Here is a 56180-nt window from a genome sequence, read left to right as displayed (position 1 = left end):
GCCGGGCAGCAACTTGTGCTCACTGTAATAAATGCAGACGTGGCCGTCCTCGACGTACCAATCGGGCAACACCCGCCGCAACGCGCCGCTGCGCAGGTACGGCACCGCGAAGGGCATGCTCACCAGCGCCACGCCGAGGCTCTGCCCGGCCGCCAGACAGGCTGCTTCCGAATCGCTCATGGTCATGCGCAGTTTGAGGCGCAGCGATGTCTGCTCCTGATTGCGGTGGGTCAGCGGCCAGGAGCGGATACGGCCGGTCTGTGGCGAGCGGATCAGAATGCCGTCGCACTCGCTCAACTCATCGGGATGACGCAGGTTCGGATGAGCATCAAGCCACTCCGGCGAGGCCACCAGCACACGGTGAGCGGGCGCGAGCTTGCGCGCGACGACGCCTTGGGGCAGGTCGAACCCACCACCGATGGCCGCGTCGAAGCCCTGACCGATCAGATCCACCTGGCGGTTATCGAAATGCCAGTCCGGGGTGATCGCCGGATAACGCCGCAAAAACTCGCCCAACAAAGGCACCACGTATAAGCACCCGAAAATCGTCCCGACGCTGACCTTCAATGTGCCCGCCGGACTGCCCTCGGCACTGGCCAGATTGGCCACGGCGTTCTGGATCGTGTTGAAGCTGGTGCGCACCTCGCCGAGAAATCGTTGCCCTGCTTCCGTCAGAGTCAGCCGACGCGTACTACGCTGGAACAGCCGCACGCCCAGCCGCGTCTCCAGCTTGGCGACGCTCTTGCCCACGGCGGCAGGCGTCAGGCTCAGACGGCGCGCGGCTTCGGCAAAGCTACCGACCTCGGCACTGCGGACGAAGCATTCGATACTGCTGAAGTTTTCCATCGCACTCATTCACAACTTCTGGTTTACACAGACTATCGCGATTACCCGCTACCGAGAACCTAATCCACGCAGGATACTGACGCCCATCCACTCACTACTCACGGGTTACAGGAGATCGACATGACTCACCCAACCAACCTCACCGGCAAAACTGCACTGGTCCAAGGCGGCTCCCGCGGCATCGGCGCAGCCATCGTCAAACGTCTGGTCGAACAAGGTGCAGCGGTTGCCTTCACCTTCGTCAGTTCCGAAGACAAAGCCCGCGCCCTGCAAGACAGCATCACCGCCAGCGGCGGCAAAGCCCTGGCGATCAAGGCCGACAGCGCCAGCGAACAGGACATCCGCGACGCCGTCGCCACAACCGTTGAAACCTTCGGCGGACTCGACATCCTGGTCAACAACGCCGGCGTCCTCGCCATCGCCCCGCTGGAAGACTTCAAACTGGAAGATTTCGACCGTACCCTCGCCATCAACGTGCGCAGCGTGTTCATCGCCACCCAGGCAGCCGCCGTGCATATGAAGGAAGGCGGCCGCATCATCAACATCGGCAGCACCAACGCCGACCGCATGCCCTTCGCCGGTGGCGGCGTCTACGCCATGAGCAAATCGGCCCTCGTCGGCCTGACCAAAGGCCTGGCCCGCGACCTCGGCCCGCGCGGCATCACCGTCAACAACGTACAACCCGGCCCGGTCGACACCGACATGAACCCGGCCAACAGCGACTTCGCCGAAACCCTGCTGGGCCTCATGGCCGTGCCGCGATACGGCAAATCCGAAGAAATCGCCGCCATGGTTGCTTACCTCGCAGGCCCTGAAGCGGGCTACGTTACCGGCGCCAGCCTCACCATCGACGGCGGCTTCGGCGCCTGATCTCCCCCGTCGCACCGCGCAACAACAGGCCTTGGCTCTGAAGAGACGCCGGGGCTTTGCGCTTTTCTGCTTAACCGCATGAAAAATCTGAAAAAAAGCTTTGCCTTCGAAAGAGACTTCGAATACATTAGCGCGCCTCGACAGACTGAACGTCTGAAGAGATACGGTGAAGTGTCCGAGTGGCTTAAGGAGCACGCCTGGAAAGTGTGTATACAGGAAACTGTATCGAGAGTTCGAATCTCTCCTTCACCGCCACATTCGATGTAAACGAAACCCCCGAGATTCCTTGAGAATTCGGGGGTTTTTCGTTTGTGCCGTTCGGTATTAGCCTTTCCCCAAGGGCGGGGTATGATCCCTTCCATCCCCCGATGCAAGGAACCGCTCCCATGCACTTCACCCCCCTGACCGAATCCCCTCCCGCCATTCAATCCGCCGTGCGGCTGCTCCGGAATCAGGAGGACGTGCGCAGGTTCATGTACACCTCCCACGAAATCTCTCAATCGGAACATGACGCCTGGCTCGCATCGTTGGTGGGGAATGCTCGGCAGTCGGTGTTTGTGGCGATGCTCGACGGGGTGTTGGCGGGGGTGGTGTCGTTGAGTGCGATCAATGCCGCGCAGAAGACAGCGGATTGGGCGTTTTATCTGGATGCGCGTTTGCAGGGCAAGGGGCTGGGGAGTCAGGTGGAGTTCTGGATGCTGGATCATGCCTTTAATGAAGCGGGGCTTGAGAAGCTGAATTGCGAGGTGCTGGAGAGCAATCCAGCAGTGATCAAGATGCATCAGAAGTTCGGGTTTCAGATCGAGGGCGTGCGTCGGCAAAACATCATCAAGGAGGGTCAGCGCATTGATGTCGTATTGCTGGGTATCACGAAAGCCGAATGGCAAGCGCGGCGCCCGGCCATCGAGCCTTTGATCACGAGGCTGACGCATTCGAACGGATGAGTCGTACATCCGACCAGAAGGTTTCTGGCCGAGTTTTGGCTACGCTGTTCATTAACTTCCCGCAGAACATCGGAAACCGTTTCATCCCGCCTTTCGAGGAGCTAATGTCTATGCGTCGTAACCTCCGTTCGGAGGGAAACGGTCACGTACGAGGCTAGTTTTGCGTCAGATCACCCAGCCCGTATTCCAGCCCCCATTGCGCGGCCATCACAACGAAAAAAGGACGCGGATTTCGCAGGAGTAGGTTGATGAACGGTATTGGCAAACGCCTGAAGCAGGAACGAAAACGCTTGAAGCTCACTCAGAGCGCCTTGGGCGCCATCGGTGGTGTCGAGGCGAATGCTCAAGGTCATTATGAAAGTGGGCAGCGTTTGCCCCGGGCCGATTATCTGTTTCGTATCGCGGCGGCCGGCGTCGACATCAGTCGTGTCGTCACCGGCATCGATTCGAACAACCGGATGGAGGTGCCGATGCTGCCTTCCCTCGGTCAGCCTGATGACGATCACGACAGCGCCGAAAGTGTAGTGAGGATTATCGGACAGTTGCGACAAAGCCTGTGGGTGACGGCCAATGCGCTGTGTGAGGTCACGCGCCTGGTGGACACCAAGGAGCAGCCCAGCAATACCGACCACGTCGAGGATCATCTGCGGGTGTTGCAGGGCGATGCCGATATGTTCGTTGCGCTGGCACTGGCCAAGGTGCAGAAAGCCAGTCACGAAACCCACTGACACCTGTCGCCGCCCGCTGACAGCCCCTCTCTCCGGTGGTAGCCTTGCGCCACACAGGGAGGGCTTCGATGAAAGGGTTGTTATTCGCGCTGACGGGCATTGCACTGGTTCTCAGTGAAGCGGCCAGCGCCGAGGTGTTCAAATGCGTCGCGCGGGACGGCAAGATCAGCTTTGCTTCGACCCCCTGCCCGGATTACGTGGGTGAGGCGATGCCGCAGCGCCCCGGCCAGTCGCGCCTGTCCAGCGATTGGGAAGAGCGGGATTTCCCTGATCGGCTGAATAAAAACGCCACCGAAATTCTGCAGGTCAGTCGACGCAGCCGGATCATCATCACCAACGAAAAAGAAATTTCCGATCACATGCAGGCCATCCGCCCACCTCCTCCGGGTGTGCCCTCTCGCTGTGTCGCACCGATTTACAACAGCGCGTGTTTCGACCCGTCGGGGGGCAGGGTTCGCCAGCCGGTGAAAGGCAGCCTGTTTCAGTCCGGCGCGAAATAGCCTCCGCGGCCGTCGTAAACTCCGTCTGCTCCCACAGGTTTGATGGCGTTAGCAGATCATCGACGTGGCTCGATCCCGTGGGAGACGCCGGAGGTTACGACGGCAGCGAAAACGGCAGCCTGGTGAACGATGAACCCATGGCATACCACGATCCCAAACAAGCCTGCACGGGAAGAACGTGTAAACCTTACTTCCGAATTTCCTGAACTAAGTATTTATCGGCAACGATGTTACCGAATGTAAGAGCTGCTTAAAGTCGTGCCCCATCGCCAGAATCACAAAAACGAGCCGGCCATGACCTCCACCCCACACCTCAAAGAACACGTTCAGCACGCCGCAGCCGCCCTGGTCGCCGCCTTCGCCAGCAACGACACCGACGCGTATTTCGAGGCCTTTAGCGAAGACGCGACCTTTTTCTTCTACACCCTCCCTGCCCCGCTGCGGTCCCGCGCCGCGTATCGCGAGGTGTGGGTGGGCTGGCAAGCGGACGGCTTTGCAGTGCTCGATTGCCAATCCAGCAACGCGCACATCAGCCTTCAGGGTGACGTGGCGATTTTCATGCACGACGTCGCGACTCGCGTCCGTTTCGGCACCGAAGAAACCCAGTTCCACGAGCGGGAAACCATCGTCTTCCGGCACGACGGTCGTCGCTGGCTGTGTTGCCACGAACACCTGTCGGCGCAGCCCGATCACACCGCGTAGCCGCGCCCGTTCATTTATAAGAATCAAAACGTTTACGCACTTTCGGTCGGGATACCGACCACTGCCAATGCCACGGCCGCGAGATATCCGGTCGAAAAAAATACGGGCCGCATGCAGATGCAGGCCTCATAACAACACGACAGCGCGCAGGAATCCGTCATGTCACATCCCACAACCCGTATCGAAACCTTTGGTGTCGAACAAATTCCGGACGATCAACGCGATGCGTCACCGATCGATCTGTTTCGCCTGACCTTTGGCGGCGCGAACACTTTTGCCACGGCGGTGCTGGGCAGTTTCCCGGTGCTGTTCGGGTTGTCCTTCCAGGCCGGTGTCTGGTCGATCCTTCTGGGCATCGTGCTGGGCTCGATCATTCTGGCGCCGATGGGGCTGTTCGGCGCGCTGAATGGCACCAACAACGCGGTGTCTTCGGGCGCCCACTTCGGCGTTCACGGGCGGATTGTCGGCTCGTTCCTCTCGTTGCTGACGGCCGTGGCGTTCTTTTCGCTGTCAGTGTGGAGTTCGGGCGATGCGCTGATCGGCGGCGCCAAGCGCATGGTCGGTCTGCCGGAAAACGACCTGACCCTGGCCGTCGCCTATGGCGTATTCGCGGTGCTGGTGTTGGTGGTGTGCATCTACGGCTTCCGCTTCATGCTGTGGGTCAACAAGATCGCGGTGTTCGCGTCGAGCCTGCTGTTCCTGCTGGGCATCTTCGCGTTCAGCGGCAGCTTCGACGCGGGTTTTGCGGGCACCGTGAAACAGGGCAACGAAGGTTTCTGGGCGGCGTTTATCGGCGCGGCACTATTGGCGATGAGCAACCCAGTATCTTTCGGCGCGTTTCTGGGTGACTGGTCGCGCTACATCCCACGGCACACGTCGAAAAAACGCATCATGGCGTCGGTGTTTCTGGCACAGGTCTGCACCCTGATTCCGTTCCTGTTCGGCCTGTGCACCGCGACCATCGTCGCGACCCAAGCGCCGCAGTACATCACTGACAACAACTATGTGGGCGGTCTGCTGGCCGTGTCGCCGAGCTGGTTCTTCCTGCCGGTGTGCCTGATCGCGATCATCGGCGGCATGTCCACCGGCACCACTTCGCTGTATGGCACGGGTCTGGACATGTCGAGCATGTTCCCGCGCCTGTTGAATCGCGCACAGGCGACGATTCTGATTGGTATCGCAGCCATTGCCTTCATCTTCATCGGCCGTTTCGCCTTCAACCTGGTGCAGAGCGTGTCGACCTTCGCGGTGCTGATCGTCACCTGCACCTCGCCGTGGATCGTGATCATGGTGTTGGGGCTGATCATCCGACGTGGCTTCTACCACCCGGCTGACCTGCAAGTGTTCACCCGTGGCCAAAGTGGCGGTCATTACTGGTTCGAGCACGGCTGGAACTGGCGCGGTCTGGGTGCCTGGATTCCGAGCGCGGTGGTGGGCCTGTGCTTCGTGAACCTGCCGGGGCAGTTCGTGGGACCTTTGGGTAATCTGGCAGGCGGTATCGACATCAGCCTGCCGATTACCCTGGGCCTGGCGGCGCTGCTGTACATCACGCTGCTGCGCACCTTCCCGGAACCGGTGGGCGTGTACGGCGACCACGGCCCGCACCCGCTGCTGGGCAGCAACGCCCACCGCAACGTGAAGAAGCCGATGGCCATCGGTTAAGCGACCATCCGCCGTTAAAGAAAGGGCTCGCCAATCAGCGGGCCCTTTTCGTTTTCAGCACGACCGGTGGCGCATCTACGGGTGGCACCCGCGACCGACATCCCGCACAATCGGTTTTCACGTCAGTGACCTACAAAAAACGGGTTTGAACGAGAAGTCGGCGAGCGAAAGCCAGGCAAGGCAAAAACAGGTGAGGAACGGCCGGGGTCGCGATCGACTTTAGGGACCTAAATAAGCATTCCGAGCCTGTTTTTAACGCAGCATGGCTGAGCGCAGCCACTTATCGTTCAAAGCCTACGACAGCTCGCTCTATTGGAGAATCGCTTCGCATGAACGCAAATGACTGGACCGAAGCTGCCCTGGCAAAGTACATCGTGACCAACCCGACCCTTCAGGCCGAGATCGCAAACCTTTCCCCGAAAGACCAGCAGGATCAGATTCGCTGGGCCTTCGAAGATGAAGCAGAGGCCCAAGGCATCGAGACATGGGAACTGGCGTTGACTTTCATCGCTGAAACACCCGAGCAACTCAAGTCGATGCGACTTGAAGCCCATAAAGAAGCCGCTGAAACCCTCGGCATCGACTGGGAAGAATACCGCGCCGCAAACGCCATTCCTGAGTAAACCCCGTCCCACTCCCTCGGGCCGCACCTTTCTGCCCTCCACGCGGCCCGAAACCCTGACTTGCCAGTCACCCTTAGCGCTTTACCTTGCCCCTTGGGGTGAGTAACGTCTGCGCCATCTCACAACAATAAGGACTCGTGCCATGAGTGATTTGGTCGCCTATCAACTGGACGACGGCGTCGCCACGCTCACCCTGAGCAACGGCAAGGTCAACGCCATCAGCGGCGATGTGGTCGCTGCTTTCAATGCCGCCCTGGATCAAGCCGAGAAAGACCGCGCCGTGGTGATCATCACCGGGCAGCCGGGCATTCTTTCTGGCGGCTATGACCTGAAAATCATGACCTCCAGCCCCGAAGCCGCGATGGACCTGGTCGCCGCTGGCTCGACGCTGGCCCGCCGCATGTTGTCGCACCCTTTCCCTATCGTGATTGCCTGCGGCGGGCATGCCGTGGCCAAAGGCGCCTTTCTGCTGCTGTCGGCGGACTATCGCATTGGCGTCGAAGGCCCGTTCAGCATCGGTCTGAACGAAGTGCAGATCGGCATGACCATGCACCACGCGGGCATCGAACTGGCCCGTGATCGCCTGAGCAACAGCGCGTTCGGCCGCTCGGTGATCAACGGTGAAATGTTCGCCCCCCACGACGCGCTTCAGGCCGGTTTTCTGGACAAGGTCGTGGCGCCCGAAGAGCTCGTCGACACCGCACGCACCGTGGCGTTGCAGCTGAAGAAGATCAACATGAAGGCGCACAAGCAGACCAAATTGAAGGTGCGCAAGGCGTTTCTGGAAATGCTGGACAAGGCTATCGAGCTGGATCGACAGCATCAGTTTTAAGGGCGGCTCGCCAGCCCCTCTGATTGACGCACGCACCTGTAGGAGTGAGCTTGCTCGCGAAGGCCATCCGTCAGCCACACACCGATTGACTGGACGGGCGCTTTCACGAGCAAGCTCACTCCTACAGGGGGCCATGCGCTCCCACAGCGCGACCTGGGTCGTTCACGGACTCTTGAAACATCCGCTTAAATTCGCCGAATACCACCCGTCTGTCTGGCATTTGCCGATTCAAGTGCACATCCGTACACTGCGCCACCTTTTGTTACGAGAGTGGTTCGCATGCTGTTCGTCCTGCGTATGTTGCTGATGGGTGTGCATTTCGTCATCGCCGGTGCGTTGGGTCTGGCGCTGGGCATCTGCCGTCCGTTCAACCCCGACAACAGCCGCCTGTGCGCCCGCCTCTACGCACTGCCGGCGATGTGGATTCTGCGCCTGCGCCTCAAAGCCCAGATGGGCGCGCATTTCGATCGTTCTCGCCCATGCGTGATCGTCGCCAATCATCAGTCGAACTACGACCTGTTCATCCTCGGCAACATCGTGCCGCCACGCACCGTCTGCATCGGCAAGAAAAGCCTGAAATGGGTGCCGTTTTTCGGCCAGCTGTTCTGGCTGGCAGGCAATGTGCTGATCGACCGGGGCAACCCCCTGCGCGCGCGGCTTTCCATTCGCAAGACCACCGAGGCGTTGCAACACAAAGACACGTCGATCTGGGTCTTCCCCGAGGGCACCCGCAATCAGGGCAAAGGTCTGCTGCCGTTCAAACGCGGCGCATTCCAGATGGCCATCGACGCCGGTGTGCCCATCGTGCCGGTGTGTGTCAGCACCTACTTCCGGGACATGCGCCTGAACCAATGGGACAGCGGCCAAGTGATGATTCGCTCGCTGCCCGCATTGTCCACCACCGGCCTGACCAGCGATGACATCCCGGAGCTGATCGCCCTGTGCCACAGCCAGATGCAAGCCTGCATCGAGCAAATGGACAACCCGCAGCGCACCCACGAGGCGCTTGCCCAAACCGACGCTGAACAACTCACCTAAAACCCTCGAACTCGTCGAAGTTGGCCGACTCTGACAGGAGAGAGCACGCTAAGCTGCGTGTGATGTCCTCCTAAAAGAAGAAGCCAACCATCATGGGTCGAGTCGTTGCTGCCGCGGTTTACAGCGCCGGGAAAAAAGTCACTAACATCACCCTCGACGAAGGGGCCGCCTGGGCCGCAAAGCCCGGCCATTTCGTCTGGATCGGCCTGGAGCAGCCCAATGCTCAAGAGCTGGCCACCCTGCAAAAGCAATTCTGTCTGCATGAACTGGCCATCGAAGATGCGCTGGAAGTCCATAGCCGCCCCAAGCTGGAGACCTTCGGCGACGCGCTGTTCATCGTGACTTATGCGCCAATCCGCGAGAACGGCAAGCTGATCTTCATCGAAACCCACATCTTCGCGGGCAAGGGCTACATCATCACCTCGCGCAATGGCGATTCGAAGTCCTACGGCCTGGTGCGCCAACGTTGCGAGGCGCGGCCGCTGTTGCTGGAGCACGGCGAAGATTTCGTGCTTTATGCCCTGCTCGATTTTGTGACTGAAAACTATCAGCCGGTCACCGAAGCCATTCACTGCGAGCTTGAGGAACTGGAGCACAGCGTGCTCAGCACAGAGCTCAACGAAGCCGACATTCACCGCATCCACGCCTTGCGACGGGATTTGCTGCGCCTTCGGCGTTACGTAGCGCCAATGGTTGAGATCGGTGAAGAGTTGCAGAAGCTGAGCTTCCCCTTTATCGACAAGAACATGCGCCCGTATTTCCGTGACGTGGAAATCCATGTGAAACGGCAGATGGAGGATTTGGCCAACCTGCGGGACATCGCCAGCCAGACCATTGAAATCGGCCTGTTGCTGGAGTCATCACGGCAAAGCCTGACCCAACGCAAATTCGCCGCGTGGGCTGCGATCCTGGCGTTCCCCACCGCGATTGCCGGGATTTACGGGATGAACTTCCAGAACATGCCGGAGCTGAGCTGGCATTACGGCTATTTCGCGGTGTTGGGGGTGATAGTGGGCGGGTGCGGGATTCTGTTTGCGAGCTTCAAGCGGTCGGGCTGGTTGTGAAGCAGCGGGCGAGCTACAAGCTGCAGGTTCTCTGCGCTTGTAGCTCGTCGCTGTTGTCAGCTTGCCGCTGGTTGCTTGCCGTTGGCTGGCTTGCTGGCCACAAACCGCATCATCCACTCCGCCACAGTCGTGCCGTGGTGGTCTTCTTCCAGGCTGGCAACGCCTTTGCTGTACACCTGTTGCCCCAACGCATCCTGACGAATGTCGAGCAGGGTGCGCGAGTACTCGTGGATGAATTCGGGGTGGCCCTGAAAGCACAGCACCTGATCATTGATGTGGTACGCCGCGAACTGGCAGAACGGGCTTGAAGCGATGACCGTCGCGCCTTCGGGCAATGCCGTGACCTGATCCTGGTGGCTGATCAGCAGGGTCAGCTTGTCCATCGCCGGAGTCATCCACGGCGTGGCAGGCGCCAGATCGTAGTGGTGAATGCCCACGCCCCAGCCTTGGGTCGCGCGTTCGGTCTTGCCGCCCAGCAGCAGGGCCAATAATTGATGGCCGAAGCACACGCCCAGCAGCTTGTCGCCACGCTTGTAGCGCTCCAATAGATAGGTCTTGAGGGTTTGAATCCACGGGTCGGTGCCGAAGGAATCGGCCTTGGAGCCGGTGATCAGGTACGCGTCGAAATGCTCGTCATCTGACGGGTAATTGCCGTGCATCACGTTGTAGACGACGAATTCGGCGGGGATCGGCTGGCGCGAGAACAGGGATTCGAACATCCGCCCATAACCTGTGTATTGATCGACCAGTTCCGGGCGAAGAACGTCGGTTTCGAGAATGCAGATGCGTAACGACATGAAAAATACCTGAAGCGACAAGGCGAAAATGCACACGCCCAAGCCTGCCTTGAAGGCTGAGGCAAGGCAAGGGCCACTGTGCCGTCATTTGACCTGAGTCTGAACGGTTGCTGTACAGGGCATCGTCGCGGTGATCAGAATGTTTGGCCATTGAACGCCTTGTCCAGCAACAGCGCGGGCGGTTCAAAACGCTCGCCGTAATGCTCTGCCAGATACTGCGCGCGGGCGACGAAGTCCTTGAGCCCGTACTGATTGATGAACTGCAACGCGCCGCCCGTCCACGCCGGAAAGCCGATGCCGAAGATCGAGCCGATGTTGGCGTCGGTGGTCGAGCGCAACACGCCCTCCTCCACACAGCGCACGGTCTCAATGGCCTGAATGAACAGCAGTCGGTCGCGAATTTCCTGTCCCGCGATCTGCGCGTCGGGCTTTTCGAAGCGGGCCTTGAGTTCATGCCACAGGCGTTTGGGCGCACCTTCGGGGTAATCGTAGAAACCGCCCCCCGCCGCTTTGCCCGCGCGCTTGTATTCGTTCAGCAACAAGTCGATCACCGCCGTGGCGGGGTGCTCTGTTGGTGTTTCGCCTTGCTCCGCCAGATCCTTCCGCGCCTGCTGACGGATGTGGCTCATGAGGCTGAGGGACACTTCGTCAGACACCGCCAGTGGCCCGACCGGCATCCCGGCCTTGCGCGCTTCGGTTTCGATCATTACCGCCGAAATGCCTTCACCGAGCATGGCGATGCCTTCATTGGTGAAGGTCGCGAACACGCGGGAGGTAAAGAAGCCACGGGCGTCGTTGACCACGATGGGCGTCTTGTTGATCTGCTGCAAGAAGTCAAACGCACGGGCCAGGGTCATGTCGTTGGTGCGGGCACCCTTGATGATTTCCACCAGCCGCATCTTGTCCACGGGGCTGAAGAAGTGCATGCCGACGAACCGCTCCTGCCGACTGACCGCCGTGGCCAGCCCGGTGATCGGCAGCGTCGAGGTGTTGGAAGCGATCACCGCGTACGGCACCACCACTTGCTCGGCGGCAGCGCTGACCTGGGCCTTGAGTTCACGGTCTTCAAACACTGCTTCGATGATCAGGTCGCAGCCTTCAAGATCGCTGTCCCGACCCGTGGTCTTGATCCGGCCCAGCACGGCATCACGCTGTTCGGGCTTGATCCGGCCGCTGGCGACCTGCTTGTCGAGCAGCCGGACGGAGTAGTCTTTGCCCCTTTGCGCCGTGGCCAGGTTGACGTCCTTCAGCACCACGTCGACCCCGGCCAGCGCGGTCACATAAGCGATGCCGCCGCCCATCATCCCGGCACCAAGAATCCCGACCTTGCGCATGTGGTAGACGGGAGGTGCCTTGGGCCGCGATTGCCCGGCATTGAGTTCATTGAGCTGAAACCAGGTGCCGATCATGTTCTTGGCGATCTGGCCGGTGGTCAGCTCCGTAAAATAGCGGGCCTCGATCTTTTCGGCGGTGGCGAAATCCACCTGCGCGCCTTCAACGGCGGCGGCGAGGATCTTCTCGGGCGCGGGGTACAGACCTTGGGTTTTGCTGCGCAGCATTGACGGGGCAATCGCTAGCATCTGCGCCACTTTCGGGTTTGAAGGCGTGCCGCCGGGCATCTGAAACCCCGGCTGATCCCACGCTTTGCTCGGCGACGGGTTGGCCAGAATCCACTCGCGCGCCTTGGCCAGCAGGTCCTCGGCATCGTGGGCCAACTGATCGATCAGCCCCGCCTTGAGCGCTTGTTGTGGGTTGAGGATTCGGCCTTCCATGAGCAGCGGCAACGCCTTTTCCAGCCCCAGCATCCGCACCAGCCGCACCGTGCCGCCGCCACCGGGCAGCAAGCCGAGGGTGACTTCCGGCAAGCCGAGGCGCACGTGTCTTTCGTCCAGCGCGATGCGATGGTGGCACGCGAGGCACAGTTCCCATCCCCCTCCCAGCGCCGCGCCATTGATCGCGGCGACCACGGGTTTGCCTAGGGTTTCCAGAGCGCGGAGCTGCGCCTTGAGGTCCAGCGTCATCTGGTAGAACCAAGGGGCGCGAGCTTTATCCACCTGCACCAGCTCGTTGAGATCGCCCCCGGCAAAGAAGGTTTTTTTCGCCGAGCGGATGATCACGCCGACGAGGCTGCTTTTGTCGACCTGCAAACGAGCCAGTGTTTCAGCCATCGCCTGGCGGTAGGTCTCGTTCATGGTGTTGGCCTGCTGGCCGGGCATGTCGAGCGTCAGCGTCACGATCTGATCGGGGCCGAGGTCGTAGTGGATGGCGTCAGTCATGCGGTCTTCTTCCTGAAGCTGTTTTTGTAGGAAAGGTGTGCGGCGTCTGAATGTTTATTTGTCGAACAGCCCACCTGTGGGAGCGAATTCATTCGCGAAAATCGCACGGGCGACAGAGGTGCATCGTTCGTACCGCCCCTTTCGCGATAAATTCGCTCCCACAGGTTCAGTATTCAAACGCCATGATGCCCTGTATCACACCCGCTCGATAATCGTCGCAATCCCCATGCCACCGCCCACGCACAGGGTCGCCAGCCCGTACCGCAGCTGGCGCGCTTCGAGTTCGTCGAGCAAGGTGCCGAGGAGGATGCAGCCAGTGGCGCCGAGGGGGTGACCCAGGGCAATCGAGCCACCGTTGACGTTGACCTTGTCCGGGTCCACGTTCATGTCTTTGATGAACTTCAACACCACCGAGGCGAAGGCTTCGTTCACTTCGAACAGGTCGATGTCGTCGATCTTCAACCCCGCTCGCGCCAACGCTTTGCGTGTCGCCGGGCCGGGGCCGGTAAGCATGATGGTCGGGTCAGTGCTGGTCACCGCCGTCGCGACGATCCGCGCCCGAGGCCGCAAGCCCAGTTCCTGACCCTTTTGCTGCGACCCCACCAGCATCAACGCCGCGCCATCGACGATCCCCGAGCTGTTGCCCGGCGTGTGCACGTGGTGGATGCGTTCGACATGGCTGTAGACCCGCAGCGCCGTTGCGTCGTACCCCATCTGACCGATGGCTTCGAAGCTGGGCTTGAGTTTGGCCAAGCCGTCCAGCGTCGAGTCGCCGCGAATGAACTCGTCATGGTCCAGCAGCAACAGGCCGTTCTGATCGCGAACAGGCACCAGTGATCGGCGAAACGCCCCGCGTTCATGGGCGGCTGCGGCTTTTTGTTGGGAGTGCAGCGCAAACCGGTCCACATCCTCTCGACTGAAGCCTTCAATCGTCGCGATGAGGTCCGCGCCGATGCCTTGAGGGGTGAACTGGGTGTGCAAGTTGGTCAGCGGGTCCAGCACCCAGGCGCCGCCGTCGCTGCCCATCGGCACGCGGGACATGGACTCCACGCCGCCGACCACCACCAGGTCCTCAAATCCGGATCGAACTTTCATCGCCCCCAGATTCACCGCTTCCAGGCCTGAGGCACAGAACCGGTTGACCTGCACGCCCGCCACATTGACGGCCCAGTCGGCGACCAGTGCCGCCGTCTTGGCAATGTCGGCGCCCTGATCGCCAATCGGCGTCACGCAGCCCAGCACGATGTCGTCGACCTGAGCAGTGTCCAGGTGCGTGCGCAGCTGCAGCTCCCTCATCAACCCCGCCAGCAAATCCACTGGCTTGACGCTGTACAGCGACCCGTCGGGCTTGCCTTTGCCACGGGGTGTGCGCAGCGCATCGAAAATAAACGCTTCGGTCATTGTGTCCCTCGCTGCCCTGCTGGAAATTTTTGTTCTGCTGACACCATAACGGTCACACAGATACGTTCAATGATGGAAGTGCTCAGTTCACTTGACTGTGATCAAGACTAGCTTGTTGTGGGAAGTTTCGGACTCGGACGAACGGTAGTCAGCTATCGGAGTTCCCGTGATTTCCGCCGATGCGTCTAGCAAGGGAGTGTTTCATGCTAGCGAATCGCCTTATCGCCATTCTTCCTAACCAAATCGCATTATTCATATCAAACCGTTCTAAGCAGCGTGGCACGTGGGCTCTAAGGTGAAGTCTGTAGCAGAGGCGCAATAAAAACGTTTCGTATAGCGCCCCCGTCGCCGATCACTTGTCGGGACACCTGCTCTTTGATTTCACCTTTGCCAGCTGCCGCTTCCTCCCTTGACGAAGCCGGTGAGCTTTTGTCGCTCAGGAATAACAACAAAAGGCATGCGCCATGTTCAAGCATTCGAAAGTACGTCAAGCCGGGCTGATTGTTTTCGCCACCACTCTCCTGTTGATTTTGCCGAACATGACCCGTTTGTTCGGCTGAGACTGTGAATCCACGCTTGCGACACAGCGTATTTGTGCCACCCTCTTTCTATCGAAACAGGGAGGTGAGCGCATGCGTCAGTGGCTGGCAGTTTTCGCACTGGGTTTCAGCGTCGTCGCGCAGGCCGGGCCGGTCGAACAGGCCGAGGCTGTGGCCGCAATCAGGGATGGCAAACTGGCCATCGATGTGCGCAGCCAGACCGATTATGACGCGGGCACGGTGCTCAATGCCGTGCGCGTGGACGACCGCCGTCTGGTGCCGCAACTCAAACAGGTGATGACTGACCGCAATCTGGTGATGGTCGTGTTCAGCTCCAGCAACGCGCGCGCCAGCAGTGCCCAGGACAAGTTGATGAAAGCGGGCTACAACAGCATCATCAACGGCGGCACTTATGACGAACTGCACAACGCGCTGTACGACGTCACCGACGATCCTGCGGAGTAACCCCATCTTGCGCTTCCTTTTCCTGCTGGCCGGCACCTTGCTGGCCTTGCCTGCGTACGCGGCACAATTGACGGTCGATCTGGGCCATGGCGCCAAGACCTGGAACACCGACCAGCTCCTGCAGCACCCTCAAGCCCGAGACATCGACATCCCCGCCGACGTGTCCTACAAGCGCGAGATGCACTATCGCGCCGTGCCCGTGGCGGCTCTGCTTGAAGGCGTGACAGGCGATGCCCATCTGCAAGCCGTCGCCACCGATGGTTTTGCAGCGGAAATGCCCGCAGGGCCGCTGCTGCAAAAGACCGGCTCACAGGCCTGGCTTGCCGTTGATGACCCCGCGCATCCGTGGCCTGGATTGAGCCAGGACAAGCCGAGCGCCGGACCGTTTTATCTGGTGTGGACCGACCCGGCGGCGAGCAAGATCAGCCCTGAGCAGTGGCCGTATGCGGTCGGCCAGATCAAATTGCTGACGTCGGTCGCTGAGCGATTTCCGGCGCTGTTACCTGACGCGAAGCTCGCCGCAGACGATCCTGTCAACAAAGGTTTCGCGCTGTTTCAGAAGAATTGTTTAGCGTGCCACCGGCTGAATGGCGCGGGGGATTCGCAGTTGGGCCCGGACTTGAACATCCCGCACAACCCCACCGAATATTTCGCCGGGGATTATCTGAAGCTGTACATCCGCAATCCGCAGAACCTGCGCCAATGGCCGCAGGCGAAGATGCCGGCGATCACTCAGGAGGTGTTGTCGGATCAGGAGCTGGATCAGGTCGTAGCGTATTTGAAGCACATGGCAGGACGTAAAGCTGGCCAGTAAAACGCTCCAGGTCTGGCGCAAAACTACTGTGGGAGCGAATTCATTCGCGATTGGCCGGTCCAGCCGACACGTCTCTATCGACAGAACCCTCTTTCGCGAATGAATTCGCTCCCACAGGTTTCGTGCCAGGCAGTGTTTTGGCGTGTCAGCAACGAATCGAGACTGAAACTATCCTCACGACTGCCGCTGCACCTGCATCTGCACGACCGGCTTGGCAATGGGCGCTGAATCCGAAACCACCACCTTCGCGTGCATCTGTTCACATCCGCCGCCGCGACGCATGCCACGCACCGGGCAGGCGTCGAGGTAATCCAGACCCACCGCCAGCTTCAGATGACGCTCAGGAATGGCCAGTTGGTTGGTCACGTCAAAGCTGTACCACGCACCTTCGATCCACGCTTCGGCCCACGCATGACTCGACAAATGCTCGCTGCTATCGCTGTACAAATATCCCGACACGTAACGCGAAGGCACGCCAAGACTGCGGGCGCAGGCGAGAAACGCGTGAGTGTGGTCCTGGCAAACCCCTGCCCCGTTGGCAAAGGCTTGAGCAGCACTGGTATCGACGGCCGTCGAGCCCGGTGTGTAAACGATGTGCTGGTTCAGCGCCTGCATCAGATCGATCAGCCCGGTGCGGTCAGTGCACGCCTTGGTTTCACGCGCCGCGAACTCACGCATGGCTTCGTCCGCTTCGGTCAAGCGGGTGAAGCGCAAGAACGGCAGCGAAGACTGGCTTTCATGTTCGGCTTCACGCTTCTCGTCGATTTCCACCTGCCCACGCGCGCCGATGACGATGGCCTCATGGGGTTCGTCCAGGGTCAACACGTGCAGAATGTTGCCGAACGGATCGACCTGCGCACGAACCGGGCGCGGCAGTGCCAGTTGCCAACTGAGCACCTGCTGGCGCTCGCTGTCGTGGGGGGTCAGACGCAAATACTGGATGCTGGCGCGGACCTGATCGTCGTAGTGATAGGTGGTCTCGTGACTAATGGACAGTCTCATGCTGCCTCCAGATAGGAAGTGTGAATAACGTTACCCAGTTGGGCCAGCAGCGGAATGAATTCGTTCAACCATTCGTGCAGGCCTTCGCCGAGGATTTCGTCGATGCCGGTATAGCGCAGACGAGCGTCGAGTTCGGCGGCCAGGCGTTGCGCGGGACGGCCATTGGCCCCCGGCAGGCTGGCGAGAATCAGGTCCAGTTCTTCAAGACAGGCGCGCAGTGAACGCGGGATGTCGGCGCGCAACAGCAGCAATTCGGCGACTTGACGCGCCCCCGGCGCGTCGCGGTAGACCTCGGTGTAGGCTTCGAACGACGACAGTGCCCGAAGCAAGGCACTCCACTGGTAGTAACCCGCTGCTGAGCTGTCCGCTGCCGCGTTGGCAGACGGCCCGCGCAGTTCAAGCATTTCATAGCGGGCATCGAGCATGCGCAGGGTGTTGTCGGCGCGTTCGATGAAGGTGCCCAGCCGAATGAAACGGAACGCGTCGTTACGCATGATGGTGCCGTAGGTCGCCCCGCGGAACAGGTGCGAACGCTCCTTGACCCACTCGCAGAACCGGCTCATGCCATATCGGCTCAGGCCCTGTTCGGCGATGCCGCGAATTTCCAGGTATGTCGAGTTGATGTTTTCCCACATGTCCGCGGTAATACGCCCACGTACCGCATGGGCACTGGCCCGCGCCGCCGCCAGACAGCTGAAAATGCTGGCGGGATTCTCGGCATCCAGCGCGAAGAAATGCAGCAGGCGCTCGGCATGAAGATCGCCGTGGCGCTCGCGGTAATCGTCCAGGGTTCCGGTGATCAGCAGCGGCATGGCGAGTTCATTGAGGCCATCCCCGCGTCCGTCCTGAGGCATCAGCGACAGCGAGTAACTGACGTCCAGCATCCGTGCGAGGTTTTCCGCCCGCTCCAGGTACCGCGACATCCAATATAAATCCGAGGCAGTTCTACTTAGCATTGGCAGGCATCCTTAATCCTCGACCACCCAAGTGTCCTTGGTTCCGCCACCCTGCGACGAGTTGACCACCAAAGACCCTTCGCGCAACGCAACGCGGGTCAGTCCACCGGGAACCACGCGGGTTTCGCGGCCAGACAACACGAAGGGGCGCAGGTCGATGTGTCGCGGGGCGATGCCGTTCTCGACGAAGGTCGGACAGGTCGACAGGGACAAGGTAGGTTGAGCGATGTACGCGTGAGGCTTGGCTTTCAGACGGGCACGAAACGACTCGATTTCCGCCGCCGTCGCCGCCGGACCGACCAGCATCCCGTAGCCACCGGAGCCCTGGGTTTCCTTGACCACCAGATCGCCAAGATTGGCCAGCACGTGGGACAGCTCTTCCGGTTTGCGGCATTGCCAGGTCGGCACGTTTTTCAGAATCGGCTCTTCGTCGAGGTAGAAGCGGATCATGTCGGTCACGAACGGGTACACCGATTTGTCGTCGGCGACCCCGGTGCCAATGGCGTTGGCCAGCACCACATTGCCCGAGCGATAGGCCGACAGCAGGCCCGGCACGCCGAGCATCGAATCCGGGTTGAACGCCAGCGGATCGAGGAAGGCGTCGTCGAGCCGACGGTAGATCACGTCCACCGCTTTCGGGCCGTCCGTGGTGCGCATGAACACGCGGTCATCGCGCACGAACAGGTCGGCGCCTTCCACCAGTTCCACGCCCATTTCCCGCGCCAGGAACGCATGTTCGAAGAACGCGCTGTTGAACCGGCCCGGCGTCAGCACGACCACACTGGGGTTATCCAGCGGGCTGGAGCTTTTCAGCGTATCGAGCAACAGATTCGAGTAGTGATCGACCGGCGCGATGCGTTGCGCGGCGAACAATTCGGGGAACAGGCGCATCATCATCTTGCGGTCTTCGAGCATGTAGCTCACGCCGCTTGGGGTGCGCAAGTTGTCTTCGAGGACGTAATAGGTGCCGTCGCCATCGCGCACCAGGTCAACCCCGGAAATGTGCGAATAGAGGTCGCGGTGCAGGTTCAGGCCTTGCATTGCCAACTGGTACTGCTCGTTGGCCAGCACCTGCTCGGCGGGGATGATCCCGGCCTTGATAATGCGTTGGTCGTGATAAAGGTCGGCGAGGAACATGTTCAGCGCCTTGACGCGCTGGATGCAGCCGCGCTCGACCACGCGCCATTCACTGGCGGGGATGCTGCGAGGAATCGTATCGAAGGGGATCAGACGTTCGGTCCCCTGCTCGTCACCGTACAACGTGAAGGTAATCCCGGCGCGATGAAACAAAAGATCGGCCTCACGCCGACGCTGAGCGAGCAACTCAGGTGGCGCTTCACCCAGCCAGCGGGCGAATTCCCGATAATGCGGACGGACAGAACCGTCGGCATCGTACATCTCATCATAAAAGGTGCGGATCATGCCGTACTCCTTGTCACCATGGACACTAAGGCCTTCGCAAGGCCCGTGCCATCGGCATAAACGCTTTGAAATCAATGAGTTGAATAAAACAGCGAAAGCCTTCGCACCATTCCTGTGCAAGAAGCGCTCTAACCCATTCCCCTACGCTTCAAAGAGAAGCGTCCTGCTGCAGAAAAACCTATTGGAAGCATAGTCAGAGTTGATTTCCCGGCCTGACTTTGTTCGCGAATAATCGCGCCATTCACGCAGACAACCTCGCTGCAGACTGCATCGGCGAGTGTTGGCGTGACGGGACTGCTTGCCGATATTCCCTTTATGCCGCTCCTACCCGAGCGGCTTTTTTTTGCCCTGTTTTTGATTTTCTGCGAATCAGTGTCGTGCTTGATACTTTGGCGAACTTGAACCTGTAGGAGCGAATTCATTCGCGATTGGTAGGTACAGCCAACACATCTCCATTGCCCGAACCCTTTTTTCGCGAATGAATTCGCTCCCACAATGGATCATCACAAAGCCTGAGGCCAGGCACCGCTCTAATGAAGCCGCTTGATCTCCTGCTTCACACCCCAGCCCTCGACCTCGCCATCCAGCCCTAAAATGGCGGTCTGGAAATCCTGCTCAAAGTCGCCGATGCCGTCGTAGGTGGCGTACATCAATTTACTCAATTGCAGGTGCCACGCCCCGTCCTCACGGGCGTTGACTTGGGTATTGAGGGATTCACCGCGAAACTTTTCCGCCGCCTGACGCGCCCGCTCCTCGTCCGGGAAGACTGCGTAGAACTCGATAGGATGGATACGTGCGAAGTCGAAACCGCCTTCTTTCATGCGGCGCAGTACGTGACTGCTGATGTCTTCTTGATAGGTCGTGCTCATGAAACGTCCTCCTATGCAACGATAGATAGAGTTTCAACCATCCCGAAATGCCCCTGAAGGGCATCAAGCAACGGATCATCCGTCACCTGGGATTCAAGCATGTCGCTGACAAGGCCGGTGCCGCTGTTACAAATCAGGCATCCGTACGCGAACTGGCGCGGTTGGATGCTTCACCGGCCTCAATCGCAGACTACGCCCATTTCTGGCGCGTTGCCAATTGGCAACCGTTGGAGATTGCACAGGTTTTTTCAGGACGCCTCCACGATGGAGATGATCTGCACCGCATTCTGCTCCTTCAGAATTTCAGCCGTGGGCGCCCTTGATCGACCGTCCAGATCGTTCAGATCAAGCTCATTGACGACCGGGAACAGAATCGGGCGCAGGTGCTGCGCAGCTTCCTCCTCACTGGGACGGTGCTCCAGTTCAAGATTGTGGCTCTGCTGCACCCCATCTTTATCCTGAAACGAAATAGTCCAGACTTTCATCAATGTCTCCTCAGTCAGGCCGCACGTCGGCCTACCGAAATCGGACTGCGCGTTTTTAGCATTCGTTCAACGTTTTTTGCCTTGGCGCAACGGGACTTACGCGCAAAAAAAAGAGGCCAGACAGGCCTCTTTTTTCATGCAGGACGCGGCTTACGGCTTGGCGTCTTTCACACCGGCCGTGTTGTCCAACAGGCTCTTGGTCGCGGTCTGCAGGAAGCTGTCGAGCTTCTTGCGCAGTTCGGCGATGTCAGGCGCGTTCGGAACCAGTTCAGCGTGGGGTTTGGTGCCCAGTTCGTAGTTGTAGATCTTCGGTTCCATTTCCTTCGGCTCGATCAGGATGCGGTTGCCCGTGACGATTGCCACAGTCTGCTCGCTGCCCGACGGCTTGATTACGCCAAAGCCCAGGTCGCCCGCTGGCAGGTTCAGCAAGTCACGGCCCCAGCACTGGTGCACGGTGTCGCCGCCCAGGCGGCCCATGATGGTCGGCACGATGTCGATCTGTGTGCCGACAATGCTGCTGCGCTTGCCGAACTTGTATTGCAGGCCCGGTGCGATCATGAGCATGGGCACGTTGAAGCGACCCAGGTCCATTTCGGTGATCTGCTCGTTGTTGCCGAACCCGTGGTCACCCACGACCACGAACAGGGTGTCCTTGTAGTACGGCTCTTTTTTGGCCTTTTCGAAGAACTGCCCCAGCGCCCAGTCGGAATACCGCATCGCCGTCAAATGCTCGTCCAGCGTGCCATGACCCGTGACGCGTTCCACCGGCAGGTTGGTGGGCAGCGCGTACGGCGTGTGGTTCGACAGGGTCTGCAGCAAGGCATAGAACGGCTTGCCCTTGGCTTCGCGGTCTTTCAGTTCCTGAGCGCCACGGTCGAACATGTCCTGGTCGGACACACCCCACGTCGGGTCGGAGAACACCGGGTTGACGAAGTCGTTACGGCCGATGAAGTTGGTCATGCCCTGGTTGCTGAAGAACCCGGACTGGTTGTCCCAGGCGAAGTCGCCGTTGTAGACGTACACGTCGTCATACTTGCGGGCGCCGCTCAGCAGTTGCGGCAGGCCGGACAGCTTGTGACTGCCTTCCGGGGTCTGCATCAGGTATTCGAAGCCTGGCAGGTTCGGGAAGCACGCCATCGTCGCAAACATGCCCTGGTGGGTGTGCGTACCGTTGGAGAAGAAGTGATCGAACAGCAGGCCCTCTTCCGACAGCTTGTCGAAGTACGGCGTGATGTTGGACTCGTCACCCAGTGCACCTACGGAGTGACCGGCGAAGCTTTCCATCAGGATCACGACAACGTTCTTGATCGGAAGCGTGTTGGCAGCGGGCGGATTGAAGTCGCGTCGAACGGCGGCCTTGTCCGAATCCACCAGCTTATCGTTGGCGGTCAGCAGCATGTCGCGCACGGTTTGCTGGGCTTCTGCCACCGGGAGGGTGGCCTTCCAGATGTTGTCCCGGTCTTCGGACATCCGGCTCTTCGCGGCGGCGATCAGCGTCAGTGTGCCGTTCAGGCCCAGGGTGTTGGCGAAATTCGATTCGGTGGTGTACGCATCACCCCAACGCAGTGGAGGACCTTGACGCAAGGTGCCGCGCGCTGCGATCACCGCGACCACCAGACACAGCACGAAGACGCCGACCCGGGTGTACCACGGTGCGACGATGCGGTTGCTGGAGCTGCCAATATTGAAGCCGCCGCGCGGACGGGTCGCACGGTCGATGCCTTTGAACACCAGACTGAGCAGCCAGGTCAGCAAGGCCCAGGCCAGCAGATAACGCACCACCGGGTAGCCGTACCAGATCATGCTCAGCACGGTTTTCGGGTCTTCTTTCACGTACTGGAAGACCAGGCCGTTCAGGCGCTGGTGGAATTCGCGGTAGAAATCCATCTCCATCAGGCCGAAGAACGTGGTCAGGCTCGCGACCAGCGTCAGCCAGAAACGGAAAAGACCCCGCGCGGCCATCAAACGCGCACTGAACAAGGCCAGCAGCAGCGGGATCAGGATGTAGACCACCAACCGCAGGTCGAAACGCAGACCGTTGCCGAACGCCTCAATGAATGTCGAGGCCGGCGTCGCGCCGATCCCTTCGCGGTTGTAGACCAGCAGCGCGACGCGCAACAGGGTGTACAGCACCATCAGCGCCAGCCCGCTCAGCAGCGTATAGGCCAGGTGCGATTTGACGGTAGGTTGCGGCGCGCGCGCCGGGGCGTCCGGTTTGGCCATGTGTCGTAGAGTCCGTTGGATTCAGGTTTAAGTTCGAAAAGCCTGTGCGCCCGGTGACATCGAAAGAACGCCGGTGTGGGTCGCGGGGGGCAAATATTACGTGATCGCCCAGTGTTTACCACCAATGCGGCGCATTCTTCATGACCGGGTCCGCGTTGAAAGCTCTCGTCAATCTTGAAGAGGTCGCAAAGCGATGCGGAGTTTCGCGACGAAACAGTGAAAATTCCGTCGTTTGAACGAGGTTCTAACATTTTCTTACAAACGCTTTTCTCTCATTTGTCGCAGAAGGTTTGGGCGTAAAGACCCACCGCATACTGAATGGCGTTGAATACTTCAGGGGCGTGTTCTGCCAAGGAGGCATTCCCTTCAAGCGATGCGTTCACGGCCGCGATCAGCTTCAACAAGCGCGGCTTCGGTTTGCGGATATTGCACGTCTGCGCCAGCTCCAGAATGCCCAGGCGCGAACCGAACAGGCTTTTTGACCCCGCCAGTCGAAGGGCCAGCGAGTCGTCTTGCAGATAGGCCGTGGTGTTGACGATGTCGTAGGCCGGCGCCAGTTGCGCATCGGCGCCCAATGGATCGCGATACAGCAGGCCGAAATTCTTCAAATGGGCATCGCCGTTACCCACCATGCAACTCAAGGCCACAATGTCGAAGCACTGCTCAAGGGATGTCTGAATATGTTCAGGCGCGCAGAACAGCCGAATGGCCCTGACGATCTTTTCATAGCTGGAATCGTACTTTTGCTCGGTGCCCAATCCCATCAGGACCGCCATGTCCTCAAAGCCGATCGGGCGCTGCTCGGCATCGCGATCAAAGCGTCGCATCACGAACAGTTGGCGATTATCGGAAAGATGGAATTCAGGTACCGGCATTCCCGCCCGCCGCGCTGCGTCCATGCAGACATATTCGTTGATGGCCAGCCCCGGAAAGTCGGCACGTCCCGACTTGACGATCAGCTCTGGCATCAACAGCGTGGCTTTGGGATCGGCAGCGAAGGCTCCCTCCGGGACGATGACTTTGGGCTGTACTCCCGAGATGCCCGTGCGCAACAGATAGCGGTCAACCAGTTCGGCAAACAGGTCTTCAGTACCGTCCCACGTGAGGATCTGGCTCAGGCTTCGCCCTTCGGCAGCGTTCTGCGCACCCAACAGCTCATCAATCATCGCCGACTGAACCGCGACACGGCCGATGGGGGAACCGCTGCCGGTGAGCGCCATCAGCAACATCGGATTGAGGGGCGTGGTTTTGGCGAGACGATTGCGCAGTTGCTCCAGCACGTATCCTTCCGGCAGGTTCATCTGGAAGACGGGATGCAGATTGCGGGAAATAAAGGCTGCATCACGTACGGGCATCGTCAGGCTGATTTGCGAAGTAGGCGTGGCGTCCAGGCCGTAGCGGAACAGGTAGTCACCCGACTCTGCCTCCGACAATTCACCGCTTTCGCCCTGCGGCGTGAGAATACGCACCCGGTCCAGCGGCTTCATCGAAAGACCTCCCTTAATTCTTCATAGGAGGGACGCCGGGCAGGGACCACGCTGATTTCGGCACCGAGGGCTGCCAAAGCGCTCGCATAGAACTTCATGGAGACGGTAGGACTGCCTTTTTCGATCTCTGCCAGCTTTTGCCGTGTTAGCCCGGATTGCGCCGCCAATTGAAGCTGCGTAAGGCCCCGTGCCTTGCGCATGCTTTCAATCTGATGCCCCAAACGCTCAATGAGGAGATTTGCGTCCATTTGTCATGCCTGCATAACATCGCTGAGTAAATGCAATGTATACGTGACATCGGAATGCATCAAGGCCCATGTTATTTAAACGTAACATTACCTAAATCATGTTACGTATAAATAACAAATAATTGGATAATTTTAAGTTGAGTGACGACGTGCAAAAGCCTCCAACGCCGCGGGAGGCGGTTGTTCAGCGCCTTATCACTCTTCAAGCGCAAGCTGATCAGGCTGGAATGACGCTGATGGTATTGGGGATGCCGCCTTCGCTGATCACCTGTTCGGAACTCAGTGGCGCGGCACGACGGTCACGCAGATAGCGGTAAGCGCTTCGGCATTCCTCAATGCATTCGCGGCGCAGCATGACGCGAACGGGATGGCCGTCGATAGCCTCGACCAGCACAGTCCCGAGTGGGTCGACAGCGACACTCTCCCCAGGAAATGACAGACCCTTGCCTTCGCCAATCCGGTTCACCAGCACGGCGAAGCACTGGTTTTCCATTGCCCGCGCGATCACTGCACGGCGGTGGACGGGGCCGTAAGGGTTCATGTTGCCATCCAGCACCAGGATGAGATCAACGTCCAACACAGCGAGCGATCGGGCGGTTTCGGGGAATTCGATGTCATAGCAGATGAGCATGCCGACGCGCAGCGAGGCGATTTCGCACACCGCATACTGCGAGCCGGCCTCGAACACTCCCCAATCCGTGTCGGGCCAGAGGTGCGTCTTGCGGTACTTGAGAGCGATGCGCCCAGCACGATCGATCAGCATTGCCGTGTTGTACGCGCGCTCGTCAGCCAACTCGCAAAATCCGAATGCCACCGCCTTGTCGCTCTTGCGTGCCGCCTCCTGAATGAGCCGTATGGGCTTGCTGTCGGCGGCCAGTCCGATGCGGTGGATCTCATCTGCAGTCGGGAAACCTGACAGCGTTGTCTCTGGAAACACGAGCAGATCGGTATCGAGCGGAGCATTACGGACCATCGACAGCATATTGCTCAGGTTGATCTCGACCTGTGCATCTGCGATGGGCATTTGTGCCAGAAAAATGTTCATGTACGCCTCAATAAAAAAGAGCGCCGCACCCAAGTCGCAAGGCGCCGCGCCCTGAAAGGTCGAAGGATGGGTCGTCGATCAGAACCAGAACACTGGGGTGGTCGTCAGCAACTCGATTCCGGTTCGGGTGACGATGAAGTTTTGTTCCCAGCCCACGCTGCCCACCCCTTTTCGCGTCATGAAGGACTCCCCGGAGGCCACCATGCCTTCTTCGAAAATATCGTCCGCTGTGACCGAGTCTCGGTTGATGATCGGGTGTTCCCACATTGAGCCGTTGCCATGGCCGAAGTACGGCCATTGCTTGGCGGCCAGATCCTCTTCTTCGGCGACCCGCGCTTGCACACGTTCGGCCTCGCCCACCACGTCAAGCACCCGAGCACCGTGCTTGACTGAGTTCATCACGGCTTCCGTGATCGAGTAAGAGTCCACGAGCAGCGAGCGCTGTTCGGGTGTCGGTTTGCCGCCGCACACCAGCGAGCGGCCTGGGTCTAGCCAGTACCCTTGATGGGTGGGGCCGTAGATCCAGGTGCGGACCATATCGCCCTTGCTCGGCGCGCCCATCGAGTACCCGTACATGGGATCTCGCTCGAAGAACTGGCTGTCCTCGTCATTCCCGAAGTTCACGGGAATGCGTAGCCAGCCGCCTCCGCGCCGCGTCAGTTCGTATGCGCCCTCGGCCGCCGCTTCCGCTGCAGTCTTGCCGGCGTAGAGGCTGTCGCATACCCGGTACAAGGCGCTGGACACCATCTGCCCTGCTTCACGAAACATATCGAGCTCTCGCGGGCTCTTGATGCGACGGCAGCGACGGATCAGGTTGTCGTCATATTCGAATTGAATACCCGGGGTCTGCTCAGCGAGCTGATGAGCGTATTTCATCGGCAAGTTATCCGAACCGACGAATACCACGTTGCCACGTGGCTTTCGGGCGTTCAGGGCCTTGGCAACGCTGCTGATCGGATCGTCACTGAAGAAGTAATCGCCACAGCGCACCATTCGACGCCGTACCGTGGCGACATCGGCATGCAACTCCGGTTCTTTGCCGGGTTCCAGAATCACGCAGCAAAAACCTCGGGCGTTCCAGATCGGAGAATCCGGTTCCTGGCCAGAATGTTCCGACCAGAAATTGGTCAGCCAAAGCGTTTCCATCGCCCGCTCATAATGGCCGGCAGTCTTGCCCCAGACAATGGCGAGCTCATAGCCTTTAAGGCGCATTTCGTCTTCTACTTTCTTCCAGCGACTTTGATATTCGTCGACCGGAAAATAGCCGTCGGGATAATTCATTCTTTCGATGGTCATCACAATTACCTCATTCTTTGTTTTTATGCAGAGGCGTCGAAACGGCGAAGTATTCGAGCACCATGGTTTGCATGTTCAACGGGCGACCCAATAATTCAAATACTGCAACTCTGCACTATCGTTGAATTCGCTATTACGCTGGGCAAGACTGTGAGTGCGGTTAACGTTCGCGTTCCACGACAACATGGGCAAGTTGTCGAAGAGCATTGGCTTGCGGGCCACATTCAGCCAGCGCCGTTAATGCGTCCGATAAAAGTTTCCAGGCGTAATGCCGCGCGCCTTGAAGTCCCAACAAAGAAACAGCAGTGGACTTATCGGCGTATTGGTCTGCGTGAATGGCTTTGCCCACAACGGCCTGATCGCCGATCACATCCAAAATGTCATCGCGCACTTGAAAGGCCCTGCCGATGTGCCCGGCGTATGCCTTGATAGCCCTGAAGCGTTTCGTGTCCAGCCCAGCGCTACTCGCCATGGCCCCCAGCACCACGCTGGCTTCGATCAACGCACCGGTTTTCAACCACTGCATTTCACCGATCTGCTCAGGCGTCGGTCGCGCTCCGGCCAGTGCCATGTCGAGAAACTGACCGCCTGCAAGTCCTGAGGGCCCTGCGGCCTTGGCCAACACGGTCACCATGCGCAGCCGGGTCTCGGCATCGACCGACGAAGACTGCGCCAGTGATTCGAACGCCAGCGCCTGTAATGCATCCCCTGCTATCAGCGCCGTGCTCTCGCCATAGGCCACGTGCAAGGCGGGTTTGCCTCGACGAACAAGTGCGTCATCCAAGGCCGGGAGGTCGTCATGAATCAGCGAATAGGCGTGCATCAGCTCCACTGCGCAAGCGACACTGTCCGCTGCTTCAAGCGATCCGCCCATCGCCTCGCACGCGCTGTACGCCAGCAGTGGCCGTAAACATTTTCCCGGTTCGAATACGCCATACGCCATGGCGTTAAACAGCGTATTCAACGACGGGCTGCTGGGTGCCAGCAGTTTTCTCAATCCGGTTTCCAGTCGAACACGAAGCGCCAGATACCGTTCGCCGTTCACGATTGCAACTGTCTCCATGATTCAGCCTTATTCGTGATCGGCAACGACCGTGCGTAGCGAGGAGTGCGCATGGGCAGGAGAAGCGCACTTTGAATGAATGGCGACACCCACGGCGGCGAGGAAAACGATCATGATCGGCACGGCCCAGTTTTCGTACCAGGAAAGTTCTGGATAACGCGGCCAGGAAATATTGACGGCTTCGAATACGGTCCAGGCCGTCGCAACAAAGATCACGGGAATACTCAACTTACCCAACGAGAAAGGCCCCTGCCGCCACTCGCCTTTCAAGACGCTCACACACGCTCCCACCAACGGGAAAGCAAAGGCGATATAGAATCCGGCAATGCTGAACGCCAGTAACAAGGGATAGAGATTGGTGAACGACAACATGAACAACAGCGCCGATAACCCGCCCGTCAACAGAAAAGCCCGAGTGGGCAACTTGTCGTCACCGCTCAATTGCCGCAGAAAATCCGAGCACGGAATGGTCCTGTCCCGGGCGAAAGCCCAGATCACCCGAGAAACCGACGCCTGGATGCCCAGCATGCACGCGAGAAAACCAATGACGAACAGGACCAGCATGCCCTTGTAGGCGATTTGCCCAAGGTGAGTAATCAACGTCACGGTGACCGGATCGCTGCCTGCCGGAAACGCCAGCGTGGGCAAGGCAAGAATCAGCGAAAAAGCCGAAAATGCCACCACAGCCCCCACGGACAACAGGCAGAACAACATCGCCTTGGGCACTGCACGCTCAGGGTCCTTCACTTCTTCGGCGACGGCACCGGCGCTTTCAAACCCCACGAACGCCCATCCGCAGTAAGCGATGGCGAGCGCCACCTTAGACGAGAAAAAGCCGGAGACGCCCGGTTCTGGCCACGCAAACACCTGCGCATCGGGAATTAGAACCGACAGCGCGTTGACCTTGAACGCCACCAGCAACAGTACGCCAATGCCCACCGAACCGATCACTTCGGCGCCGATGCACAGCCAGACGATGGTCGAGAAAATCTTGCGGCCCTGGGTGTTGCCCCACGTGGCGAATGCGATAAGAAACAACGCGATCGGCACACTGATCATCTTGTCGGTCGCATCGGTACCAAATAGCTGCGCCACAAACCCTGCGCCGCCCAGCGCGACGGTAGCGATGGTGATCGGCAACGTGCAGATATACGTCCAACCTGCAAACCAGCCGAACCTGGAGCCAAGCAAGTATTTAGACCATTGATAAATGCTGCCTTCGTAGGGAAATCTCGATACCAGCATGGCGAAAACCAGCGCCACTAACAGTTGCCCAGCCATGGCCACCACCAGTCCCCACCAAAAGGCCGGGCCGACCGTCAAAATGCCGATGCCGAAGATGGAATAAAGGGCCACGATGGGCGATATGAAGGCGAACGCCAGAGAGAAAGTGGAAGAAAAGTTCAGTTCACGCTGCAGGTGATGTCCCTTTTCCTGACAATAATCTTTGTCAACCGGTGTGCTGTTCATGGGCAAACTCCCGCCGCTCGCGTCAACCGCGAATCTTCAAGTTCATATTGTTGTCGTTGTAGACCAGGCGCTGTGAACACCCTGTTATCAGAGTGCGCGCCCAGCCTTGAAGGCGATGTTATCGTCCATCAATGATTGCCCCAATAGTGCTAACCTGCACCACGCCCCGCTAGGCCTGCCCGAACATGTGCATCATGAACAGTGAAAAGATTTCTCGCTCGCTGGTGATATCGAGCTTTGCATAAAGGCGTTGCTTATAATTGCGCACGGTGCCCAAGCTGAGGTCGAGCTTTTGCGCAATGACCGGCATTGAATACCCGCGTAAGGTTTTTTCCACCAACTGGCGCTCACGGGGGCTGAGGTGGTAAATGTCATAGAACTGCTCAAAGAACTCTTTAACGTCGGTTTGTATGTACCCTTCGCTCTTTCGTTCAAGAAACACTGCCCGGACTCCGGACGCGGAAGCCGAGACATTTCGTGAATATTCCCAATGGGCAATCAGCCCTTGAACCTGGACGGCAATCAGTTCGGGCTGACTCAGAATGAAATCCAAGGTGCCCTTATCCAGGGCATGGCCCGCCAGGGTGTTCCACGCCGGATTCTGGTACATGACGTGATCGTCATCGCCCAGGGTGAGAACACCGACCTTGCCATCCCCGAAGAGCGCGCCCAGTCCCTGCAGGAATTCGGTGCGCATGTGCGCTGCGTGAGCCGCCACCACGATGGGATAGAGGCCGGTGAACAAAGCGATTTCATCGTCGTTGAACAGGGTGGATTCCCGATCGAAACAGAAGCCCAGGTAGCCCCCGCCCATGACAGGCAGCATCAACGTCAATTCATCCAGAATTTGTCCAGATTTAAAGATTTCATCGTAATAAAGATTGGAGTCGTCTTCATGTTGCATGAGCGAAAAAGTCACCACGGCGGGAACGCGGTCTTCAGTCACCAGGCGAAGTAAGGGATCGATGCGATAAAGCTGGTGCATATATTGTTCAACGGCCTCATCACTCAAGGAGGTATTGACAATGAACTCAGGCGCGGAGAATCGACTGTATTTGATGGCCAGCCAGCGTTCGCAATTAATGTAACGTCCAAGCGTCTCCAATACGGTGGCATAAAAGTCCCGGCGACCCACTGCGTCGATAATCGCTGCAATGGCCATCCACTCGGGCTTTTGATTATGAAGAACTTCATTCATGCCCGGTTCTCTCGCGCGCAGGTGATCAAATCATGTTGCGAATGCGCAAAGCGGTCAATGGTGCAGTGTTGCACCCGTACCGTCGCAACCCATGCAGGGCTCGCGAATGAGCCGCCTGTGTGCAATCCGAACCCACACGAAAAATGGCGACCGAAGTCGCCATTTCGCGTAAACCTGTTGCGGGACGCGTCGGAACCCGGCAGGCGTTGATGTTCTGAAGCCGTTAGACCGAGGTCTAGATTCGTACATTGCCCCGTGGACCGGCGATGGCCCAGATGATCAGGCCCAGCACAGGCAGCAGTGCGATCAGGAGCACCCAGAGGATTTTCATCCCGGTTTCGGCGCCGCTCTTCAATACGTTGATGATGGCCCAGATATCGAGGGCCAGAATGATCAGTCCAATCAGACCATTAAAAGTGGAACCCATGGTGTCGCTCCTTAATGAGGCTTGCCCTGTTAGGAGTGGCGACGCTTGCCAGGGTTCCGTGGGTTGCGAGGCTCATGACACAAATATGCGGTGAGTACCCTAACGACGTGGCTGGGTCAGCGCCGCAAGCGCGGCAGTGATCACCACCGCCAGCGTCACGCCCATTGCCACCGCCGCGAAAATCCCCCATGGCTCGACCATGAATTTGAGGCAGAGGTAAAACGCGACCACCCCGATAGCGCCAATTGCGTTGCCACGCACGATGGCCCCGAGTTCGTGACGACCACCCTGCACGTGAGCGAAAACAGCCAGTGGCCAGGCGATGACGGGGATCGGTGCAAGAAAGCCGCTGACCACCGGCCCAAGCCATTGCGCGCCCGCCGTGATGGCCAGCAGCAGCAAGGTGGCGGTCAGCATGCGCATCGGGATGACCCAACGCGGCACCGGCACATAGCCCCCTGCCCCGGCTTCCGCCCCTTGGGTCGTCGCGCGAATGATCGCCGCGACCAGGCACAACGTCACCGCAATGGATGCCACGAGCGAGCCGATTCCGTTCATGACCAGCGCCACGCACACGTAAAACGCCAGGGCGCCCAGGCAGCCGATCAAGGCCGAGGCTCGGCGCGTCACCCGGTAATAAAAGAGATAGGTCGCCTGGATCGCCGCCACACCTGCCAGCGCGCCCGGAACCGCCTGCGCCGCAAAGCCAGGACCTTGCTCCAGACTCAAAAACAGCATGACCGAGGCCGAAGTGACCGGCAAACCGGAAAGCAGCCCGCCGATATGGGTGCCCCAGCGCTTCGCCGCCAGTGAAATGGACAGCATCAGCAACGGGGTAATCAGCAACTTGAGGTAAAACGCAGTCATCACACACACATCCCGGCGAACAGCATGGGCCTCACAACGACAACGCGTAGAAGCGCGTGTCCACGACCATCACCGGAAAGGTGTCGGGCAGCTGTTGTTGCTCGATGAGTTCGAAACCGTGCTTCTCGTAGAAGCGATGGGCCGCCAGAAACTTCGCGGTGGTGCCGAGGTAAATGCGCCTCACGCCGCGAGCTTTCGCCTCATTGATCAGGCATTCGAGCAGCTGGCGAGCCACGCCGTACTCCCGCCCCCGCCAAGGGCCTGCCACGAACATTTTCCGCAGCGCCGCTTCTTGATTGCCGATGTCCTTGAGGCCAATGCTGCCGACCACGTTCCCGTCCTTGCGCGCCACCCAGAAGTCGCCGGTGCCGGTCTGGTAAAACGACTGGATCTGCATCAGGTCCGGCTGGTCTTTCGCGGTGATTTCAATCCCGAACTCTTCACGCTGAATGGGCACGATCAAATCAACGATGCCCTGCTCGTCGCCCGGCGCGTATCGGGCGATGTGGATGTCGGAAGAGGTCACGCATGGCTCCTGAAAAAACTGAAAGATCCTGAGAATTTATAGATGAAGCGAACTTACTGCTGAGCCTTCAGGGCCTCTAGGGCAGGTTCGATCAAGATGCCCAGCTCAACACCCAACGCCATTACCCGAGCCTGATCATTGCCAAACACGAGCACGGTCTGAAGCTCATCGTCCAGCGGCTCGCTCAGGTTCATCAGCACGTAACCGCCCATTTCCTTGTTCATGCTGCCGAGCTGGATCTGAATCCGGTTCAACGCAGTCAGGGGCTCGGTCTTGGCAAGCTGTTTAGGCTTGATGTTGAAGGTCACGCCGGGGCCGAAAGAGGCCGTGATTTCACTGAACAGGTCCATGTAGTTGTCGGCCTGGAACATCACGGTTTCCGGCAGGCTGCCGACCACCACCCATTCGCCCAGCGGGATGGGGAAGGTGTCGTCGTAGTTGATGTCCGGATTGGCGGCGAGAAAGGCCTCGGGGTCGGCGTACGCTCGGGAGGCTTCGTCGGCAATCGCGTCGATTTCCTCGTCGCTCATGCAGCCGGAGCTGATTTTGCTGATGAATTCGATGAGTGAAGCTTTCATGGCGAAGGAGTCCGGACGAAAAAACAGGCGCGAAGGATAGCCGGAAATCCTTCGCGCCTCTATCGGTTAACGCTGTAACGGAACCAGAGTACGCCGCAGCGCAGGCTCTTTTTTCGGTTACACCATCAAACGCGTCAGCTGCTCTGCAGTGTCGGTTGCGCCCATGGTCTGGGCGGCCATCAGCGGCGTGACCCCTTTGGCGTCTTTGGCGTTGGGGTTGGCCCCGTTGGCGATCAGGTAATCGACGATGGCAGTGCGATTGAACATCGCGGCCATCATCAGCGCGGTGCGACCGTCGCCCCCTGCGCCCTCGACATCCGCCCCGCCTTCCACCAGCAGTTTCACCACGTCCAGATCGCCCTTGAAGGCGGCCCCGGCAATCGGACTCTGGTTATTGTCGTTGCGGATTTCAGGGTCCGCTCCGTGTTTGAGCAGCACGCTCACAGCGTCCTGGTGGCCGTGATAACTGGCGAGCATCAACAGCGTGTCGCCCTTGTGATTGCGCAAATTGGGGGTCAGCCCGTTTTCCAGCAAGCGGTCCAGCATCACGGCATCACCTGCGCGAGCACGGTCGAACACTTGTTCGGCGAACTCCAGCGCTTCTTCGTCGGTCATGCGGGTGGCTGCGCCGGGGTTGTTCGGGGTGTCAGACATTCCATTCTCCTGTAGCGCCGCACGGGGCACCCTTGATCAATCATCTTTCTCGCCAGCGGTGCAACAGAACGTTGAGAGGCCCGCGGTCTGGGCCAAGTTCCACGCTCATCTGCTGCGATGTTGCGAACGATGGCAGGCACGGGCCTGTTTCGCCAGCGAACCTTTTTGATCACCGCTATAGAAAAAGCCGTTTATCGCCCGCAGGAAAAATCCAGGTCACACGGTGAAATAAATACAGGGTATCGCTGTCTCAGATTTCAACAGCGCCCCACTTCCCCTCCTCCCCGCTCCCTTTACTCCGGCAAAATGCAGGATGCCCGATGGCCAATCTTGCAAAATGCACGAAAAAGAAAATTTTCGAAATTTATAACCAACTGTTTTTAAAGCATTTTTTACAGACAACAATACTGGCACAGTCACTGCACTAGTCCTACCAAGCTTGTTATCACTGAGCAATGGAGCCGCTAGACATGACTTTCATTCAAGAAAAATTCGCATCCGTATTTTCCGACTTCGAAGTCAACACCCAGCCTCGTCCCGACGGTGGTGTGCTGTTGTCGCTGCGCAATCACGAAGGCAAACAGATCCGTCGTTCGGTCTCCTACGCTCAGTTGCACACCCCGGTGCAACTGGAGTGGGTGATCAGCGCGATTCGCCGCGACCTGGCGGCTCAGGCCAGCGAACTGCCAGCGATTTCCATGCTGCAAAGCCAACACCGTTTCGATCTGCCGACTTATCACACGCGTTAAGCGTCTGCGTGGATACTGCGGGCATTGACTGACGCACACTCCGCACAAAACCGCGATCGCACTCAGTGCGATCGCGGTTTTTTTTTGCGCAGTCGGTTCAGGCGTCAACGGATGTTGCGTACGCCGGAACGTTGGTTGCGCTTAGCGAATGATGCCTCGGCACAGCGCTTCGCCCACGGCTTGCGCGCGGTTGGTCACGCCCAATTTGGCGTAGATGCTTTTGAAGTGATGCTTAACGGTGGCCTCCGACAGTTCTTTGATTAATGCAATTTCCCATGCGGTCTTACCCTCTCGGGCCCACTTGAGGATTTCCAGCTCTTTACCGGTCAGTGCCCGGGTCTGAAACTGTCGCCCCTTGCCCGCGACATGCAGCATGGGAACGAGGCTGGTCACCAGATAACGGTCGTTATGGCTGAGTGGCCGTTCCATGCCGTTGAGCGAACAGACGCTGACCACGCCCCGGTTGACCCGGTTTTCGCAGGTGTAGCCGTAGGACAGCGCCGGGAGCAGGTCACAGTCCTCGACCGCCGCCAGATAGGCCGACGACGGTGGATAGGTGTCGAACGCGTCCGCCCATTCGAGAAACCCCATGGTATGGCGAAAGCACCGAATGACCGGGTCTTCGATCATCAGCCGCCCCTGGTTGTAAAGCTCTTTCCAGTAGACGTCGACGTTGGACGTGATGCAGTTGAGCAGCAATCCCTCGCGGTACTGATAGAACATGGCCCGTTCGCAACCGCATTCCGCTCGGAGCCAGTCCAGCGCGTTGGCGATGGCGGCGTTGCCGTCCTGTTCGGTGACGCTGCTGACCATCTGCTCGATCAATGGGCTCAGCGTCCCTGTTGTTACGTTTTTCATCTTCCCCTCCGTTTAAAAAACGTGCTGTGTCGTCCCTGAATGGCGCTTTAGAGTTTTAAGTGGACAGCGGCCTGTCGACGCGCCAAGGTCTGCACGGAGGTCCGTGAGCAGGGCGCGCTCAAAGGCCTTCAGGCTTCGACAGATAAAGGGTTACACAGTCTGAAGGGGTTAAACACAGGGGTTAAAACAAACAGGCATGCCTGACTGATAAACAGGCGACTTCTTACACAACAACCAAAACTTGCTTACATTTTTCCAGCTTTTGAAACAAAAACGGCTCACATCAAGGATGCGAGCCGTTCAAAAGACGAGGAGTGGATCAAGGCCTAACCCTGCTGGTGAATGCCGGTTTCAGTCATCCAGACCTGGAAACTGACGGGCCAGCTCATCGCCCGTCAGCTTCATTCGCTCACCCTCTGGCGAACCGAACAAGCGAATAGCGACCACCCGAGGCTGCTCGCCCATGTCGAACCACTGCCGAGTTCCCGCCGGGACGGTTATCAAGTCGTTCTTTTCGCACAGCACGGCGTAGACAAAATCCCCAAGGTGAAACGAACAGAGCCCACGCCCCGCAACGAAAAATCGCACTTCGTCCGCGCTGTGCTGATGTTCGTCGAGGAGCCCCGCACGCAGTTCGGCTTTTTGCAGGTGGCGGTCGTCGACACTGATCACAGCGCTGGCCACACAACCGCGCTCTGCGCTCAATTGGCTGATCTGATCACGGTAGGCGACGTTGACGTCGTCCTGAGGCGCGCCTGCAGCAACGGGGGTGGCCGCGGGCAAACGTTCGATAACAATGCCGTGCTCGGCGAGGGTCGAGGCGATGTCTTCAAGGTGGGTCAACACCTTGTTCGGCAACTCTGGGGAGGACACGTGATAGACGGAGAGAATGCTCATAGCGGGGTTCCTCGGTTCAATCGCTCGCCGATACGATGTTCGGCAGACGCAGGTTCATTCAGTCAAACGGTGAAACCGGCCGTTAATGGGCGGCCGTTTGGGGTCAGAGAGACACCTCTCTCATGCGCATCGCCGCCAGGATCGCAGCCATCAGTGCCGCTAGACTCGCGATGGCGAACGTCCACTCCGCGCCGAGCGCATTCCAGCTGTAGCCGGAGTACAGCGCCCCCATTGCCCCTCCGGTTCCGGACAACGCGGCATACAACGCTTGCCCCTGCCCTTGCTGACGAGGGCCAAAACTGCGTTGTAGAAAATGGATGGCCGCGGCGTGAAAACTGCCGAACGTCGCCGCGTGCAGCAACTGAGCGAAGATCAACACCGTCAGATGGTCCGCGAAATTCCCCAGCAACAGCCAGCGTAACGACGCCAGCGCAAAACTGGTGATCAAGACCTGACGCACGCCGAACCGCTGCAGGATACGGCTCATCGCCAGGAACATCAGCACCTCCGCGACCACGCCAACCGCCCAGAGCATGCCGATGATGCCGCGACTGTAACCGAGGTGCTCAAGGTGCAGCGTGAGAAAGGTGTAATACGGCCCGTGGCTCAGTTGCATCAACGCCACACATAGATAGAAAGCCAGTACGCCGGGGCTGAACAGTTGTTTGAGAAACCCTTCCCCTGCAGGTCGTTGGGTCGATGCAGGCGGCTGCGCATTGGGCACCCATCCACTGCTGACGACGATCCCGGCCATGATCAACAGCAGCGCCTGCGGATACACATCAAGGCTGAACCACTCGAACAGTCGCCCCAGCCCTACCACGGTCAGGATGAACCCCACCGAACCCCACAGGCGAATCTGACTGTAACGGGCGGTCTGGCCCTGCAAATGCGCGAGCGTGATGACCTCGAACTGCGGCAACACGGCGTGCCAGAAAAAGGCATGCAGCGCCATGACCATGGCCAGCCAGACGTAGGATTTGTCGATAAGAATCAGAGAAAAGCACGCCAGCGTGCAGACCGCGCCGAAACGCACGATCGCCAGACGCCGACCGGTGTAGTCACCCAGCCAGCCCCACAGGTTCGGCGCCACGCAACGCATCAACATCGGGATCGCGACCAACTCGCCGATGTGCGCGCTGGAAAAGCCCAGGTGGTCGAAGTACAGCGCCAGAAACGGCGCCGTCGAACCCAGTAGGGCGAAATAGAAGAGGTAAAAGCTGGACAGCCGCCAGTAAGGAAGCGCCGCCACGGTCAATTGCCCGTGGTGGCCGCGCCGGACTCCCGCATTACAGCTGGCCCAGAACCGGGGTGTTGACCCGCACGTCGAGGTTTTGGCCGCGATGGCGCAGCAAGTGGTCGAGCAGCACGATGGCCATCATCGCCTCGGCAATCGGCGTGGCCCGAATGCCGACGCACGGGTCGTGACGGCCCTTGGTGATCACGTCCACCGGGTTGCCGTCGATGTCGATCGAGCGGCCCGGGGTGGTGATGCTCGACGTGGCTTTCAGCGCCAGGTGAGCGACGATCGGCTGACCTGACGAGATGCCGCCGAGGATGCCGCCCGCATTGTTGGAGAGGAAGCCTTCCGGGGTCATCTCGTCGCGGTGCTCGGTGCCACGCTGGGAGACGCTGTCGAACCCGGCGCCGATCTCGATGCCCTTCACGGCATTGATACTCATCAGTGCATGGGCCAGCTCGGCGTCCAGGCGGTCAAAAATCGGCTCACCCAGCCCCGGCATCACGCCATCGGCGACGACAGTGATCTTCGCCCCGACCGAATCCTGATCGCGGCGGAGCTGGTCCATGTAGACTTCCAGCTCCGGGACCTTGTCCGGATCAGGGCTGAAAAAGGCGTTTTGCTCGACCGATTCCCAGGTCTTGAACGGGATTTCGATAGGGCCGAGCTGGCTCATGTAGCCACGCACGGTGATGCCCTGTGTCAGCAGGTATTTCTTGGCGATAGCACCGGCCGCCACGCGCATCGCGGTTTCCCGGGCCGAACTGCGACCGCCGCCGCGGTAGTCGCGAATGCCGTATTTGTGGTGGTAGGTGTAATCGGCGTGGGCCGGACGGAACAGATCCTTGATCTGCGAGTAGTCTTTGGATTTCTGGTCGGTGTTGCGGATCAACAGGCCGATGGACGCGCCGGTGGTCTTGCCTTCGAACACGCCAGAGAGGATTTCGACTTCATCCGCTTCCTGACGCTGAGTGGTGTGGCGGCTGGTGCCGGGCTTGCGGCGGTCCAGGTCGCGCTGCAGGTCTTCCAGCGACAGCTCGACACCTGGCGGGCAGCCGTCAACGATAGCAACCAGCGCCGGGCCATGGCTTTCGCCAGCGGTGGTGACAGTGAACAGCTTGCCGAAGGTATTGCCGGACATGCGGGAGGCTCCGAGAAATCGACCAAAAACCAAAAAGTCTAAAAAGAGCGCGCCAGTATACGCAGGGTCAACGTCTATATCACGCCCGAACCTTATTCGATTGGCTGCGTCCAATTTCACACTTTATTGATGATGGCCTTGCGATGCTACGTGGTATGTCCCTGATTTGCGGCTTACGGCCGCTGCGAGTAATCGCCTTGACCCTCACTTTGCTGTCTTCCCTCGCCAACGCAGGCACGCCGGTCGTGCTGCAACGTCCTGTCTCTCTGGAAACCGGGACGGGAGAGCTATTTGGCACCCTTCTGCTGCCCAAATCCAAGGAACCGGTGCCGGTGGTGCTCATTATTGCCGGCTCCGGACCGACCGATCGCGACGGCAACAACACCGACGGCGGCCGCAACGACAGCATGAAGCGCCTGGCGGTGATTCTTGCCCGGCACAACATCGCCAGCGTGCGTTACGACAAACGCGGCGTTGCGGCCAGTCGCCCCGCCACCCCTGATGAGCGGGATCTGACCATCGAAAGATACGTCGATGACGCGGTGGCCTGGAGCCAAAAACTCAAGACCGACTCGCGGCTCGGCCAATTGATCATCCTCGGTCACAGCGAGGGGGCGCTCGTTGCCTCGTTGGCGGCGGAACGGGCGGGCGCCACGGCGTTGATCTCCCTGGCGGGCACGGGACGACCGGTGGACCAGGTCATTCGCGAGCAATTACAGGACCGGCTTCCGCCTCCCCTGCTGGCTCGCAGCGAGGCACTGATCGAAGAAATGAAGGCTGGCAAGACCGACCCGGACGTGCCCGATCCGTTGCAGGTCGTGTTCCGCCCGAGCGTTCAGCCGTACCTGATTTCGCTGTTCCGGCAGAACCCGGCCCAAGCGTTCGGCAAGCTGAAGATTCCAACGCTGATCCTGCAAGGGCGCAACGACATGCAGGTGGGTGTGGGCGATGCCGAATTGCTACACAAGGCCAAGCCCGATTCACAATTGGCGATTATCGACGGCATGAACCACGTGCTGCGCATCGTGCCGATGGACATGAAACGTCAATTGGCCTCCTATAAAGACCCGCAGCTGCCGCTGGCCAGCGAGTTGTCGGATCGCATACTCACGTTTATCGGGTCAGTGCCCAAGGCTTAGCGCCAAAGCTCACCCTTCAGATTCAGCAAAAACGGCCGATATCGGGTTGCTGGCATTGTGTTGCCGGGACAATGTCGATAACAGGATCGCCGTAATGACAGAAGCAATCATGGAAGCCAACGCGGTCGCGCCAATCGAGAGCCAGGAAGGCGATGCTGCACCCGTCTTGTGGGAAGACGTGCAGGCCGAGCATTTTTCGATGCTGCGCTTGGCACCGCTGCCGACGGACCGGGCCACCGGGGGCCGTCCGCTGCGCTTCGTCGAATTCGGCCGGGCAGAACGTCACAGCAAGGACTTCAGCCTGCTGCGCATGACGTATCACCTGCCGGGCCAGAAGACTCGCAAGGAACAGAACAACCTTGATATCTGGGTCGACCACGCCAACCGTGCCGTGCGAGTGGGTCCCGAATCCGGCTTGCAGATCGAACCGTGGAACCGGGGGCTGGGCCGTTTCATGCTGGCGCAAGGCATTCATTGGGCGCAGAAACGCTGGTCCGAGTACCGCATCGAAGGCACGGCCTTGGCGAACAAGGACGCGCTGAACGAAGACACCCGCCTGCGCCGTGACCACTTCCTCAAGACTCAGGGCTTCGAAGTGGCTTATGCCGACCCTCAGCACCTGAAAGGTTCGGTCAAGGACGCCAAGATCGGCAACCTGAACAACACCTGGAACACCGAAAAGGTGCAACTGGTCGAGATCCTCGACGCCGCGCAGATGTTGCAGCAGGCCGAGCAGAAGATCCAGGAGCAGGAAGTCGCGATCAAGAAAGCCGAAGATCGCGTCAACAAATTCCGCCGCGACGACGCCGGGCTGCGTTTCACCATCGCCTGCCTGGTAACCTTTGCAGTGTTTCAGGCGGGGCTATTGATCTGGATCGCGACTCACCGCTGAACAGCGTTCGCTGCCGTCGTCACCTCTGGCGTCTCCCAGGTTTTGTGTCGTGCCCAGGTTGTATGGTCGCGGCTGAACCTGAGAGAAACGCCGGAGGTGACGGCAGTGGCGAATCGGTTGCTCAGACCCGCGACGCAAACACCGCCTGATGCTGACGGCACTGCTCGGCCGTCAGCATGAACACCCCGTGCCCACCACGCTGGAATTCCAGCCAGGCGAAGTCCACCTCGGGGTACAACGCCTCGACGTGAACCTGGCTGTTGCCCACTTCAACGATCAGCAAGCCCTTCTCCGTCAGATGATCCCCCGCCTGAGCCAGCATCCGCCGGACCAGGTTCAGACCGTCATCACCGCAGGCCAGCGCCAGCTCGGGTTCGTGCTGGTATTCATCCGGCATGTCGGCGAAATCCTCGGCATCGACATAAGGCGGGTTGGACACGATCAGGTCAAACCGCTGCCCCGGCAAACCGTCGAAGCCATCGCCCTGAACGGTGTAGACGCGCTCGTCCAGCCCGTGACGCTCGATATTCTGGTTGGCGACTTCCAGCGCTTCAAACGACAGGTCCGCCAGCACCACTTCGGCCTCTGGAAACTCGTCGGCACAGGCAATGCCGATGCAGCCAGAACCGGTGCACAGGTCGAGAATGCGCGCAGGGACTTGAGCCAGCCAGGGCTCGAATCGGTGCTCGATCAATTCGCCGATGGGGGAGCGCGGAATCAACACACGCTCATCGACGATGAACGACATCCCGCAGAACCATGCCTCGCCCAGCAGGTAGGCGGTGGGCACACGTTCGTCGATGCGGCGCTTGATCAAACGCTGCACATTGACCAGTTCGTCGTCTTCGAGGTTGCAATCCAGGTAACTGTCGGAAATCTCCCAAGGCAGGTGCAACGCACCCAGTACCAACTGCCGGGCTTCGTCCCAGGCATTGTCGGTGCCATGCCCGTAAAACAGGTCTTCCCCATGAAAACGGCTGACGGCCCAACGGATATGATCGCGCAGGGTGCGCAGGCGGGAAGTGATCACGGCAGACTCCTTGAAAAAACGACGGGCGATTCTAGCAGCCATCCTCGCAACAAACGATGCCCACGTCCGACAGCGCCTGGCCTTGAAAAACTTTCCGCCACCTTTCGTCAAATTTGCAGGCAATATGACAGCAACCGCGACCTGCTCGACGGCTTGACGCCCGGTAAAAAGCGACGGCTGTGAGCATTGAGATTCACAGAATCGCTCAGCCAGTGGACAATGTGGCAAAAGCCCCACTCGAAGGAGCCCCAGATGTCTGTTTCAACCAACGGTCCAAAGACCATGTTTCAACTCAGTGGCCGTGAATACGCAGCGGCCACTTTGAGTAATGCCACGTTGATCATCATCGACGCGCAAAAGGAATACCTCAGTGGCCCCCTGGCGCTGACCGGCGTTCAAGCGGCCATCGACAACATCGTCAAACTGGTCGACGCCGCGCGTGCCGCGAAGTCGCCGATCATTCACGTGCGCCACCTCGGCACCGTGGGTGGCATGTTCGATCCGCAAGGCGAACGCGGCCAGTTCGTTCCCGAGCTGCAACCCCAGGGCGACGAGATCGTCATCGAAAAACGCTTGCCCAATGCGCTGAACGGCACCGTCACCACCGACGACCGCAAGACCCTGCACAAGCTGCTGGAAGACCTCGGGCGCCTGGACCTGGTGGTGTGCGGCTTCATGAGCCATTCCAGCGTCAGCACCACCGTTCGCGCGACCAAGGATTACGGTTTCCGCTGCACGCTGGTGGAAGACGCCTGCGCCACCCGCGACCTGCCGACGCCCACCGGCGTGATCAAGGCCGAACTCGTGCAGCAAGCCGAGATGGCCATCATGAACGACAACTTCGCCAAGCTCGCCCTGACCAAAGACCTGATCTGACTGCGCCGCTTCATCAGGAGCTGACCCGTGATCCGCAGAGCCTTGACCGCGCCTCGGGCATCATTTTCAGGCAGTTCCTGAAGAAAAAGCGTACAAATGCAGTCGTCAGGTTATGTGATCCGTCTCACATAACCGCCTATCCGTTAATCACTCGTGTTTGGCTTCGTGCGCTGACCCGACGGGAACCACCCGGGCATAAGCAGGTCAGAGCGCCGATACCCATAGAGGAAGTCGGAATGAAGATATCCGATGGTTTTGATGCCCGTCGCCTGCGCCCCAAAGGCCAGGGCAACTGGCGGATGCGCATTGGCGCTGCCATTTCCGCCATTTTCGCCATGGCGGGCGTGTTGCTGGCCATGGCCGGCGTCGCCAGCCTGATAGGTCACCCGGCTGCACTGGGCGAACTCAATGCCAGCCCCGCAGGTGCCGTGGTCACGATCGTGGTTGGCCTGTTGTTGCTGTATATCGGCGTCTGGCTGTGGCGCCGCAGCCGTCGTCGGCGCCGTCGTGCTGGCGAGTTGAACATGTCTCCGCACCTGATGAAGAAGCACGACTGACCTCCCCTTCCGCGTCTCCCAACGCCCTTTGAGCTTTTTAGTCGCGCCGACAACGGCGTGACTTGGTTAAACTGGCGGCCTTCGCGGAGACCGACATGCAAGACGACGACTTTTCCCTGTTCAGAAACGAGACCCGTGGCGTCAAGCCCATCAAGACTGAACACGCCGACGTAGGCAAACCCAAAACTGACCGTAAGAACCTGGCCAAACTGCGGCAGGCAGCGACCGTGCGCTCGGACGCCACGATTACCGTGGACGGCCTGTCCGATCAGTTCGTGATCGACGTCGGGCCGGAAGACACGCTGTACTGGGCCCGCGACGGCGTTCAGGAAGGCCAGATGCGCAAGCTCAAACTGGGGCAGATCAGCTTCGACGGCAGCCTCGACCTGCACGGCATGAGTGTGGAGCTGGCGCGGGAGACCATGTGGGAGTTTCTGGCAGAAGCGACCAAACTGGAGATCCGCTGCGTGCGCATCACTCACGGCAAGGCCGTGCGACTGGACGGCAAACGTCCGATGATCAAAAGCCACGTCAACACCTGGCTGCGTCAGCATCAACAGGTGCTGGGTTTTACGTCCTGCATCGCCAAGCATGGCGGCGCGGGCGCGGTGTACGTGATGCTCAAGCGCACGATGATGGATGGGCGGGACGAGTAGCTCGCGCCCTGACGCTGCACTTCACTTCACTTCACTTTGCTCCCACAGGTGATGCACCCACGCGACATAAAAGGTCGCCCGCTGGCGCAATGCCTGTCTCAGCCAGCCCCCGCCTTACCAACGCTTCAGGTACAAAAAAGCCGCGACGAGGAATCCCTCCAGTCGCGGCCTTTGTCGTAGTGGCTGTCGAGATCCCGGCATCCGGCACGGGATCGGTTCAGCCTCGATCAGCGATGGTAGTAGCCCGGTCCGGGGCCACCGTCGAAATACCGATGGTCGTGCCACCCACCGCCGTGACGTCCCCATCCGGGACCGAAGAAACAGCCCGAAACCGACGACATCAGGGCGATAATCAGTGCGATTTTCGCGATTCGGCTCAACATACATTCACTCTCTTCATCCGGGCATCGTTCACCCATTAACTCAGACACCGATTCGACACATTTCGACATACGCACTCGGTAAAGGTTAGGTAAAGGTGCCTGACGCTCCGTCCGAGCGGCGACGTGCCGCAGGTTTGTCGGTCGCCCGCCGTACCCCTCCCCGCCGAGCTACGCTACTATGTGCGCCTTTGCAGGCCACCTGCCCTGCGTTTCTTTGAACCCACACGGAACACACCCCTGTGACACTGGAACAGAACTACACGGCGATCCTTGGTCAACTTGGTGAGGACGTCTCCCGCGAGGGCCTGCTCGACACCCCGAAACGTGCGGCCAAAGCCATGCAGTATCTCTGCCGTGGCTACCAGCAAACCCTGGAAGAAGTCACCAACGGCGCGCTGTTCAGCTCCGACAACAGTGAGATGGTTCTGGTCAAGGACATCGAGCTGTATTCGCTGTGCGAGCATCATTTGTTGCCATTCATCGGCAAGGCCCATGTGGCGTACATTCCGAGCGGCAAGGTCCTGGGCCTGTCGAAGGTCGCGCGTATCGTCGACATGTTCGCCCGCCGCCTGCAGATTCAGGAAAACCTCAGCCGTCAGATCGCCGAAGCCGTTCAGCAAGTGACCGGTGCGCTGGGCGTGGCCGTGGTCATCGAGGCCAAGCACATGTGCATGATGATGCGCGGCGTCGAGAAGCAGAATTCATCGATGATCACTTCGGTGATGCTGGGCGAGTTCCGCGAAAACGCCGCCACCCGTACCGAGTTCCTCAGCCTGATCAAGTGATCCGGGCGTCCTGAAGCGCCGCAACGACCGTTGCGGCCGCGAGGTTTCAAGCATGTTGATGAAAGCACTGAGGGTCGGCCTTGGCCAATTGGTCATTCTGGTCGACTTCCTGACCCGTCCCGGCAAGAAAAAACGTTCGCCTGAAGCACAGGCAGCGGTCGAAGCGTCGGCGAAAGACCTGACGTTGTATCAGTTCAACGCCTGCCCGTTCTGCGTGAAGACCCGCCGCACCCTGCGCCGTCTGAACGTGCCGGTGGCGTTGCGCGACGCGAAGAACAACGAGCTGGATCGCCAGACCCTGCTCAATGAAGGCGGCAAGATCAAAGTGCCGTGCCTGCGGATCGAAGAAGCCGGCAAGACCGTTTGGATGTACGAATCCAAGGTGATCATCGAGTACTTGAATCAGCGGTTTTCAGCGGCCTGATCGCGCCGCTGTCGCTGTAGCAATCCGGCTTGCCGACGTTGGCGTCCTTGGGGTCGCTCCAGCGGGCCAGCCGGGAAACGTCAGCTCACCTTGGGCACCCTTCCTGCCGACACGCATTGAACGCCTTCAATTGTTCGACCCGCACCTTGGTCTGGTCCGAGAGGCACATCAGTTGCGACATCGGCCACATGCTGCCGCCGTCCTCGCGCTTGCCCACCTGGTACAGACAGTCGGCATCACGAAACGCGAGCCATTTCTTCTGCGCTTCCTGCAGCGCCTTCTTGCTGGCCGGCGTCTTCAGGTAGGCCATCTGCGCCTTGTATTGCGCGTTCAGTTCGTCGTCCAGCGCCTTGTATTGCTTGCTGGCGCATTGATTCATCGACGCCTGTGTCGAATCGCAATCCTCGGCCTGTGCCGAGCAGCCAATCCCCAGGGCCATGAACATGCCCACCGCTATCATCATGTAGCGCATCGAATGCTCCCTTTTCTTCAAATGATCGTCCGATCAAAACCAGACCGTGCGCAGCTTGAGCGCAAATACCGTGGCTCGTAGTGACCGGGCACACACTTCAGACCTAAAAAAACCGGCCATGGTTGCCCAGGCCGGTTTTTTCTTTCAGCAACGGTCAGTCGAGCATGCCGACATAGCCTGGCTGTTGCTGAACCCGCGCCAGCCAGGCCTGAATCGCCGGGAACTGAGCGAGGTCGAAGCCGCCCTGATGCGCCACGTGGGTGTAGGCGTACAGCGCGATGTCAGCGATGGAAAACTGTTCACCCACCAGGAACGGCGTGCGCAACAACTGCTGCTCCATGACTTTCAACGCCTTGTAACCGCGCTTGTGCATCGAGCGGTATTCCTCCAACCGCGCCTCCGGCAGTCCCAGGTAAAACTGGATGAACCGCGCCACGGCAATGGTCGGCTCGTGGCTGTACTGCTCGAAGAATTGCCACTGCAACACCTGCGTACGCAGGCGGGGTTCGGTCAACAGATAGGGTGTGCCTTCGGCGAGGAAATTGAGGATCGCGTTGGACTCCCACAGGCACGTCCCGTCTTCCAGTTCCAGCACAGGAATCTTGCCATTGGGGTTCTTCGCCAGAAACGCTTCGGTCTCGGTCTCGCCATTGAGGATGTCCACCGGGACCCATTGATATTCTGCGCCCAGCAGGTTGAGCATCAGCTTGATCTTGTAGCAGTTGCCTGAATTGTAATCGCCGTAAACCGTGTACATCTGCTGCTCTCCCCTCGTGGGTGCGGTGGTACGTGTGCGTAAGGTATCAGGCCGCGAGGGCCTGTTGCGCCTGCTTGATGACAGCGGCCAGTCGCTTCAGGCCTTCGTCCAGCCGCGCCGGGTCGATATGGCTGAAATTCAGGCGCAGGTAACCGGGATTGGCGTCCGGGTCAGTGAAAAACGGTTCTCCGGGCATGAACGCGACATTTTGCGCCAGCGCGGTATCAAGCAGTATGCGGGTGTCGAGTTTATCCTTGAGTGTCAGCCAGAAGAACAGCCCTCCTTGTGGACTGTTCCATTCAGCGAGATCGCTGAAGTGCCGCTGCAAGGCCGCTTCGAATTGATCACGACGGGTCCGGTAAAAATCACGCAATTCGACCAGATGCCGCTCGTAAGGCTCGCTGCCGATCCACTGCAAGGCCTGCCACTGACCCACGCGGTTGGTGTGCAGATCAGCCGCTTGCTTGAGTTTCAGCAAGTGCGGGAACAGATCCTTCGACGCGATCAGATAGCCCACCCGCAGACCCGGCATCAGGGTTTTCGACACGGTGCCGGTGTAGATCCAGCTGGCCTGCTTCAAGCGACTGACGATGGGCCGGGCGCTGCCGCCGTCAAACGTCAGGTCGCGATAAGGTTCGTCTTCGATCAACGTCACGCCAAACTCGTCCAGCAAGGCGGCCACGGCATCCCTTGCGGTTTCGCTGTAGCGCACGGCGGACGGGTTTTGGAACGTAGGAATCAAGTAAGCGAATGACGGCGTGTGCTGCTCCAGTCGCTGGCGCAAAACGCCCAGGTCCGGGCCTTCGGCGAGCAACGGCACGGTCAGGCAATCGGCGCCGAACAGCTGAAAAATCTGCAACGCCGCAAGATAGGTCGGGCCTTCCAGCAGGATTTCGGTGCCCTTGTCGATGTAGAGCTTGGCGGCCAGATCGAGCGTCTGTTGGGAGCCGCTGACAATCATCACCTGGCTCGCCTCGCAGGCAATGCCCAACGCCCGGGCTTGCGCCGCAAGCACTTCGCGCAATTGCGGTTCACCTTCGCTCATGCCGTACTGACCGATGCTGCGGGGCATGTCGGACCAATCGCTGTGGGGCAGCATGGTCTCGGCAGGCAGGCCACCGGCGAACGACATCATTTCAGGGCGCTGGGCAGCGGCCAGGATTTCGCGAATCAGCGAACTCTTCAAACGGGTGACGCGTTCAGAAAATGCCATGTGATCACCGCTGGCGGAAATAAATGGAAATACGTCAAACTGGTTGACCGAAACTACGATGCCAAGCCTGGATACGTCAATATGCTTGACCTTAAAAATTCATCGACGCAGCAAATTGCCATGGAGGCGTTTTTCTATGGCTATCAGGCGTTCACCGCGAAGGCCGATGAAATGCTCGACCGGCGGGGCCTGAGCCGCGTGCACCAGCGCATCGTCTTTTTCATCGCTCGCTACCCCGGTTTGAGCGTGAAAGAACTGCTGACCGTGCTGGGGGTGAGCAAACAGGCGCTGAACACACCGCTGCGACAGTTGGTAGAGATGGAGCTGGTGCTCAGCGTTGCCTCCGAAGACGACAAACGCAAACGGCTGCTGGCGCTGACCGAGGAAGGCGCGAAGTTTGAAGAGTCGCTGCGTCGCGAGCAGGTGAAACTGCTGCAGAAGGTGTTCAAGGACGCAGGACGGGAAGCGGTGGACGGCTGGCTGGCGGTGAATCAGGCGTTGGGTAAAACACTGAATCGAGGCTGAGCAGCTTCAAATCTGCGTTGCACAGCCTTCTGTGGGAACGAATTCATTCGCGAAAGATAGGCCAGACGATAGAGATGTATCGGCCGTACCAACGTCTCGCGAATGAATTCGCTCCCACAGGTGTCCGAGGTGGCCGCAGATTGTGTGCCCCGGCTCAGGCTCAGCTGTGGGAGGTCGCCGCAGAGACTGCGCCCCGGCTCAGGCTTAACTGTGGGAGCGAATTCATTCGCGAAAGATAGGCCAGACGATGGAGATGCGTCGGCTGCAACGGCCTCTCGCGAATGAATTCGCTCCTACCGGTTCATCGCTGATCTGGCGATTCGAGACCGACAGCACGCCGCGGCGAACTGTGCCGATTAATGCGCGGGCGGCTGTATCGCAACGAATTGTGACAACTGCGTATAGGCTTGCTGATCTGTTCACATTGCCGCTCCAAGGATCGACCGCATGACTGACGCGCCCCATACGCCGCTGCGCCCGCTCACTGACACTTCGCCCTCGGCCATCGTGGCGGGCTTCATCGCGATGATGACCGGGGTCACCAGTTCGCTGGTGTTGATCTTTCAGGCGGGGCAAGCCGCCGGGTTGACCTCGGCGCAGATTTCTTCCTGGATCTGGGCGTTGTTCATGGGCATGGCGCTGTGCAGCATCGGCCTTTCGCTGCGCTATCGTTCGCCGATCACAGTGGCTTGGTCTACGCCGGGCGCGGCGTTGCTGATCACCAGCTTAGGGCATGTGGCTTATCCCGAAGCCATCGGCGCCTACATGACCAGCGCGTTACTCGTATTCATCTGCGGCATTACCGGCAGTTTCGAAAAGCTGGTCAAGCGTCTGCCCACCTCACTGGCGGCAGCCCTGCTGGCAGGAATTCTGTTCAAGATCGGCAGCGAAATCTTCGTCGCCGCGCAGCACCGCACCGGCCTGGTGCTGGGGATGTTTTTCACCTACCTGATCGTCAAACGCTTCTCGCCACGCTATGCGGTGCTGGTGACGCTGCTGGTGGGCGTGGCGTTATCGGCCATGCTCGGCATGTTGAATTTCACCGGTTTCAATCTGGAAGTCGCGGTGCCGGTCTGGACCACTCCCTCATTCTCGTGGGGCGCGACCATCAGCATTGGTATTCCGCTGTTCGTCGTGGCCATGACCTCGCAGAACATGCCGGGCATCGCCGTGTTGCGCGCCGATGATTATCAGGTTCCCTCCTCGCCGTTGATCAGCGCCACCGGGTTGATCTCGCTGATCACCGCCCCGTTCGGTGCCCACGGCATCACCATGGCCGCCATCAGCGCGGCCATCTGCACCGGGCCTCATGCCCACGAAGACCGCAACAAACGCTACACGGCGGCCATCTGGTGCGGGCTGTTCTACGCGATTGCCGGGATTTTCGGGGCGACGTTGGCAGCCCTGTTCGCGGCCTTTCCGAAGGAGTTGGTGCTGTCGATTGCGGCACTGGCCCTGTTCGGCTCGATCATCAATGGCCTGACCGTGGCAATGAACGAACCCAAGGAGCGCGAAGCGGCGCTGATCACCTTCATGGTCACCGCGTCTGGGCTGACGCTGTTCTCCATCGGATCGGCGTTCTGGGGGATCGTGGCGGGGGTGTTGACGTTGGTGATTTTGAATTATCGGAAGTAACGGCGGACGCACCCTGTAGGAGCGTGGCATGTCTCCTACAACGGCGACCGTTCGCACGATACCGTCAAAGCCGGAAGTGCCCCACCATGCCTTTCAATTCCATCCCCAGCGACGCCAGTTCGATGCTCGACGCGGCGTTGCCCCGCATCGCCAGGGCTGACTGATCGGCGCTGGCACGGATGCTGGTGACGCTGCGGTTGATCTCTTCGGCGACTGAGCTTTGCTGTTCGGCCGCTGCGGCGATCTGCTGGTTCATTTGCTGAATCAACGACACCGCCACTGCAATGCTCCCCAGCGCGCTTTCGGTCTGTAGCGCGTCGCTGACCGCCAACTTGACCAGTTCACCACTGCTCTGAATCTGCGCCACCGACGCTTGCGCGCCGCTTTGCAGGCGGGTGACCAGCCGCTCGATTTCTTCTGTCGACTGCTGGGTACGTTTGGCGAGGGCCCGGACTTCGTCCGCCACCACCGCAAAACCCCTGCCCTGCTCGCCTGCCCGCGCCGCTTCAATGGCCGCATTGAGTGCCAACAGGTTGGTCTGCTCAGCGACGCTTTTGATCACGCTCAACACCTTGCCGATGTTCTGAATCTCGGCACTGAGGTTTTCGATGCTGTGGCTCGCCGAGTCGGCCGACGTCGCGAGTTGCTCGATGCGCTGCATGCTCTGCCGCACCACCGCCTGACCGCTGTCGACCTTGTCGTCCGCCGTTTGCGCCGCCTGGGCCGCTTCTTCAGCGTTACGCGCCACGTCGTGCACGGTGGCCGTCATCTGGTTCATGGCCGTGGCGACCTGCTCGGTCTCTTCTTTCTGGGTGCTGACTTCCAGATTGGTTTGCTCGGTCACCGCCGAAAGCGAGTGCGCCGAGGTCGCCAACTGCTCGATCCCTGCCTGCAACCCACTGACGATGCCACTCAGGCCCGCGCCCATTTGCTGCATGGCCTGCATCAACTGACCGATTTCATCTTTGCGTGTCACCTGGACATTGCCACTCAGGTCACCCGCCGCGATGCGCTGGGCAATCGCGATCACGCTGCGCAACGGCGCGACGATAATGCGGGTGATGACGAACGAGGCGATCAGCCCCACGAATAACGCCAGGATCGACGAACCGATGATCTTCAGCGAGTTGGCCTTCAGCTCGCCCATCATCGACTGGTCTTCGGCGTCGTACGCCTGATTGACCTGTTGCACCACGGTTTTGGCATTGGTCGCCAGTTGCTGCGAGACCCGGGCCTCGTCGGCCAGCAGACCGGTGTATTCGTTCAGCTTGTCGCTGAAGTTGGTGATATGGCCGCTGACCTCGGTCAACACCGTGAGGTAGCCAGAGTCCTTGATGACGCCTTTGAGCTGTTCCGCCAGCTCCTGGGCCTGCACCGCCTGTTCGATCTTGCCGGTCTTGGCTTCCTCACCCGAGCCGGTCTTGCGGCTCTTGTCCAGGCGAACGCGCGCCTCATCCATGGCCTGCATCATCAGTTTGGAAATCTGGCTGACCTGCCCCGATTGCTCGATGACGTCCGCCCCTTGCTGGCCTTGCGAGTCCTTGAGGCTGTACGCGCCATCGTCCGCAAGACCCGCCTGCAGCACGTCGAGGTTGTTGGCCACGCTGGAGACCGACCAACTGGCCATTTCCAGCGCCAGGTCCTTGCTCTGGCTGATACTGACAAACTCGTCGAACGACTTACGGTAGGCAGCCAGCGCTTGCTGGACCTGGCCCATCACCTGTTGATTGACCGCCGATAACGCCTTGAGCTGCTCGGCTTGAGCGTTCAGGGCATCGAGCCCCGCATGAAGTTCCTCGACCACCTTGGGGTCGCTGTGCAGGGCGTAATCCTGCTCCAGCAAGCGAACACGGCTAAGACCCGAGTTGAGCGCAGTCATTTCCTTGAGGCTGTCGAAGTGCACGCTGATGGAGCGCAGCGACCAGACGCCGATCGCGGCAACGAGGGCAGTCAGCAGCAAGACGAGGACAAACCCGATACCCAGTTTCTTCGCCATTCCGAGGTTGGCGAAACGCGATTGCACGGCCGAAATCATGATGTTCTATCCCCAGTTACAGCTCAAAAGAGGCACACAGCGAGTCCATGTTCAGCACGGCCATACAATTTTCGTGCAGATTCGCAACAGGTCAGCAGCAAAACGTGAATTTGACGTCGGAATAATGGCAAATAGCTACGCCAAGGTCGCTTCCAGAATAGTTATCGGCGCGAGTTGAATCTTCATCAGGGAGAGACGTGAGGTTCACCCTTCAAATGAAGGGTGAATGCGACGAAAGGTAACGCGCTGGACGGACCGAAATCGGGCAACCGGTGACACCCGTGCGCCGGTAACGCTCTTATTCAGCGGACGGCAGCCGCCACCGTCAATGTGCCCGCATCGGCATCCAGCGTGGCGGCACAGCCCAACGCCACCGCCCGGTTCCGGTCGCCGTGACCGATGGACAACCCGCCCAGCACGGGAATGCCCAAACCGCCAAGGCGCTCGCGCAAGACATCGGGAGGACGGATCGCGTTATTGCCGTGCCCCGGCTCGCTGAACTGGCCTATCGCGATGCCGGCCAGGCGCTGGAGCACTCCAGCGTTGCCCAGGTGGGTGAGAGAACGGTCGACGCGGTACGCCAACTCGCCCACGTCTTCGATCAGCAGAATCGCGCCGTCGACGTCTGGAAAAAAAGGCGTTCCAATGCAGGTGCTCAAGATGGTCAGGTTGCCACCCAACAAGGTGCCGTGGGCGATGCCCGACGTCCGCACGCTAAAGGTCGGCTCGTCCTGCTCGGCCTCGACCACCAACGGTTCATGGCTCATGAGCGCATGTCGCAAGGTGCTGGCAAACAACCCTCCCCGCTCAAGTTGTGCCGCGACCGGACCATGAATGGTCGCCAGCCCCGTGCGAGTCCACAACGCCGCGTGCAACGCCGTGATGTCGGAAAAACCGACCACCAGCTTCGGATCGCGGCGCACGGCGTCGTAGTCCACGTGGGCGAGAATTCGCTGAACGCCGTAGCCGCCCCGTGTGCACAACACCGCCCGGATCTCCGGGTCGGCCAGCGCGTCGTTCAGGTCCGCGACGCGATGGGCATCACTGCCCGCGAGAAAATGCTCGGCCTCCAGCGCATGGGGGTAAACCCGGGGGCGCAACCCCCACGACGCCAATTCGCGGACCGCCGCTTCCACTCTCGCTTCGGCCACCGGGCCAGCGGGCGACACCAGCGCGACGGCATCACCGGCACGCAGGATTTGGGGGTTGAGGGTCGGGCGGACTGCAGGCATTTCAACGACTCGGCTGACTTTCGAATGAGCGAGCAATTTAGAGCACTCCCTGTATTGAATCCAGAGGCGGGTTTCGCCGCGCCTCGTGTGATATCCCTGAAACAGAGCGAGAATCTCGCCCCGTGCGTGTGCGAAACATCAGCTCATTTTGTCAGTCGGCCCCGGTCCAGCACCCGGCCCACGACCGACCTGGAAGCGCGTCACGTTCTTGCGCAGCCAGCCCATGAAGCCGCTCGGGTCGGTGATCACCGGCTTGACGTCAAGCATCGAAGCGCGGGCTTTGGTGCGGAACTTCGCCAGCCCCGCCAATGCGCCGATGAGTTCGCTGTGCTCTTGCAGCCACGGCTCCAGATCGGCCTTGTCGATGCGGTAAATCATGCAGTCGGTATAGGCACAGAAACGGCCTGCGGTCGGCGTGCCATCGACGAACCCGGTCTCCCCGAACAGTTCGCCAGGCCCCATACGCCCGATTTCGAGCCAGCCATCGGGGCGCTGGATCGACACCGACATCACCCCGGACTCAATAATGTACAGCGCGTCCGGCACGATGCCTTCCGCGAGCACCACGTCCTTGGCCCCGTAGGCACCCAAATGCATGTGCAGTTCAAGCTGGGCGCGGTCTTCGTCGCTGAGCATGCGCAGCGCCCCGACCGTGTTGAGCACGGCAGACGGCCGGGTGGCAGGTCGAGACTGGTCGAGCCGGGTTTCCGTGGCCGCGAGTTGCCGGTGAATGAGGTCATACAGCTGATTGCGCACCGCCGAGCGTCGGTCGCGTGATTTCACGTAGCCGGTGACTTCGTATTCAACGCTGCGCAACCCGGTCTTCACTACCACGGCGGAAGACTTGGGCGTGACCAATAGTTCGCGGCACCCGAGGATGGCCTTGTCAAGCGAGTCCAGCACCAGACTCGGCCGCAGGCGCGTCGGCAGCTCGATGCTCAAGGTGACGGAATGAAAATGGTCAGGGCGACTGAAGTTGACGATGCGGGTCTTGGCCGCCATGGAGTTGGGAATCACCGCCATGCTGCCTTCGGAGGTCAGCAGATGCGTGGAGCGCCAGTCGATTTCGATGACTTTGCCTTCGATGTCGTCGACGCGAATCCAGTCATCGACTCTATAAGGCTTGGTGGCGTTGAGGACGATGCCGGAAAACACGTCGCCCAGCGTGCTCTGCACCGCGAGACCGAGGATGATCGCCACGGCGCCCGACGTCGCCAACAGGCCTTTGACCGGCAGGTCCAGCACGTACGCGGCGGCGGCCACAACCGCGACCAGAAAGATGATCGCGCCCATCACGTCTTGCAGCAGGTGACCCTTGCCGCCGATGCGCGGCTCCATCACCACGACCGCGAGGACCGTGAGCGTGCGTGCGCCGAACAGCCACCACGCGATGGTCAGAATCGTCCCCAGCACATGGCGCGACACCGGCCAGTCGGCAGGTACCGGATACAGCGGGCTCAACCCGCCGTCGAGCAGCGCCATGCTGAACAACACGAACAGGGCCAGTCGGCAGGCGAGTTTGCGGCGTAGAAAACGCGGGTGCAGCCACTGCCACAGCACCAGATCGATGATCAACAGCACGGACGCGCTGATTAACGGGTAGGCAAACCACAGGTGATCCATCGGCGCTCCCTGGAGGTGAACAGCCCATGCAGCTTAGCTGAATACGGTGGGGGGAATAGCACGGCGAGCGGCAGCGCCGAACCGTAAGACACACACTGTAAAATCTGGCGTATGATCGCCTCCTATATTTTGTTGAACAGCGTCCACCGGAGAATCCCATGTCGCGCTCCCAGGCGGAGAAAGCCGTCATTCATGAACACATCGTCAATTTGGCAGCCGAGCGATTCCGCGAGGTCGGGCTGAACGGGATCGGCGTGGCTGACCTGATGAAAGAAGTGGGCCGGACCGGTGGCGGCTTCTACAAGCATTTCGAATCGCGGGAAAAACTGGTGGAAGAAGCGTTGCAGTGTGCGTTCAACAAACGCGCTGAGAAGCTCGAAAAATACACCGCCCCCGATTCAACACTCACCCTTGCGGACCTGGTGGAAAGCTACTTGAGCGAGCGTCATTTGCACGACCCGGGCTCAGGCTGTGCCTTGGCCTCAGTGATGAATGACGTGGCCCGCAGCAGCGACCCCATACGTGATCTCTACACCCGGGAACTGGAGAATGAACTGGCGGTGGTAGCCGCGCTGACCAGCAGCAAGCAGCCCGCCAAAAAACGCGCTCAGGCGCTGTTGGCGATGAGCGCGCTGGTAGGGGCGCTCGGGTTGTCGAGAGCGGTGACGGATGAGGCACTGAAAGCCGAGCTGCTGAACACCGGCAAGACACTGCTCAAGGCGCTTGAATCGTAGAAGCAAGACCAAGGACGCTGCGTTTTTCTGACACACCACAATCCCAAAAGAAGTGTGGCGTGCTCAAACGTCGCGCACGGTCTGACGGGTTAAAACGCCGTCACCCCGCCATCCACAGCCAACGAATGCCCCGTGGTGAACGCTGCCCCATCGCTGCACAGGTACAGCACGGCACTGGCGATTTCCTCGACTTTGCCGATGCGTCCCACCGGGTGCATGGTGGCGGCGAATTCGGCCTTGCGCGGGTCGGCTTCGTGGGCGCGGCGGAACATGTCGGTGTCGATCACGGCGGGGCACACCGCGTTGACCCGGATGTGTTTCTTGGCGTATTCGATGGCCGCCGATTTGGTCAGGCCGATGACGGCGTGCTTGGACGCCGCGTAAATGCTCATCTTCGGCGCAGCGCCCAA

Annotated in this window: 57 protein-coding genes, 1 tRNA gene and 1 pseudogene (2 of these 59 cut by a window edge); 24 read left to right on the top strand and 35 right to left on the bottom strand. The window is 59.6% G+C overall.

Annotated elements, in window-relative coordinates:
• Positions 1-846, bottom strand: the 5' portion of a protein-coding gene (locus GVN17_RS09400; protein WP_166595170.1) for a LysR family transcriptional regulator. The gene continues 78 nt to the left of window position 1, outside the view; the window shows 846 of its 924 coding nt (coding positions 1-846); the start codon lies at positions 844-846; the stop codon falls past the left edge of the window.
• Between the two features lie 120 nt (positions 847-966).
• Between GVN17_RS09400 and GVN17_RS09395 the strand changes: the two genes are divergently transcribed.
• The 11 genes from GVN17_RS09395 (at position 967) to GVN17_RS09345 (ending at position 9809) form a co-directional block, all read left to right on the top strand.
• A complete protein-coding gene (locus GVN17_RS09395; protein ID WP_166594977.1) occupies positions 967-1716 on the top strand; it encodes a 3-oxoacyl-ACP reductase family protein in 750 nt (249 codons plus the stop codon).
• A 165-nt stretch (positions 1717-1881) separates the two neighbouring features.
• Positions 1882-1971, top strand: a tRNA-Ser gene (locus GVN17_RS09390).
• A 131-nt stretch (positions 1972-2102) separates the two neighbouring features.
• Positions 2103-2660, top strand: coding sequence for a UDP-4-amino-4,6-dideoxy-N-acetyl-beta-L-altrosamine N-acetyltransferase (gene pseH, locus GVN17_RS09385; RefSeq protein ID WP_166594976.1), 558 nt, complete (start codon positions 2103-2105; stop codon positions 2658-2660).
• Between the two features lie 248 nt (positions 2661-2908).
• Positions 2909-3388: a helix-turn-helix domain-containing protein gene (locus GVN17_RS09380; RefSeq protein ID WP_166594975.1), complete on the top strand. Its 480-nt coding sequence runs from the start codon at positions 2909-2911 to the stop codon at positions 3386-3388.
• 68 nt (positions 3389-3456) lie between these two features.
• The gene (locus GVN17_RS09375; protein ID WP_166594974.1) at positions 3457-3888 is read left to right on the top strand and encodes a DUF4124 domain-containing protein; all 432 of its coding nucleotides are present in this window, start codon (positions 3457-3459) and stop codon (positions 3886-3888) included.
• A gap of 294 nt (positions 3889-4182) precedes the next feature.
• Positions 4183-4590 (top strand): nuclear transport factor 2 family protein, encoded by a 408-nt coding sequence (locus GVN17_RS09370; protein ID WP_166594973.1) that lies wholly within the window; start codon positions 4183-4185, stop codon positions 4588-4590.
• Positions 4591-4749: 159 nt separating this feature from the next.
• On the top strand, positions 4750-6252 hold the full coding sequence (locus tag GVN17_RS09365; RefSeq protein ID WP_166594972.1) for a cytosine permease: 1503 nt from the start codon (positions 4750-4752) through the stop codon (positions 6250-6252).
• 329 nt (positions 6253-6581) lie between these two features.
• Entirely contained in the window at positions 6582-6875 is a 294-nt protein-coding gene (locus tag GVN17_RS09360; RefSeq protein ID WP_166594971.1) for a DUF6388 family protein, read from the top strand.
• A gap of 142 nt (positions 6876-7017) precedes the next feature.
• Positions 7018-7707: a crotonase/enoyl-CoA hydratase family protein gene (locus GVN17_RS09355; protein ID WP_166594970.1), complete on the top strand. Its 690-nt coding sequence runs from the start codon at positions 7018-7020 to the stop codon at positions 7705-7707.
• A 279-nt stretch (positions 7708-7986) separates the two neighbouring features.
• Positions 7987-8745: a 1-acyl-sn-glycerol-3-phosphate acyltransferase gene (locus GVN17_RS09350; protein ID WP_166594969.1), complete on the top strand. Its 759-nt coding sequence runs from the start codon at positions 7987-7989 to the stop codon at positions 8743-8745.
• 92 nt (positions 8746-8837) lie between these two features.
• Complete coding sequence (locus GVN17_RS09345) at positions 8838-9809, top strand: magnesium and cobalt transport protein CorA (RefSeq protein WP_166594968.1); 972 nt, start codon at positions 8838-8840, stop codon at positions 9807-9809.
• A 56-nt stretch (positions 9810-9865) separates the two neighbouring features.
• On the opposite strand, the gene GVN17_RS09340 is transcribed toward GVN17_RS09345, so the two are convergent.
• The 3 genes from GVN17_RS09340 to GVN17_RS09330 all read right to left on the bottom strand — a co-directional run bounded on the left by GVN17_RS09340 (position 9866) and on the right by GVN17_RS09330 (position 14283).
• Positions 9866-10606, bottom strand: coding sequence for an amidotransferase (locus GVN17_RS09340; RefSeq protein WP_166594967.1), 741 nt, complete (start codon positions 10604-10606; stop codon positions 9866-9868).
• 134 nt (positions 10607-10740) lie between these two features.
• The gene (locus GVN17_RS09335; RefSeq protein WP_166594966.1) at positions 10741-12882 is read right to left on the bottom strand and encodes a 3-hydroxyacyl-CoA dehydrogenase NAD-binding domain-containing protein; all 2142 of its coding nucleotides are present in this window, start codon (positions 12880-12882) and stop codon (positions 10741-10743) included.
• A gap of 195 nt (positions 12883-13077) precedes the next feature.
• A complete protein-coding gene (locus GVN17_RS09330) occupies positions 13078-14283 on the bottom strand; it encodes an acetyl-CoA C-acetyltransferase (protein ID WP_166594965.1) in 1206 nt (401 codons plus the stop codon).
• 632 nt (positions 14284-14915) lie between these two features.
• On the opposite strand from GVN17_RS09330, the gene GVN17_RS09325 reads away from it, so the two are divergent.
• Both GVN17_RS09325 and GVN17_RS09320 read left to right on the top strand, forming a co-directional pair.
• Positions 14916-15287, top strand: a complete 372-nt coding sequence (locus GVN17_RS09325) for a rhodanese-like domain-containing protein (RefSeq protein ID WP_166594964.1) — start codon at positions 14916-14918, stop codon at positions 15285-15287.
• Positions 15288-15294: 7 nt separating this feature from the next.
• Positions 15295-16101, top strand: coding sequence for a cytochrome c (locus GVN17_RS09320; protein WP_306167750.1), 807 nt, complete (start codon positions 15295-15297; stop codon positions 16099-16101).
• Between the two features lie 174 nt (positions 16102-16275).
• Here GVN17_RS09320 and GVN17_RS09315 read toward each other — a convergent pair whose 3' ends face one another.
• From GVN17_RS09315 to GVN17_RS09230, 18 genes are all read right to left on the bottom strand, one after another.
• On the bottom strand, positions 16276-17103 hold the full coding sequence (locus GVN17_RS09315) for a transglutaminase family protein (protein ID WP_166594962.1): 828 nt from the start codon (positions 17101-17103) through the stop codon (positions 16276-16278).
• Complete coding sequence (locus tag GVN17_RS09310) at positions 17100-18059, bottom strand: alpha-E domain-containing protein (RefSeq protein ID WP_166594961.1); 960 nt, start codon at positions 18057-18059, stop codon at positions 17100-17102. Before GVN17_RS09310 ends, GVN17_RS09315 begins: the two co-directional genes overlap by 4 nt.
• Positions 18060-18071: 12 nt before the next feature.
• Complete coding sequence (locus GVN17_RS09305) at positions 18072-19481, bottom strand: circularly permuted type 2 ATP-grasp protein (RefSeq protein ID WP_166594960.1); 1410 nt, start codon at positions 19479-19481, stop codon at positions 18072-18074.
• Positions 19482-20011: 530 nt separating this feature from the next.
• Entirely contained in the window at positions 20012-20350 is a 339-nt protein-coding gene (locus tag GVN17_RS09300; RefSeq protein WP_166594959.1) for a ribonuclease E inhibitor RraB, read from the bottom strand.
• Positions 20351-20598: 248 nt separating this feature from the next.
• On the bottom strand, positions 20599-20835 hold the full coding sequence (locus GVN17_RS09295) for a hypothetical protein (protein ID WP_166594958.1): 237 nt from the start codon (positions 20833-20835) through the stop codon (positions 20599-20601).
• Between the two features lie 150 nt (positions 20836-20985).
• Positions 20986-23058 carry an LTA synthase family protein gene (locus GVN17_RS09290; protein WP_166594957.1) on the bottom strand — a complete coding sequence of 691 codons (2073 nt, stop codon included), beginning with the start codon at positions 23056-23058 and terminating at the stop codon, positions 20986-20988.
• A gap of 272 nt (positions 23059-23330) precedes the next feature.
• Positions 23331-24545 (bottom strand): type II toxin-antitoxin system HipA family toxin, encoded by a 1215-nt coding sequence (locus tag GVN17_RS09285; RefSeq protein WP_166594956.1) that lies wholly within the window; start codon positions 24543-24545, stop codon positions 23331-23333.
• Positions 24542-24793 (bottom strand): helix-turn-helix domain-containing protein, encoded by a 252-nt coding sequence (locus GVN17_RS09280; RefSeq protein WP_166594955.1) that lies wholly within the window; start codon positions 24791-24793, stop codon positions 24542-24544. Before GVN17_RS09280 ends, GVN17_RS09285 begins: the two co-directional genes overlap by 4 nt.
• A 217-nt stretch (positions 24794-25010) precedes the next feature.
• On the bottom strand, positions 25011-25838 hold the full coding sequence (locus GVN17_RS09275; RefSeq protein WP_166594954.1) for a carbon-nitrogen hydrolase family protein: 828 nt from the start codon (positions 25836-25838) through the stop codon (positions 25011-25013).
• A 78-nt stretch (positions 25839-25916) separates the two neighbouring features.
• A complete protein-coding gene (locus tag GVN17_RS09270) occupies positions 25917-27134 on the bottom strand; it encodes a Xaa-Pro peptidase family protein (protein ID WP_166594953.1) in 1218 nt (405 codons plus the stop codon).
• 160 nt (positions 27135-27294) lie between these two features.
• Positions 27295-28197, bottom strand: coding sequence for a polyprenyl synthetase family protein (locus GVN17_RS09265; protein ID WP_166594952.1), 903 nt, complete (start codon positions 28195-28197; stop codon positions 27295-27297).
• A 9-nt stretch (positions 28198-28206) separates the two neighbouring features.
• A complete protein-coding gene (locus tag GVN17_RS09260) occupies positions 28207-29667 on the bottom strand; it encodes an APC family permease (protein ID WP_166594951.1) in 1461 nt (486 codons plus the stop codon).
• Positions 29668-29836: 169 nt separating this feature from the next.
• The gene (locus GVN17_RS09255; protein WP_166594950.1) at positions 29837-30865 is read right to left on the bottom strand and encodes a LuxR C-terminal-related transcriptional regulator; all 1029 of its coding nucleotides are present in this window, start codon (positions 30863-30865) and stop codon (positions 29837-29839) included.
• A 235-nt stretch (positions 30866-31100) separates the two neighbouring features.
• The gene (locus GVN17_RS09250) at positions 31101-31292 is read right to left on the bottom strand and encodes a PLDc N-terminal domain-containing protein (protein ID WP_166594949.1); all 192 of its coding nucleotides are present in this window, start codon (positions 31290-31292) and stop codon (positions 31101-31103) included.
• 99 nt (positions 31293-31391) lie between these two features.
• Entirely contained in the window at positions 31392-32159 is a 768-nt protein-coding gene (locus tag GVN17_RS09245) for a hypothetical protein (RefSeq protein ID WP_166594948.1), read from the bottom strand.
• A 31-nt stretch (positions 32160-32190) separates the two neighbouring features.
• Complete coding sequence (locus tag GVN17_RS09240) at positions 32191-32685, bottom strand: GNAT family N-acetyltransferase (RefSeq protein WP_166594947.1); 495 nt, start codon at positions 32683-32685, stop codon at positions 32191-32193.
• A gap of 53 nt (positions 32686-32738) precedes the next feature.
• Positions 32739-33263, bottom strand: a complete 525-nt coding sequence (locus tag GVN17_RS09235) for a hypothetical protein (protein ID WP_166594946.1) — start codon at positions 33261-33263, stop codon at positions 32739-32741.
• 117 nt (positions 33264-33380) lie between these two features.
• The gene (locus tag GVN17_RS09230) at positions 33381-33917 is read right to left on the bottom strand and encodes an ankyrin repeat domain-containing protein (protein WP_166594945.1); all 537 of its coding nucleotides are present in this window, start codon (positions 33915-33917) and stop codon (positions 33381-33383) included.
• A gap of 470 nt (positions 33918-34387) precedes the next feature.
• Between GVN17_RS09230 and GVN17_RS09225 the strand changes: the two genes are divergently transcribed.
• Positions 34388-34666, top strand: a complete 279-nt coding sequence (locus GVN17_RS09225; protein WP_166594944.1) for a DUF3509 domain-containing protein — start codon at positions 34388-34390, stop codon at positions 34664-34666.
• A gap of 141 nt (positions 34667-34807) precedes the next feature.
• Here GVN17_RS09225 and GVN17_RS09220 read toward each other — a convergent pair whose 3' ends face one another.
• The 4 genes from GVN17_RS09220 to aroC all read right to left on the bottom strand — a co-directional run bounded on the left by GVN17_RS09220 (position 34808) and on the right by aroC (position 38802).
• Positions 34808-35524: a LuxR family transcriptional regulator gene (locus GVN17_RS09220; protein WP_166594943.1), complete on the bottom strand. Its 717-nt coding sequence runs from the start codon at positions 35522-35524 to the stop codon at positions 34808-34810.
• Between the two features lie 351 nt (positions 35525-35875).
• Entirely contained in the window at positions 35876-36421 is a 546-nt protein-coding gene (locus GVN17_RS09215; protein ID WP_166594942.1) for an acireductone dioxygenase, read from the bottom strand.
• Between the two features lie 103 nt (positions 36422-36524).
• Positions 36525-37673, bottom strand: coding sequence for an MFS transporter (locus tag GVN17_RS09210; protein WP_166594941.1), 1149 nt, complete (start codon positions 37671-37673; stop codon positions 36525-36527).
• A gap of 37 nt (positions 37674-37710) precedes the next feature.
• A complete protein-coding gene (aroC, locus tag GVN17_RS09205) occupies positions 37711-38802 on the bottom strand; it encodes a chorismate synthase (RefSeq protein ID WP_166594940.1) in 1092 nt (363 codons plus the stop codon).
• A gap of 143 nt (positions 38803-38945) precedes the next feature.
• Between aroC and GVN17_RS09200 the strand changes: the two genes are divergently transcribed.
• Positions 38946-39941: an alpha/beta hydrolase gene (locus GVN17_RS09200; RefSeq protein ID WP_166594939.1), complete on the top strand. Its 996-nt coding sequence runs from the start codon at positions 38946-38948 to the stop codon at positions 39939-39941.
• Between the two features lie 94 nt (positions 39942-40035).
• A complete protein-coding gene (locus GVN17_RS09195) occupies positions 40036-40833 on the top strand; it encodes a hypothetical protein (protein WP_166594938.1) in 798 nt (265 codons plus the stop codon).
• Between the two features lie 121 nt (positions 40834-40954).
• On the opposite strand, the gene prmB is transcribed toward GVN17_RS09195, so the two are convergent.
• Positions 40955-41863 (bottom strand): 50S ribosomal protein L3 N(5)-glutamine methyltransferase, encoded by a 909-nt coding sequence (prmB, locus tag GVN17_RS09190; RefSeq protein ID WP_166594937.1) that lies wholly within the window; start codon positions 41861-41863, stop codon positions 40955-40957.
• A 252-nt stretch (positions 41864-42115) separates the two neighbouring features.
• Here prmB and GVN17_RS09185 point away from each other — a divergent pair, with 252 nt between their 5' ends.
• The 5 genes from GVN17_RS09185 to GVN17_RS09165 all read left to right on the top strand — a co-directional run bounded on the left by GVN17_RS09185 (position 42116) and on the right by GVN17_RS09165 (position 45544).
• Entirely contained in the window at positions 42116-42739 is a 624-nt protein-coding gene (locus GVN17_RS09185; protein ID WP_166594936.1) for a cysteine hydrolase family protein, read from the top strand.
• A gap of 236 nt (positions 42740-42975) precedes the next feature.
• Positions 42976-43296: a hypothetical protein gene (locus GVN17_RS09180; protein ID WP_166594935.1), complete on the top strand. Its 321-nt coding sequence runs from the start codon at positions 42976-42978 to the stop codon at positions 43294-43296.
• 95 nt (positions 43297-43391) lie between these two features.
• Complete coding sequence (locus tag GVN17_RS09175) at positions 43392-43952, top strand: Smr/MutS family protein (RefSeq protein ID WP_166594934.1); 561 nt, start codon at positions 43392-43394, stop codon at positions 43950-43952.
• 622 nt (positions 43953-44574) lie between these two features.
• Complete coding sequence (gene folE, locus GVN17_RS09170) at positions 44575-45120, top strand: GTP cyclohydrolase I FolE (RefSeq protein ID WP_166594933.1); 546 nt, start codon at positions 44575-44577, stop codon at positions 45118-45120.
• Between the two features lie 52 nt (positions 45121-45172).
• Complete coding sequence (locus GVN17_RS09165; protein ID WP_166594932.1) at positions 45173-45544, top strand: glutathione S-transferase N-terminal domain-containing protein; 372 nt, start codon at positions 45173-45175, stop codon at positions 45542-45544.
• Between the two features lie 85 nt (positions 45545-45629).
• Here the strand turns inward: GVN17_RS09165 and GVN17_RS09160 are convergent, their stop codons facing one another.
• From GVN17_RS09160 to GVN17_RS09150, 3 genes are all read right to left on the bottom strand, one after another.
• A complete protein-coding gene (locus tag GVN17_RS09160) occupies positions 45630-46016 on the bottom strand; it encodes a lysozyme inhibitor LprI family protein (protein ID WP_166594931.1) in 387 nt (128 codons plus the stop codon).
• A 154-nt stretch (positions 46017-46170) separates the two neighbouring features.
• Positions 46171-46773: a glutathione S-transferase family protein gene (locus GVN17_RS09155; RefSeq protein WP_166594930.1), complete on the bottom strand. Its 603-nt coding sequence runs from the start codon at positions 46771-46773 to the stop codon at positions 46171-46173.
• A gap of 46 nt (positions 46774-46819) precedes the next feature.
• Positions 46820-47986, bottom strand: a complete 1167-nt coding sequence (locus GVN17_RS09150) for a PLP-dependent aminotransferase family protein (protein WP_166594929.1) — start codon at positions 47984-47986, stop codon at positions 46820-46822.
• An 81-nt stretch (positions 47987-48067) separates the two neighbouring features.
• Here GVN17_RS09150 and GVN17_RS09145 point away from each other — a divergent pair, with 81 nt between their 5' ends.
• Positions 48068-48511, top strand: a complete 444-nt coding sequence (locus tag GVN17_RS09145; protein ID WP_166594928.1) for a MarR family transcriptional regulator — start codon at positions 48068-48070, stop codon at positions 48509-48511.
• Between the two features lie 447 nt (positions 48512-48958).
• Positions 48959-50146, top strand: a complete 1188-nt coding sequence (locus GVN17_RS09140) for a benzoate/H(+) symporter BenE family transporter (protein WP_166594927.1) — start codon at positions 48959-48961, stop codon at positions 50144-50146.
• Between the two features lie 64 nt (positions 50147-50210).
• Here GVN17_RS09140 and GVN17_RS29900 read toward each other — a convergent pair whose 3' ends face one another.
• From GVN17_RS29900 to GVN17_RS09125, 4 genes and pseudogenes are all read right to left on the bottom strand, one after another.
• Complete coding sequence (locus GVN17_RS29900) at positions 50211-50915, bottom strand: methyl-accepting chemotaxis protein (protein ID WP_371928523.1); 705 nt, start codon at positions 50913-50915, stop codon at positions 50211-50213.
• A gap of 204 nt (positions 50916-51119) precedes the next feature.
• Positions 51120-51293: pseudogene (locus tag GVN17_RS29895) on the bottom strand (hypothetical protein); the annotation flags it as partial.
• Between the two features lie 1190 nt (positions 51294-52483).
• Complete coding sequence (locus tag GVN17_RS09130; protein ID WP_166594925.1) at positions 52484-53413, bottom strand: LD-carboxypeptidase; 930 nt, start codon at positions 53411-53413, stop codon at positions 52484-52486.
• Between the two features lie 138 nt (positions 53414-53551).
• On the bottom strand, positions 53552-55036 hold the full coding sequence (locus GVN17_RS09125; protein WP_166594924.1) for a mechanosensitive ion channel domain-containing protein: 1485 nt from the start codon (positions 55034-55036) through the stop codon (positions 53552-53554).
• 158 nt (positions 55037-55194) lie between these two features.
• Here GVN17_RS09125 and GVN17_RS09120 point away from each other — a divergent pair, with 158 nt between their 5' ends.
• On the top strand, positions 55195-55770 hold the full coding sequence (locus tag GVN17_RS09120; protein ID WP_166594923.1) for a TetR/AcrR family transcriptional regulator: 576 nt from the start codon (positions 55195-55197) through the stop codon (positions 55768-55770).
• Positions 55771-55859: 89 nt separating this feature from the next.
• Here GVN17_RS09120 and GVN17_RS09115 read toward each other — a convergent pair whose 3' ends face one another.
• Positions 55860-56180: the 3' portion of an SDR family oxidoreductase gene (locus GVN17_RS09115; protein WP_166594922.1), read on the bottom strand. The gene runs 441 nt beyond the window's last position; only the last 321 of its 762 coding nucleotides appear in the window; the start codon falls outside the window, past its right edge — the gene reads right to left on this strand; it ends in the stop codon at positions 55860-55862.

This window comes from Pseudomonas sp. SLFW (genome assembly GCF_009905615.1).
In the GTDB taxonomy this organism is placed as follows: Bacteria; Pseudomonadota; Gammaproteobacteria; order Pseudomonadales; family Pseudomonadaceae; genus Aquipseudomonas; species Aquipseudomonas bambusae.
Note: the sequence above shows the minus strand (reverse complement) of the source record. Positions and strands in the feature narration are given on the sequence as shown.

Coding starts and splice junctions, on each gene's coding strand:
- GVN17_RS09140 (WP_166594927.1), top strand. CDS start 48,959: ATGACTGACGCGCCCCATACGCCGCTGCGCCCGCTCACTGACACTTCG.
- GVN17_RS09200 (WP_166594939.1), top strand. CDS start 38,946: ATGCTACGTGGTATGTCCCTGATTTGCGGCTTACGGCCGCTGCGAGTA.
- GVN17_RS09245 (WP_166594948.1), bottom strand. CDS start 32,159: ATGACTGCGTTTTACCTCAAGTTGCTGATTACCCCGTTGCTGATGCTG.
- GVN17_RS09120 (WP_166594923.1), top strand. CDS start 55,195: ATGTCGCGCTCCCAGGCGGAGAAAGCCGTCATTCATGAACACATCGTC.
- GVN17_RS09330 (WP_166594965.1), bottom strand. CDS start 14,283: ATGACCGAAGCGTTTATTTTCGATGCGCTGCGCACACCCCGTGGCAAA.
- GVN17_RS09220 (WP_166594943.1), bottom strand. CDS start 35,524: ATGAAAAACGTAACAACAGGGACGCTGAGCCCATTGATCGAGCAGATG.
- GVN17_RS09290 (WP_166594957.1), bottom strand. CDS start 23,058: ATGGCCAAACCGGACGCCCCGGCGCGCGCGCCGCAACCTACCGTCAAA.
- GVN17_RS09315 (WP_166594962.1), bottom strand. CDS start 17,103: ATGAGACTGTCCATTAGTCACGAGACCACCTATCACTACGACGATCAG.
- GVN17_RS09370 (WP_166594973.1), top strand. CDS start 4,183: ATGACCTCCACCCCACACCTCAAAGAACACGTTCAGCACGCCGCAGCC.
- GVN17_RS09130 (WP_166594925.1), bottom strand. CDS start 53,413: ATGCCTGCAGTCCGCCCGACCCTCAACCCCCAAATCCTGCGTGCCGGT.
- GVN17_RS09165 (WP_166594932.1), top strand. CDS start 45,173: ATGTTGATGAAAGCACTGAGGGTCGGCCTTGGCCAATTGGTCATTCTG.
- GVN17_RS09280 (WP_166594955.1), bottom strand. CDS start 24,793: ATGGACGCAAATCTCCTCATTGAGCGTTTGGGGCATCAGATTGAAAGC.
- GVN17_RS09285 (WP_166594956.1), bottom strand. CDS start 24,545: ATGAAGCCGCTGGACCGGGTGCGTATTCTCACGCCGCAGGGCGAAAGC.
- GVN17_RS09380 (WP_166594975.1), top strand. CDS start 2,909: ATGAACGGTATTGGCAAACGCCTGAAGCAGGAACGAAAACGCTTGAAG.
- GVN17_RS09195 (WP_166594938.1), top strand. CDS start 40,036: ATGACAGAAGCAATCATGGAAGCCAACGCGGTCGCGCCAATCGAGAGC.
- GVN17_RS09275 (WP_166594954.1), bottom strand. CDS start 25,838: ATGAACATTTTTCTGGCACAAATGCCCATCGCAGATGCACAGGTCGAG.
- GVN17_RS09185 (WP_166594936.1), top strand. CDS start 42,116: ATGTCTGTTTCAACCAACGGTCCAAAGACCATGTTTCAACTCAGTGGC.
- GVN17_RS09335 (WP_166594966.1), bottom strand. CDS start 12,882: ATGACTGACGCCATCCACTACGACCTCGGCCCCGATCAGATCGTGACG.
- GVN17_RS09230 (WP_166594945.1), bottom strand. CDS start 33,917: ATGTCTGACACCCCGAACAACCCCGGCGCAGCCACCCGCATGACCGAC.
- pseH (WP_166594976.1), top strand. CDS start 2,103: ATGCACTTCACCCCCCTGACCGAATCCCCTCCCGCCATTCAATCCGCC.
- GVN17_RS09325 (WP_166594964.1), top strand. CDS start 14,916: ATGCGTCAGTGGCTGGCAGTTTTCGCACTGGGTTTCAGCGTCGTCGCG.
- GVN17_RS09125 (WP_166594924.1), bottom strand. CDS start 55,036: ATGGATCACCTGTGGTTTGCCTACCCGTTAATCAGCGCGTCCGTGCTG.
- GVN17_RS09305 (WP_166594960.1), bottom strand. CDS start 19,481: ATGATCCGCACCTTTTATGATGAGATGTACGATGCCGACGGTTCTGTC.
- GVN17_RS09225 (WP_166594944.1), top strand. CDS start 34,388: ATGACTTTCATTCAAGAAAAATTCGCATCCGTATTTTCCGACTTCGAA.
- GVN17_RS09255 (WP_166594950.1), bottom strand. CDS start 30,865: ATGAATGAAGTTCTTCATAATCAAAAGCCCGAGTGGATGGCCATTGCA.
- GVN17_RS09295 (WP_166594958.1), bottom strand. CDS start 20,835: ATGAAAGTCTGGACTATTTCGTTTCAGGATAAAGATGGGGTGCAGCAG.
- GVN17_RS09300 (WP_166594959.1), bottom strand. CDS start 20,350: ATGAGCACGACCTATCAAGAAGACATCAGCAGTCACGTACTGCGCCGC.
- GVN17_RS09150 (WP_166594929.1), bottom strand. CDS start 47,986: ATGGCATTTTCTGAACGCGTCACCCGTTTGAAGAGTTCGCTGATTCGC.
- GVN17_RS09250 (WP_166594949.1), bottom strand. CDS start 31,292: ATGGGTTCCACTTTTAATGGTCTGATTGGACTGATCATTCTGGCCCTC.
- aroC (WP_166594940.1), bottom strand. CDS start 38,802: ATGTCCGGCAATACCTTCGGCAAGCTGTTCACTGTCACCACCGCTGGC.
- GVN17_RS09355 (WP_166594970.1), top strand. CDS start 7,018: ATGAGTGATTTGGTCGCCTATCAACTGGACGACGGCGTCGCCACGCTC.
- GVN17_RS09175 (WP_166594934.1), top strand. CDS start 43,392: ATGCAAGACGACGACTTTTCCCTGTTCAGAAACGAGACCCGTGGCGTC.
- GVN17_RS29900 (WP_371928523.1), bottom strand. CDS start 50,915: ATGACGGCCACCGTGCACGACGTGGCGCGTAACGCTGAAGAAGCGGCC.
- GVN17_RS09270 (WP_166594953.1), bottom strand. CDS start 27,134: ATGACCATCGAAAGAATGAATTATCCCGACGGCTATTTTCCGGTCGAC.
- GVN17_RS09260 (WP_166594951.1), bottom strand. CDS start 29,667: ATGAACAGCACACCGGTTGACAAAGATTATTGTCAGGAAAAGGGACAT.
- GVN17_RS09340 (WP_166594967.1), bottom strand. CDS start 10,606: ATGTCGTTACGCATCTGCATTCTCGAAACCGACGTTCTTCGCCCGGAA.
- GVN17_RS09180 (WP_166594935.1), top strand. CDS start 42,976: ATGAAGATATCCGATGGTTTTGATGCCCGTCGCCTGCGCCCCAAAGGC.
- GVN17_RS09310 (WP_166594961.1), bottom strand. CDS start 18,059: ATGCTAAGTAGAACTGCCTCGGATTTATATTGGATGTCGCGGTACCTG.
- GVN17_RS09345 (WP_166594968.1), top strand. CDS start 8,838: ATGGGTCGAGTCGTTGCTGCCGCGGTTTACAGCGCCGGGAAAAAAGTC.
- GVN17_RS09265 (WP_166594952.1), bottom strand. CDS start 28,197: ATGGAGACAGTTGCAATCGTGAACGGCGAACGGTATCTGGCGCTTCGT.
- GVN17_RS09365 (WP_166594972.1), top strand. CDS start 4,750: ATGTCACATCCCACAACCCGTATCGAAACCTTTGGTGTCGAACAAATT.
- GVN17_RS09395 (WP_166594977.1), top strand. CDS start 967: ATGACTCACCCAACCAACCTCACCGGCAAAACTGCACTGGTCCAAGGC.
- GVN17_RS09155 (WP_166594930.1), bottom strand. CDS start 46,773: ATGTACACGGTTTACGGCGATTACAATTCAGGCAACTGCTACAAGATC.
- GVN17_RS09160 (WP_166594931.1), bottom strand. CDS start 46,016: ATGCGCTACATGATGATAGCGGTGGGCATGTTCATGGCCCTGGGGATT.
- GVN17_RS09360 (WP_166594971.1), top strand. CDS start 6,582: ATGAACGCAAATGACTGGACCGAAGCTGCCCTGGCAAAGTACATCGTG.
- GVN17_RS09145 (WP_166594928.1), top strand. CDS start 48,068: ATGCTTGACCTTAAAAATTCATCGACGCAGCAAATTGCCATGGAGGCG.
- GVN17_RS09215 (WP_166594942.1), bottom strand. CDS start 36,421: ATGAGCATTCTCTCCGTCTATCACGTGTCCTCCCCAGAGTTGCCGAAC.
- GVN17_RS09350 (WP_166594969.1), top strand. CDS start 7,987: ATGCTGTTCGTCCTGCGTATGTTGCTGATGGGTGTGCATTTCGTCATC.
- GVN17_RS09375 (WP_166594974.1), top strand. CDS start 3,457: ATGAAAGGGTTGTTATTCGCGCTGACGGGCATTGCACTGGTTCTCAGT.
- GVN17_RS09235 (WP_166594946.1), bottom strand. CDS start 33,263: ATGAAAGCTTCACTCATCGAATTCATCAGCAAAATCAGCTCCGGCTGC.